Annotated in this window: 51 protein-coding genes and 1 tRNA gene (2 of these 52 running past the window's edge); 26 read left to right on the forward strand and 26 right to left on the reverse strand. The window is 71.2% G+C overall.

The annotated features are described in order from the left end of the window. The 3 genes from IF29_RS44350 to IF29_RS0106915 all read left to right on the forward strand — a co-directional run. Nucleotides 1–2,664, forward strand: partial view of a LamG-like jellyroll fold domain-containing protein gene (locus tag IF29_RS44350; protein WP_030251042.1) — the 3' portion only. Its footprint begins 546 nt before the window's first position; the window shows 2,664 of its 3,210 coding nt (coding positions 547–3,210); the start codon falls outside the window, past its left edge; the stop codon is at nucleotides 2,662–2,664. A gap of 376 nt (nucleotides 2,665–3,040) precedes the next feature. Next, entirely contained in the window at nucleotides 3,041–3,535 is a 495-nt protein-coding gene (locus IF29_RS0106910; protein ID WP_030251045.1) for a DUF3145 domain-containing protein, read from the forward strand. A 573-nt stretch (nucleotides 3,536–4,108) separates the two neighbouring features. Beyond that, a complete protein-coding gene (locus tag IF29_RS0106915) occupies nucleotides 4,109–6,082 on the forward strand; it encodes a S53 family peptidase (RefSeq protein WP_037594444.1) in 1,974 nt (657 codons plus the stop codon). 4 nt (nucleotides 6,083–6,086) lie between these two features. On the opposite strand, the gene IF29_RS0106920 is transcribed toward IF29_RS0106915, so the two are convergent. The 7 genes from IF29_RS0106920 to IF29_RS0106950 all read right to left on the reverse strand — a co-directional run bounded on the left by IF29_RS0106920 (nucleotide 6,087) and on the right by IF29_RS0106950 (nucleotide 12,556). Then, on the reverse strand, nucleotides 6,087–6,581 hold the full coding sequence (locus IF29_RS0106920) for a hypothetical protein (RefSeq protein ID WP_063757443.1): 495 nt from the start codon (nucleotides 6,579–6,581) through the stop codon (nucleotides 6,087–6,089). Continuing rightward, nucleotides 6,578–7,174, reverse strand: coding sequence for a TetR/AcrR family transcriptional regulator (locus IF29_RS0106925; protein WP_030251054.1), 597 nt, complete (start codon nucleotides 7,172–7,174; stop codon nucleotides 6,578–6,580). Before IF29_RS0106925 ends, IF29_RS0106920 begins: the two co-directional genes overlap by 4 nt. Nucleotides 7,175–7,480: 306 nt before the next feature. Continuing rightward, nucleotides 7,481–8,749: a beta-ketoacyl-[acyl-carrier-protein] synthase family protein gene (locus IF29_RS0106930; protein WP_030251057.1), complete on the reverse strand. Its 1,269-nt coding sequence runs from the start codon at nucleotides 8,747–8,749 to the stop codon at nucleotides 7,481–7,483. Nucleotides 8,750–8,868: 119 nt separating this feature from the next. Further along, nucleotides 8,869–9,111: an acyl carrier protein gene (locus IF29_RS0106935; RefSeq protein WP_030251060.1), complete on the reverse strand. Its 243-nt coding sequence runs from the start codon at nucleotides 9,109–9,111 to the stop codon at nucleotides 8,869–8,871. 76 nt (nucleotides 9,112–9,187) lie between these two features. Next, nucleotides 9,188–10,222: a beta-ketoacyl-ACP synthase III gene (locus tag IF29_RS0106940; RefSeq protein WP_030251063.1), complete on the reverse strand. Its 1,035-nt coding sequence runs from the start codon at nucleotides 10,220–10,222 to the stop codon at nucleotides 9,188–9,190. Further along, nucleotides 10,219–11,166: an ACP S-malonyltransferase gene (locus IF29_RS0106945; protein WP_030251067.1), complete on the reverse strand. Its 948-nt coding sequence runs from the start codon at nucleotides 11,164–11,166 to the stop codon at nucleotides 10,219–10,221. The genes IF29_RS0106940 and IF29_RS0106945 overlap by 4 nt, the downstream gene beginning before the upstream one ends. 193 nt (nucleotides 11,167–11,359) lie before the next feature. Next, on the reverse strand, nucleotides 11,360–12,556 hold the full coding sequence (locus tag IF29_RS0106950; protein ID WP_051725015.1) for a PucR family transcriptional regulator: 1,197 nt from the start codon (nucleotides 12,554–12,556) through the stop codon (nucleotides 11,360–11,362). 233 nt (nucleotides 12,557–12,789) lie between these two features. Here IF29_RS0106950 and IF29_RS0106955 point away from each other — a divergent pair, with 233 nt between their 5' ends. Then, nucleotides 12,790–13,539, forward strand: coding sequence for a pirin family protein (locus tag IF29_RS0106955; RefSeq protein ID WP_030251071.1), 750 nt, complete (start codon nucleotides 12,790–12,792; stop codon nucleotides 13,537–13,539). A gap of 132 nt (nucleotides 13,540–13,671) precedes the next feature. Here IF29_RS0106955 and IF29_RS0106960 read toward each other — a convergent pair whose 3' ends face one another. Together IF29_RS0106960 and IF29_RS0106965 are read right to left on the reverse strand one after the other, a co-directional pair. Next, complete coding sequence (locus IF29_RS0106960; protein WP_030251074.1) at nucleotides 13,672–14,499, reverse strand: serine hydrolase domain-containing protein; 828 nt, start codon at nucleotides 14,497–14,499, stop codon at nucleotides 13,672–13,674. 114 nt (nucleotides 14,500–14,613) lie between these two features. After that, the gene (locus IF29_RS0106965; protein WP_051724970.1) at nucleotides 14,614–17,088 is read right to left on the reverse strand and encodes an N-acetylmuramoyl-L-alanine amidase; all 2,475 of its coding nucleotides are present in this window, start codon (nucleotides 17,086–17,088) and stop codon (nucleotides 14,614–14,616) included. 199 nt (nucleotides 17,089–17,287) lie between these two features. Here IF29_RS0106965 and IF29_RS0106970 point away from each other — a divergent pair, with 199 nt between their 5' ends. Both IF29_RS0106970 and IF29_RS0106975 read left to right on the forward strand, forming a co-directional pair. After that, nucleotides 17,288–17,722, forward strand: a complete 435-nt coding sequence (locus IF29_RS0106970; RefSeq protein ID WP_030251079.1) for a MerR family transcriptional regulator — start codon at nucleotides 17,288–17,290, stop codon at nucleotides 17,720–17,722. Then, the gene (locus IF29_RS0106975; RefSeq protein WP_030251082.1) at nucleotides 17,719–18,735 is read left to right on the forward strand and encodes an aldo/keto reductase; all 1,017 of its coding nucleotides are present in this window, start codon (nucleotides 17,719–17,721) and stop codon (nucleotides 18,733–18,735) included. Before IF29_RS0106970 ends, IF29_RS0106975 begins: the two co-directional genes overlap by 4 nt. Before the next feature lie 117 nt (nucleotides 18,736–18,852). On the opposite strand, the gene IF29_RS0106980 is transcribed toward IF29_RS0106975, so the two are convergent. The 3 genes from IF29_RS0106980 to aceE form a co-directional block, all read right to left on the reverse strand. Continuing rightward, the gene (locus IF29_RS0106980) at nucleotides 18,853–20,055 is read right to left on the reverse strand and encodes an alpha/beta hydrolase (RefSeq protein ID WP_157623632.1); all 1,203 of its coding nucleotides are present in this window, start codon (nucleotides 20,053–20,055) and stop codon (nucleotides 18,853–18,855) included. A 414-nt stretch (nucleotides 20,056–20,469) separates the two neighbouring features. After that, nucleotides 20,470–21,240: a G1 family glutamic endopeptidase gene (locus tag IF29_RS0106985; RefSeq protein WP_030251087.1), complete on the reverse strand. Its 771-nt coding sequence runs from the start codon at nucleotides 21,238–21,240 to the stop codon at nucleotides 20,470–20,472. Between the two features lie 176 nt (nucleotides 21,241–21,416). Further along, nucleotides 21,417–24,167 carry a pyruvate dehydrogenase (acetyl-transferring), homodimeric type gene (gene aceE / locus IF29_RS0106990; RefSeq protein ID WP_030251090.1) on the reverse strand — a complete coding sequence of 917 codons (2,751 nt, stop codon included), beginning with the start codon at nucleotides 24,165–24,167 and terminating at the stop codon, nucleotides 21,417–21,419. A gap of 540 nt (nucleotides 24,168–24,707) precedes the next feature. Here aceE and IF29_RS0106995 point away from each other — a divergent pair. The 6 genes from IF29_RS0106995 to IF29_RS0107020 all read left to right on the forward strand — a co-directional run bounded on the left by IF29_RS0106995 (nucleotide 24,708) and on the right by IF29_RS0107020 (nucleotide 29,486). After that, entirely contained in the window at nucleotides 24,708–25,154 is a 447-nt protein-coding gene (locus tag IF29_RS0106995) for a DUF3052 domain-containing protein (RefSeq protein ID WP_030251092.1), read from the forward strand. A 127-nt stretch (nucleotides 25,155–25,281) separates the two neighbouring features. Next, the gene (locus tag IF29_RS0107000; protein ID WP_030251095.1) at nucleotides 25,282–26,211 is read left to right on the forward strand and encodes a hypothetical protein; all 930 of its coding nucleotides are present in this window, start codon (nucleotides 25,282–25,284) and stop codon (nucleotides 26,209–26,211) included. Between the two features lie 150 nt (nucleotides 26,212–26,361). Beyond that, nucleotides 26,362–26,820, forward strand: coding sequence for a peroxiredoxin (locus tag IF29_RS0107005; RefSeq protein WP_030251098.1), 459 nt, complete (start codon nucleotides 26,362–26,364; stop codon nucleotides 26,818–26,820). Between the two features lie 171 nt (nucleotides 26,821–26,991). After that, entirely contained in the window at nucleotides 26,992–27,567 is a 576-nt protein-coding gene (locus tag IF29_RS0107010) for a TerD family protein (RefSeq protein WP_030251101.1), read from the forward strand. Nucleotides 27,568–27,676: 109 nt separating this feature from the next. Then, a complete protein-coding gene (locus IF29_RS0107015; RefSeq protein WP_030251104.1) occupies nucleotides 27,677–28,255 on the forward strand; it encodes a TerD family protein in 579 nt (192 codons plus the stop codon). 121 nt (nucleotides 28,256–28,376) lie between these two features. After that, on the forward strand, nucleotides 28,377–29,486 hold the full coding sequence (locus IF29_RS0107020; RefSeq protein WP_030251106.1) for a DUF475 domain-containing protein: 1,110 nt from the start codon (nucleotides 28,377–28,379) through the stop codon (nucleotides 29,484–29,486). Nucleotides 29,487–29,546: 60 nt separating this feature from the next. On the opposite strand, the gene IF29_RS0107025 is transcribed toward IF29_RS0107020, so the two are convergent. After that, entirely contained in the window at nucleotides 29,547–30,722 is a 1,176-nt protein-coding gene (locus tag IF29_RS0107025; RefSeq protein WP_030251109.1) for an ROK family transcriptional regulator, read from the reverse strand. 46 nt (nucleotides 30,723–30,768) lie between these two features. Continuing rightward, entirely contained in the window at nucleotides 30,769–31,776 is a 1,008-nt protein-coding gene (locus IF29_RS0107030; RefSeq protein ID WP_030251112.1) for a DUF2637 domain-containing protein, read from the reverse strand. Between the two features lie 263 nt (nucleotides 31,777–32,039). On the opposite strand from IF29_RS0107030, the gene IF29_RS0107035 reads away from it, so the two are divergent. Continuing rightward, a complete protein-coding gene (locus IF29_RS0107035) occupies nucleotides 32,040–32,771 on the forward strand; it encodes a Tellurium resistance (protein ID WP_030251114.1) in 732 nt (243 codons plus the stop codon). 123 nt (nucleotides 32,772–32,894) lie between these two features. Here IF29_RS0107035 and IF29_RS0107040 read toward each other — a convergent pair whose 3' ends face one another. Continuing rightward, the gene (locus IF29_RS0107040) at nucleotides 32,895–33,719 is read right to left on the reverse strand and encodes a TerD family protein (RefSeq protein WP_030251116.1); all 825 of its coding nucleotides are present in this window, start codon (nucleotides 33,717–33,719) and stop codon (nucleotides 32,895–32,897) included. Between the two features lie 395 nt (nucleotides 33,720–34,114). Between IF29_RS0107040 and IF29_RS0107045 the strand changes: the two genes are divergently transcribed. The 3 genes from IF29_RS0107045 to IF29_RS0107055 all read left to right on the forward strand — a co-directional run bounded on the left by IF29_RS0107045 (nucleotide 34,115) and on the right by IF29_RS0107055 (nucleotide 38,769). Then, on the forward strand, nucleotides 34,115–35,293 hold the full coding sequence (locus IF29_RS0107045; RefSeq protein ID WP_030251119.1) for an HpcH/HpaI aldolase/citrate lyase family protein: 1,179 nt from the start codon (nucleotides 34,115–34,117) through the stop codon (nucleotides 35,291–35,293). 102 nt (nucleotides 35,294–35,395) lie between these two features. Next, a complete protein-coding gene (locus IF29_RS0107050) occupies nucleotides 35,396–37,915 on the forward strand; it encodes a phosphoribosyltransferase (RefSeq protein WP_051724971.1) in 2,520 nt (839 codons plus the stop codon). Further along, nucleotides 37,912–38,769, forward strand: a complete 858-nt coding sequence (locus tag IF29_RS0107055) for an HAD family hydrolase (RefSeq protein WP_030251124.1) — start codon at nucleotides 37,912–37,914, stop codon at nucleotides 38,767–38,769. The genes IF29_RS0107050 and IF29_RS0107055 overlap by 4 nt, the downstream gene beginning before the upstream one ends. A gap of 62 nt (nucleotides 38,770–38,831) precedes the next feature. Here the strand turns inward: IF29_RS0107055 and IF29_RS0107060 are convergent, their stop codons facing one another. Together IF29_RS0107060 and IF29_RS0107065 are read right to left on the reverse strand one after the other, a co-directional pair. Beyond that, the gene (locus tag IF29_RS0107060) at nucleotides 38,832–39,050 is read right to left on the reverse strand and encodes an FmdB family zinc ribbon protein (RefSeq protein ID WP_030251126.1); all 219 of its coding nucleotides are present in this window, start codon (nucleotides 39,048–39,050) and stop codon (nucleotides 38,832–38,834) included. 31 nt (nucleotides 39,051–39,081) lie between these two features. Further along, the gene (locus IF29_RS0107065; RefSeq protein ID WP_051724972.1) at nucleotides 39,082–40,326 is read right to left on the reverse strand and encodes a coiled-coil domain-containing protein; all 1,245 of its coding nucleotides are present in this window, start codon (nucleotides 40,324–40,326) and stop codon (nucleotides 39,082–39,084) included. 191 nt (nucleotides 40,327–40,517) lie between these two features. Here IF29_RS0107065 and IF29_RS0107070 point away from each other — a divergent pair. Further along, nucleotides 40,518–40,589: transfer RNA gene (locus IF29_RS0107070), tRNA-Val, on the forward strand. A gap of 92 nt (nucleotides 40,590–40,681) precedes the next feature. Here IF29_RS0107070 and IF29_RS0107075 read toward each other — a convergent pair. Together IF29_RS0107075 and IF29_RS0107080 are read right to left on the reverse strand one after the other, a co-directional pair. Further along, nucleotides 40,682–41,623, reverse strand: coding sequence for a hypothetical protein (locus tag IF29_RS0107075; RefSeq protein WP_030251130.1), 942 nt, complete (start codon nucleotides 41,621–41,623; stop codon nucleotides 40,682–40,684). 227 nt (nucleotides 41,624–41,850) lie between these two features. After that, nucleotides 41,851–42,330 (reverse strand): Lrp/AsnC family transcriptional regulator, encoded by a 480-nt coding sequence (locus IF29_RS0107080; protein ID WP_198037323.1) that lies wholly within the window; start codon nucleotides 42,328–42,330, stop codon nucleotides 41,851–41,853. A gap of 129 nt (nucleotides 42,331–42,459) precedes the next feature. Here IF29_RS0107080 and IF29_RS0107085 point away from each other — a divergent pair, with 129 nt between their 5' ends. From IF29_RS0107085 to IF29_RS0107105, 5 genes are all read left to right on the forward strand, one after another. Continuing rightward, nucleotides 42,460–43,659 (forward strand): MFS transporter, encoded by a 1,200-nt coding sequence (locus IF29_RS0107085; protein WP_030251135.1) that lies wholly within the window; start codon nucleotides 42,460–42,462, stop codon nucleotides 43,657–43,659. Between the two features lie 40 nt (nucleotides 43,660–43,699). After that, nucleotides 43,700–44,368, forward strand: a complete 669-nt coding sequence (locus IF29_RS0107090) for a winged helix-turn-helix transcriptional regulator (protein WP_037594447.1) — start codon at nucleotides 43,700–43,702, stop codon at nucleotides 44,366–44,368. Next, nucleotides 44,365–45,153, forward strand: coding sequence for an SAM-dependent methyltransferase (locus IF29_RS0107095; RefSeq protein WP_030251140.1), 789 nt, complete (start codon nucleotides 44,365–44,367; stop codon nucleotides 45,151–45,153). The genes IF29_RS0107090 and IF29_RS0107095 overlap by 4 nt, the downstream gene beginning before the upstream one ends. A gap of 106 nt (nucleotides 45,154–45,259) precedes the next feature. After that, entirely contained in the window at nucleotides 45,260–46,018 is a 759-nt protein-coding gene (locus IF29_RS0107100; protein WP_030251143.1) for an SDR family oxidoreductase, read from the forward strand. Between the two features lie 62 nt (nucleotides 46,019–46,080). After that, on the forward strand, nucleotides 46,081–46,626 hold the full coding sequence (locus IF29_RS0107105; RefSeq protein WP_030251146.1) for a YbaK/EbsC family protein: 546 nt from the start codon (nucleotides 46,081–46,083) through the stop codon (nucleotides 46,624–46,626). Between the two features lie 18 nt (nucleotides 46,627–46,644). On the opposite strand, the gene IF29_RS0107110 is transcribed toward IF29_RS0107105, so the two are convergent. The 5 genes from IF29_RS0107110 to IF29_RS0107130 form a co-directional block, all read right to left on the reverse strand. Then, nucleotides 46,645–47,301: an FMN reductase gene (locus IF29_RS0107110; RefSeq protein WP_030251149.1), complete on the reverse strand. Its 657-nt coding sequence runs from the start codon at nucleotides 47,299–47,301 to the stop codon at nucleotides 46,645–46,647. Between the two features lie 44 nt (nucleotides 47,302–47,345). Continuing rightward, on the reverse strand, nucleotides 47,346–48,464 hold the full coding sequence (locus tag IF29_RS0107115; RefSeq protein ID WP_030251151.1) for an LLM class flavin-dependent oxidoreductase: 1,119 nt from the start codon (nucleotides 48,462–48,464) through the stop codon (nucleotides 47,346–47,348). A gap of 127 nt (nucleotides 48,465–48,591) precedes the next feature. Next, nucleotides 48,592–49,785, reverse strand: coding sequence for an elongation factor Tu (gene tuf, locus IF29_RS0107120; RefSeq protein ID WP_030251154.1), 1,194 nt, complete (start codon nucleotides 49,783–49,785; stop codon nucleotides 48,592–48,594). A gap of 102 nt (nucleotides 49,786–49,887) precedes the next feature. Beyond that, the gene (locus IF29_RS45865; protein ID WP_157623633.1) at nucleotides 49,888–50,031 is read right to left on the reverse strand and encodes a hypothetical protein; all 144 of its coding nucleotides are present in this window, start codon (nucleotides 50,029–50,031) and stop codon (nucleotides 49,888–49,890) included. Nucleotides 50,032–50,091: 60 nt separating this feature from the next. Beyond that, complete coding sequence (locus IF29_RS0107130) at nucleotides 50,092–51,513, reverse strand: nucleobase:cation symporter-2 family protein (protein ID WP_084713668.1); 1,422 nt, start codon at nucleotides 51,511–51,513, stop codon at nucleotides 50,092–50,094. A 135-nt stretch (nucleotides 51,514–51,648) separates the two neighbouring features. Here IF29_RS0107130 and IF29_RS0107135 point away from each other — a divergent pair, with 135 nt between their 5' ends. The 3 genes from IF29_RS0107135 to IF29_RS0107145 are packed head-to-tail and all read left to right on the forward strand — an operon-like array spanning nucleotide 51,649 to nucleotide 53,745. Continuing rightward, on the forward strand, nucleotides 51,649–52,371 hold the full coding sequence (locus IF29_RS0107135; RefSeq protein WP_030251159.1) for an SDR family oxidoreductase: 723 nt from the start codon (nucleotides 51,649–51,651) through the stop codon (nucleotides 52,369–52,371). A 21-nt stretch (nucleotides 52,372–52,392) separates the two neighbouring features. After that, nucleotides 52,393–53,097, forward strand: coding sequence for a class I SAM-dependent methyltransferase (locus IF29_RS0107140; protein WP_030251160.1), 705 nt, complete (start codon nucleotides 52,393–52,395; stop codon nucleotides 53,095–53,097). 42 nt (nucleotides 53,098–53,139) lie between these two features. Then, nucleotides 53,140–53,745 carry a methylated-DNA--[protein]-cysteine S-methyltransferase gene (locus IF29_RS0107145; RefSeq protein ID WP_232242047.1) on the forward strand — a complete coding sequence of 202 codons (606 nt, stop codon included), beginning with the start codon at nucleotides 53,140–53,142 and terminating at the stop codon, nucleotides 53,743–53,745. 37 nt (nucleotides 53,746–53,782) lie between these two features. Here IF29_RS0107145 and IF29_RS0107150 read toward each other — a convergent pair whose 3' ends face one another. After that, a complete protein-coding gene (locus IF29_RS0107150; protein WP_030251167.1) occupies nucleotides 53,783–55,231 on the reverse strand; it encodes a DHA2 family efflux MFS transporter permease subunit in 1,449 nt (482 codons plus the stop codon). Between the two features lie 201 nt (nucleotides 55,232–55,432). Between IF29_RS0107150 and IF29_RS0107155 the strand changes: the two genes are divergently transcribed. Continuing rightward, nucleotides 55,433–55,867, forward strand: a complete 435-nt coding sequence (locus IF29_RS0107155) for a MarR family winged helix-turn-helix transcriptional regulator (protein ID WP_030251170.1) — start codon at nucleotides 55,433–55,435, stop codon at nucleotides 55,865–55,867. An 18-nt stretch (nucleotides 55,868–55,885) separates the two neighbouring features. Here IF29_RS0107155 and IF29_RS0107160 read toward each other — a convergent pair whose 3' ends face one another. Further along, on the reverse strand, nucleotides 55,886–56,277 hold the 3' portion of the coding sequence (locus tag IF29_RS0107160; RefSeq protein WP_030251173.1) for a DUF1697 domain-containing protein. 169 nt of this gene lie beyond the right edge of the window; the window shows 392 of its 561 coding nt (coding positions 170–561); the start codon falls outside the window, past its right edge; it ends in the stop codon at nucleotides 55,886–55,888.

Here is a 56,277-nt window from a genome sequence, read left to right on the forward strand (position 1 = left end):
AGCGCCGGCAAGCTGCACCTCTACGTCGACGGCGCGGCGCAGACCGACGCCGCCTACACCGGCGGCGGCTGGAAGGCCGCCGGGCACACCCTGATCGGGCGCGGCCTGTTCGGTGGCAGTCCGGTGGACTTCGTCAACGGCTCGGTCGACGACGTCCAGTTCTACCAGGGCGCACTGACGGCGGATCAGGTCGCCGCGATCAACACCTCGGCGCACTGGAACCTGGACGAGGGCAGCGGCAGCAGCGCCGCGGACTCCTCCGGCAACGGCCACACCGCCACCCTCGGCAGCGGCGCCGGCTGGGCCACCCCGGGCCGGGCCGGCGCGCACGCGCTGACCCTGGACGGCACCGCCAACGGCAACGCCACCGCGAGCGGCGCGGTGGTGGACACCCGGCAGTCCTTCTCGGTCTCCGCCTGGGTCAAGCCCACCGCCGTCAGCGGCTTCCAGACCGCGGTCAGCATCGACGGCGCCAACGTCAGCGGCTTCTATCTGCAACTGCGCGGGGACACCGGGAAGTTCGCCTTCACCAGGCTGGCCTCCGACGCGGACTCGGCAGCCGTCGCCACCGTCCCGGCCACCGCCGCGCCCACCGCGGGCCAGTGGTACCACCTGGTCGGGGTGGACGACGTGGCGGCGGGCAAGCTCTCGTTCTACGTCAACGGCGTGCTCCAGGGCAGCACCGCCTACACCGGGAACTGGCAGGCCACCGGTGACACCGTGATCGGCCGCGGCCGCTACAACGGTGCGCCGGCCGACTTCTTCGGCGGCGGCGTGGACGACGTCCAGGTCTTCGACCACGCGCTGACCGCCGACGAGGTGCAGACCGTGGTCGGCACCGCGGGCGGCACCCTCAGTGTGGACGCGGCCAACCCGGCCCACGCCCTGCCCTCCACCTTCTTCGGGGTGATGACCGAGGACATCAACCACTCCGGCGAGGGCGGCCTGTACGCCGAGCTGATCCAGAACCGCTCGATGATGGCCAGCAGCACCAGCCCGGTCGACTGGTCCGCGGTCGGCGACTCGACCATCGCGCTGGACACCGGCAACCCGCTCAACAGCGCGCTGACCCAGTCGCTCAAGGTCTCGCTGACCACCGCCACCAGGGACAGCCGGGCCGGGGTCGCCAACTCGGGCTTCTGGGGCATCCCGGTGGCTCCCGGCCGCAGCTACACGGTCTCCTTCTTCGCCAAGGCCAGCGCCGGCTTCAAGGGCCCGCTCACGGTCGACGTCGAGGGCGCCGACGGCACCGTGTACGCCAAGGGCAGGGTGAACGGGGTCGGCACCGGCTGGAAGCAGTTCACCACTACCATCAGGACCGGCGACGACGCACCGTCCACCGCGGCCGCCCGCTTCGTGCTCTCCGCGCAGACCGGCAGCGGTGCGACCCTGTGGCTGGACAACGTCTCGCTCTTCCCGCCGACCTACGGCAACGTCAAGAACGGGCTGCGCACCGATCTGATGACCAAGATCGCCGGGCTGGAGCCCTCGTTCATCCGCGAGCCGGGCGGCAACTACCTGGAGGGCAACACCCTCGCCACCCGCTTCGACTGGAAGAACACCATCGGCCCGGTCTGGACCCGGCCCGGGCACCAGGACGACGCCTGGGGCTACTGGTCCACCGACGGCATGGGCCTGCTGGAGTACCTGGAGTGGGCCGAGAGCCTCGGCGCCCAGCCGCTGCTCGCCGTCTACGCCGGCTACAACCTCAACGGCAGCCATGTGGACGTGAGCCAGCTCGGCCCGTACGTCCAGGACGCCCTGGACGAGATCCAGTACGCCACCGGCTCCACCAAGACGGTCTGGGGCGCCAAGCGCGCCGCCGACGGCCACCCCAAGCCCTTCGACATCGGCTACGTCGAGGTCGGCAACGAGGACTGGTTCGACGGCTCCGGCAGCTACGACGGCGACAACGGCCGCTTCGCGCAGTTCTACGACGCCATCAAGAAGGCCTACCCGTCCATCAAGATCATCGCCACCACCCCGGTCAAGTCCCGCACCCCGGACGTGGTGGACGAGCACTACTACGAGACCCCGGCCTGGATGAACAGCCACGCCAACCTGTACGACTCCACCTCCCGCAGCGGCCCGAAGATCATGGTGGGGGAGTGGGCCTCGCAGGAGGGCAAGCCGACCCCGGACCTCAACGCCGCGCTCGGCGACGCCTCCTGGCTCACCGGCCTGGAGCGCAACTCCGACATCGTCACCCAGGAGGCCTACGCGCCGCTGCTCGCCAATGTCAACAGCGTGCAGTGGAACACCAACCTGATCGGCTTCGACGCGCTGACCAGCTACGGCTCGCCCAGCTACTACGCGCAGTCGATGCTGGCCCAGCACCACGGCGACCAGGTGCTCAGCGCAACCTACGCCGGGATCGGCGGCCTGAACACCGTGGTCACCAAGGACTCCAGAACCGGCCGGATCTACATCGCGGTGGTCAACCCGGGCGGGACCGCCCAGCCGGTCACCGTCGACCTGGCCGGCGCCGGTACGGTCGCGGAGACCGGCAGCCAGACGGTGCTCAGCTCGGCCCACCCGACGGACACCAACACCATCAGCGACCCGGCCCACGTCGTCCCGGTCACCAGCCCGGTCCACGGGCTCGGGGCGACCTTCACCAAGACCTTCGCCGCCTACTCGCTGACCATTCTGACGGTGAATTAGGTCAATCATCCAAGACGATGAATGCGATCGTCTGACAAGCACGCGCATTCCACCCTTCCGGGGGTGGGATGCGCGTGCTTTCGGGTGGTTCCGAGGGACCGTCACCCATGGCGGGCCGTGGCGCGGTACCGTTTCCTCAGCATTCCGATGAGCGCTCAACTTCTCGATGGAACGACCGAATCGGGCCGATTCTGGCCACGACGAGTGAGCCCCTGTCCGATTTGTTGAGATAATTGACTGAGTAGTGTTTACGGAACGTCACTTCGGGTAGCCATCTCCAACGTGACGTGTTGACATCGTGTCGACATCTGGAGTTCTCGGACGTGGCAACGAGGCCGCTGGGGAAGGCGCCCCTCGCACCACACTGGAGGTCCCGGTGACGACTCGTGGAGTTCTCTATCTGCACTCCGCGCCGCGTGCGCTCTGCCCGCATGTCGAGTGGGCCGCAGCCGGCGTGCTCGGCGTGCGCGTCAGTCTCGACTGGATCCGCCAGCCGGTCGCTCCCGGTACCTGGCGTGCCGAGTTCTCCTGGCAGGGCGAGCCCGACACCGCCTCCCGGCTTGCCTCCGCGCTGCGCGGCTGGCAGCTGCTGCGGTTCGAGGTGACCGCGGAGCCCTCGGCCGGTCTGGAGGGCGAACGCTACTGCAGCACGCCCGATCTGGGCATCTTCCACGCGGTCACCGGCGTGCACGGGGACATCCTGATCCCCGAGGACCGGCTGCGCTCCGCCCTGCTGCGGGCCAGGATGGGCGAGGGGGACCTGGAGTCCGAGATCTCCCGGCTGCTCGGCAAGCCCTGGGACGACGAGTTGGAGCCGTTCCGGCACGCCGGCGAGGGCGCTCCGGTGCGCTGGCTGCACCAGGTGGTCTGAACCCCTTCCCGCTGCCGCCGAAGGGCTCTTGCGGGCTACGCGAGACGCCCTTCCGGAGCCCCTCCTGGACCCCCTTCCGGAGTGCCCCCGCCAGCGCGTTCGGTGGTGCCGGGAAATTTTGCGGAGGGGGCGCATCCGTATTCTTCTGCGCCGGGCGCTGACACCGTGATCCAACTCATGGTCGCGGACCGGTCGGATGGGCGTCATGTCCGGGTATATCCCTGTCACGGAACCTCGAAGCGACCCCCTCGGGAGTCAGGCGCACCGCCCCTGACCCGCAGTTGTCCGATTATAGACGTGCTCCGTACTCATGGCGGACCGTCAGATGTCACCTGCGTAAATCCCTTGTTGCATCCACTCGGCGTGGTGGCAGGTCTGGAATCTGTTCCCGCTAACCCCTTGCGCCGCAATTCTTGACCCGTGTACACATCACAGGGGCATTCCGAACGGGCGTTCACGCGGGTCGCTCGGTACCCCCAGTCCTGACGGACCCTCACTCCTGGAGTCGTCATTACCGATAACCAGTCCTCACGCGGACGGCGTACTCGCATAGCCACCGCAGCGTTCGCCTCCATGGCTCTGGCCGGAGGCACGCTCGCGCTCGCCGCGCCCTCCCAGGCAGCATCGGTCACCCCCTCTGCCAAGGTCCTCACCGGCAGCCACCCCTCCTGGGCCACGGCCAAGGCGGACCAGGGAGCCGTGTCCGCGGAAACCGTCACCGCCGCGACCGTGTACCTCGCCGGGCAGGACCCGGCCGGGCTCGCCGCTTACGCGAAGGCGGTCTCGACGCCCGGCAACGCCGCCTATGGGAAGTTCCTGACCGCGGCCCAGGCCAAGGCCAAGTACCTGGCCACCCCGGCCCAGATCCAGGCCGTCAAGAGCTGGCTGACCAGCGCGGGCCTCACGGTCACCAGCGCCACCGACCACGCGGTCAGCGTGAGCGGCAAGACCTCGGCGATCCAGAAGGCCTTCGGCACCCAGCTGCACCAGTACAAGGTGGACGGCAAGAAGGTCAACGCGCCGACCAAGGACGCGGTCGTGCCGGCCTCGGTCTCCGCCCTGATCAGCGGGGTCGTCGGGCTCTCCGGCAGCACGCCCACGGTCCAGCCGCAGTCGGTCTCGGTGAAGAACACCATCGCGTCCGGCGCCAAGTCGAGCGACGGCCTGGCGACGACGGCGACCTGCTCCGACTACTGGGGCCAGAAGGCCGCCACCGGCGGACCGCTCGGCTACACCAAGAAGACCACCTACGACGAGTGCTCCTTCCAGCCCTCGCAGCTGCGCCAGGCCTACGGCATCACCGCCTCCGGCCTGACCGGCAAGGGTGCCACCGTGGCCATCGTGGACGCCTACGGCTCCTCCACCATGCTGGCGGACGCCAACCAGTTCTCCACCAACCACGGTGACAAGGCCTTCAAGTCCGGCCAGTACTCCGAGGTGGTCACCCCCGACCAGTGGAACAGCGAGGACCTCTGCGGCGGTCCCGACGGCTGGGCGGGCGAGGAGGCCCTGGACGTCGAGATGGTGCACGGGCTCGCGCCCGACGCCAACGTCGTCTACGTGGGTGCCAACTCCTGCCAGGACAGCGACCTGTCGGCCGCACTGGCCAACATCGTCGACAACCGTCTGGCGGACGTCGTCTCCAACTCCTGGGACGGCCTGATGCACAGCACGTCGGGCGACGAGTCCGCCGCGCAGATCGCCGCCTACGAGCAGATCTTCGAGCAGGGCGCGACCGAGGGCATGGGCTTCGACTTCAGCTCGGGTGACTGCGGCGACAACTCGCCCGCCGCGGCGGCGACCGGTGTCAACTGCGACTCGACCACCACCCGCGCCCAGGCCGCCTACCCCGCCTCGGACCCGTGGGCCACCGACGTCGGCGGCACGGCGCTGGCGGTGTCCAGCAAGAAGGGCACCTACGGCTTCGAGACCGACATGGGCACCCTGCGCTCGGTGCTCTCGACGGACGGCACGGCCTGGTCGCCGCTGCCCGGCGCCTTCTACTTCGGCGGCGGTGGCGGCACCAGCGAGGACTTCGCCCAGCCGTGGTACCAGAGCTGGACCGTCCCGAACTCGCTGTCGCACACCCTGATGACGGGTGCCAAGAGCAAGACCGCGCAGCGGGTCACCCCGGACGTCGCCATGAACGGTGACCTGTACACCTCGGTGCTGGTCGGCATGTCCGACGGCGCCCCGTACAGCGAGGGCGGCTACGGCGGCACCAGCGTCTCGGCGCCGGAGTTCTCCGCGGTCCAGGCCGACGCCATCCAGGCCCAGCACGGCCGTCCGATCGGCTTCGCCAACCCGGAGATCTACCTGAAGGCCGGCAGCAGGGCCTTCACCGACGTCATCAACAAGACGACGAAGCCGGGCCAGGAGCCGCTGAACGCGATCTACGACGCCGGCATCATCAGCGGATCGCTGCGGGTCCGTCTGGTCGCCTTCGGCCGTGACTACGGTCTGGCCGCCACCAAGGGCTACGACGACGCCACCGGCGTCGGCTCGCCCACCGAGGCCTACCTGAACTCGTTCCGCTACGGCTGGTAGAACCTCACATCTCAGCGGTACCCCAGGAACCGGGGCCGGGCGGAACGTTTCGCCCGGCCCCGGTTCCGCCGTTCGCGCCGACGCCGGCCTGGAGCCTGCGACGGGCGAGCCTGCGGCGGACCACCAGGAACAGCACCAGGCCGGCGGCCAGCAGCAGCACTCCCGCGCCCAGGAACGGCCAGGGGCTCCACTCGTCGGTGCAGCTGCTGCCCTCCGGAGTGCCGGTGCACACCGTGCCGGGGCCGCCCCGGTTGAGGTAGGCGATCCACAGCAGCGGCAGCGCCGGCCCGGAGAGCGCCCCGGGCAGTCCCACCGGCGAGCCCCGGCGGGACGCCAGCCATGCGGTCGCCCCTGCGGTCAGCGCCAGGACGAACACCCCGATGCTCAGCAGCGTCGCCAGCGCCAGCGCGTAGCCGCCGCCGATCAGCGCCCAGGCGCCGAACCAGAGCCAGGAACGGTCGGGCATCACCCTGCTCAGCTGCGCTCCCACCCTGCTCACCTGCGCTTCCGCTTGAAGATGTCCAGCAGGGAAGCGATCTTCCCGGCTCGGTCGAACAGGGCCAGCGCGGGCTCGCGTTCGCCCTCCAGGTTGGCCAGCAGCTCCAGCCCCAGGTACATCGCCACGATGCCGTGGGCCAGTTCGTCGGGCGGCAGCAGCCGCGCGGCGGGGGAGCCGGCCAGGGCGTCCCGCACCGTGGTGGCCGCGAACTCGCGCCAGGGCCGGATCCGGGCGGCGACCTCGGGTCGCAGCTCGGGGTTGAACTGCGCCGCGGCGATCATCTCCACCAGGACGGTGACGTGCCCCTGGTCCAGGTCCTCGTCGAAGACCGACCTGGCCGCCCGCACCAGCCCGGACAGGCCCTCGGCCTGCGTCACCATGGCCCGGTAGCGGGCGTCCCGCGCCTCGCTGACGGCGTCCAGGGCGGCCAGCTGCAGCCTGGCCACGGAGCCGAAGTGATAGAAGATCAGCGCCTGGTTGCAGCCCGCCCGTTGGGCGATCTCGCGGGCACTGGCCCCGGCGAAGCCGTTCTCGCGCAGGGCCGCCGTGGCGGCTGCCACCAGCGCCGCCCTGGTCTCCTCGGACTTCCCCAACTCCGGCCTCCGGCGGCGCTGTTCTTTTGAGCAGTCGCTCAAATTGAGCGACTGCTCAAAGAGTAGGGACCGGTGCGGCGGGGTGACAAGATGTCAGTTCGATCGGCACCGCTGTGATCCGTATCACTGGAACCCGGGGTCAAGCCCGACACCGTGCTCGGCATCTCCGCCGTGCTCTCACGCTCCGTGGTGGACCAGGTAGGCCAGACCGGCTGATCGGACGTCAGAACCGGGCAGCGCCCGGCACAGCCGCCCACGTGGGGGCGTTGTGCCGGGCGCTGCCCGGTTCCGGTTGCTGCCGACGGGTCAGTCGGTGGTGCGGAAGGCCAGGACCACGTTGTGGCCGCCGAAGCCGAAGGAGTTGTTGAGGGCGGCGATCCGGCCCTCAGGGAGCTTGCGGGCCTCGCCGGTGACGATGTCGGCGTCGACCTCCGGGTCCAGGTCGTCCACGTTGAGGGTGGGCGGGGCCTGGCGGTGGTGCAGGGCCAGCACGGTGGCGACGGTCTCGATGCCGCCGGCGCCGCCGAGCAGGTGGCCGGTCATCGACTTGGTCGCGGAGATGGCGATGTGGTCGACGTGGTCGCCGAGCTCCTTGCGCAGCGCCTTGATCTCGGCGACGTCGCCCTGCGGGGTCGAGGTGGCGTGCGCGTTGAGGTGCACCACCTCGGCCTTGTCCAGGTCGGTCGACTCGAACAGGTGGGTCAGCGCGCGGGCGATGCCGGCGCCGGTGGGCTCGGGCTGCGCGATGTGATGGGCGTCCGAGGACAGGCCCTGGCCCACGGCCTCGCAGTACACCTTGGCGCCGCGCGCGGCGGCGTGCGCGGCGGACTCCAGCACGATCACGCCGGCGCCCTCGCCCAGGACGAAGCCGTCACGGGCCTTGTCGTAGGGGCGCGAGGCGGCCTGCGGGTGCTCGTTGTTCTTGGACATCGCCATCATGTTGGAGAAGGCGACGATGGGCAGCGGGTGGATGGCCGCCTCGGTGCCGCCGGCGACCACCACGTCGGCGCGGCCGGTGCGGATCATCTCGATGGCGTAGCCGATGGCCTCGGCGCCGGAGGCGCAGGCGCTGACCGGGGTGTGCACGCCGGCCCGCGCGCCGATCTCCAGACCGACGTTGGCCGCCGGGCTGTTGGGCATCAGCATCGGCACGGTGTGCGGGGAGACGCTGCGGACGCCCTTCTCCTTCAGCACGTCGTACTGGTCGAGCAGGGTGGTCACGCCGCCGATGCCGGAGGCGACGACCGCGCCGAGGCGGTCCGGGTCCACGGTGGAGCCGGGGGCGGTGGCCGCGGTCTCGAAGCCGGCGTCGGCCCAGGCCTCGCGGGCCGCGATCAGCGCGAACTGCGCCGAGCGGTCCAGCCGGCGGGTCTGGTGCTTGGGGATGACGTCACCGGGCTCCACCGCCGTGCGGGCGGCGATGCGCACCGGGATGTCGGTGGCCCATTCCTCTTCCAGGAGCCGTACCCCGGAACGCCCGTTGACCAGGCCCTCCCAGGTGGAGGCGGCGTCGCCGCCGAGCGGCGTGAAAGCGCCGATCCCTGTGACGACCACGGTGCGGCTGTCGTTGGTCACTGCAAATCTCCCACGTGTACGTCTGCTGGATTGGGCTGAGGAGGGGGCGGGGCGCCCCCGGCCCGGTAGCGGGCCGGGGGACGACCCGGGTCGAGCCGCTGAGGCTCAGCTGCTGCGAGTCAGCTGTTGGCGAGGATGAAGTCCACGGCGTCGCCGACGGTCTTCAGGTTCTTGACCTCGTCGTCCGGGATCTTCACGCCGAAGCGCTCCTCGGCGGCGACGACGACCTCGACCATGGACAGCGAGTCGACGTCCAGGTCGTCGGTGAACGACTTGTCCAGCTCGACGTCCTCGGCCGGGATCCCGGCGATCTCGTTGACGATCTCCGCGAGACCGGAAAGGACCTCGTCCTTGGTGGCCATGTCGGCACTCCTTCGTGTTGTGCACTGTCCGTGCCCGCCGGAATGCGGAGCACGGTCGTCATTGTGGATTCGTGACTTACGGCAGGGTAACCACAGCGGCCGCGTAGACCAGACCCGCCCCGAACCCGATGATCAGGGCGAGGTCGCCGCTCTTGGCCTCGCCGCTCTGCAGCATGCGCTCCATCGCCAGCGGGATGGAGGCGGCCGAGGTGTTGCCGGTCTCCGCGATGTCGCGGGCGACCGGAACGCTCTCGGGCAGCTTCAGCGTCTTGATCATGGCATCGATGATGCGCATGTTGGCCTGGTGCGGGATGAACGCGCCGAGCTGGTCGGCGGTGATCCCGGCGGCGTCCAGGGCGCGCTGGGCGGCCTTGGCCATCTCGTAGACGGCCCAGCGGAAGACCGCCTGGCCCTCCATGCGCAGGGCCGGCCACTTCACCTCGTCGCCGGTGCCGTTGACGGCGTCCGGCTTGGCGAAGGCGGTGTCCCAGGCCTGCGTCTGGCTGATGACCTCCTTCTGCGCCCCGTCGGAGCCCCAGATCACCTTGCCGATGCCGGGGGTCTCGGACGGGCCGACCACGACCGCGCCGGCGCCGTCGCCGAAGATGAAAGCCGTCGAACGGTCCGTCACATCGGTGAGGTCGGACAGCCGCTCCACGCCGATGACCACGACGTACTCGGCGCTGCCGCTGCGGACCATGCCGTCGGCCAGGCTCAGGCCGTAGCCGAAGCCGGCGCAGGCGGCGGAGATGTCGAAGGCCGGGGCGGTGCCGCAGCCGAGCCGCTGGGCGATCTCGGTGGCGATGGCGGGGGTCTGCTTGAGGTGCGAGACGGTGGCGACGATCACGCCGCCGATCTGCTCGGGGGCGATCCCGGACTGGGCGATGGCCTTGGCCGCGGCCTGCACCGACATCTCGGCGACGGTCTCGTCCGGGCCGGCCCAGCGGCGCTCGGTGATCCCGCTGCGGGTGCGGATCCACTCGTCCGAGGAGTCGATCCAGTTCAGCACCTCGGAGTTGGGGATCACCCGGACCGGGCGGTAGCCGCCGACGCCCAGGATGCGTGCGAACGCGGCCCCGGTGCTGGGGGTGATGGCAGGAGTGGCAGTCATGAAGCGGTCCCCTCGGGTGCGGCGTGCTCAGCGATCAACTCGCGGGCCTTGTCGAGGTCGTCCGGAGTCTTCAGAGCGAGGGTAGCCACCCCCTTCAGGTTGCGCTTAACCAGGTTGGTCAGCGTCCCAGCAGGTGGGACCTCGATCACACAGGTCGCGCCCAACCGCTCCAGCGCCTCCATGCACAGGTCCCAGCGGACCGGGTTGGCGACCTGCGAGACCAGCCTGCTCAGCACCTCGGCGCCGCCGTCCACGGTCTTGCCGTCGGCGTTGGAGACATAGGCGGTCTGCGGGTCCTGCACGGTCAGGCCCGGTGCGAGCCGCGCCAGCCGCTCCACCCCGGCGGCCATGTGCTCGGTGTGGAAGGCGCCGGCGACCGAGAGGGCGATGATCCGGGCCTTGGCCGGCGGGTCGGCCTTGAAGGCCTCCAACTGCTCGACCGTGCCGGCGGCGACGATCTGGCCGCCGCCGTTGTTGTTCGCGGCGGTCAGGCCGTGCTCGGCGATCTTGGCGGCCACCTCGTCGGGCTCCCCGCCCAGCACCGCGCACATCCCGGTCGCGGTCTGCGCGGCGGCCCCGGCCATGGCCAGTCCGCGCTGCCGGACGAAGGCGACGGCCTGCTCGGGCGACAGCACCCCGGCGAACGCGGCGGCGGTGATCTCACCGACGCTGTGCCCGGCGACCGCGCCCAGCCGGGCCGACGGCGTCTCGGAGCCGGGGAACAGCACGGAACCCGCGGCCATCCCGGCGGCGACCAGCAGCGGCTGGGCGACGGCGGTGTCCTTGATCGTCTCCGCGTCGGCCTCGGTGCCGTACTGCACCAGGTCGAGCCCGGCCACGGCGGACCACCAGTGCAGCCTGTCGGCCACACCGTCGACCTCGAGCCAAGGGGCGAGGAATCCTGGCGTCTGGGCGCCCTGTCCGGGAGAAACGATTACGAGCACAGAACCAACCTTCTCTCGCCGGACGTACCGGACGCGGGTGGGGACGGCGACCAATAACCGCAGCCACCGTTGTGGATTCTCTACAGTTCGCTACTTCAGCAGGTCACTCGGGGTGTCCCTGCCCCCATGCCGGTCGGCCGGGGGTGTGCCCGGGGGCGTGGTCGACGGCCCCCCGGGAGGTCGCAGCCGCAGGTCATGACGGTTGCAGCCGCCCCAGCGCCAGGGCGATGCGCAGGGTGAAGGCGGAGCGGACGTCGCTGGGCGCATACCCGGTGACATCGGTCACACGCCGCAGTCGGTAGCGAACGGTGTTGGGGTGAACGAACAGCATCCGCGCCGCACCCTCCAACGAGGACGCCTGCTCCAGGTAGACCGACAGGGTGTCCAGCAGCGCGGACCCGGCCTCGTCCAGCGGGGTGTAGATCTCCTCGACCAGCTGGGTGCGGGCCGCCTGGTCCCCGGCCAGCGCCCGTTCCGGCAGCAGGTCGTCGGCCAGCACCGGCCGCGGCGCGTCCGGCCAGGCGGCGCAGGCCCGCAGTCCGGCCGCGGCGGCCTGGGCCGAGCGGGTCGCCGACAGCAGGTCGCCGACGGTCGGGCCGATCACCACCGGACCCGCCGCGAACTGCCCGATCAGCGCCCGGGCGGCCGGGACCGGGTCCCAGACCCGGTCCGGGTTCCGGCCGCCGTCACCGACCACGACCACCAGCCGGGCGCCCAGCACCCCGGTCAGCACATGCAGCTTGGCGTGCCGGGCGGCCCGGCGGATGGCCTCGACCACCAGCTCGCTGTCCCCGGCGGGCGCGCTGCCCATCACCACCATCACCCGGTCGGGCGATCCCCAGCCCAGCGCCGCAGCTCGGGACAGCACGCCCTCGTCGGCGTCGCCGGACAGCAGCGAGTTGACCACCAGCGCCTCCAGCCGGGCGTCCCAGGCCCCGCGCGCCTCGGCGGCCTGCGCGTACACCTGGGCCGTCGCGAAGGCGATCTCCCGGGCGTAGACCAGCACCGCCTCGCGCAGCCCGTCCTCGCCGCCCGGTGCCGCGACCTCGTCGATGGCCTCCTCGACCACCTCGATGGTGGTGCGGATCATCTCCACGGTCTGGCGCAGCGTCACCGCCCGCGTCAGCTCGCGCGGGGCGGTGCCGAACACGTCGGTGCTGATCGCCTGGGGCGCCTCCGGGTGGCGGAACCACTCGGTGAAGGCGGCGATACCGGCCTGGGCGACCAGACCGATCCAGGAGCGGTGCTCCGGCGGCATGTTGCGGTACCAGGACAGCTGCTCGTCCATCCGGGCGATGGCCGCGGTGGACAGCTTCCCGGCCGCCTTCTCCAGCCGTTTGAGCGTGGCGGCATGCCGCTCGGCCCGCTCGGCGGCGGTCCGGCGCTCTATCGCCGTCCCCCGGGGCGATCCCCGGCGCTCGGGCTCCGGCCCGGGCCCGTCCGGCGGCGCGGCGGGCGGCGTCGCCCTGGCTGCGGCCTTCTTGGCGGTCTTCTTCGCTGGCTTATCGACTGGGACGGCTGGCACAGGCACAAGACTGCCCTACGTACGGAGGGATGCGCGCCGAGCAGGAGCTTCCCGATGCGTGGCAACGGTCACAACCCGGGCACGGTAGCGTCGGGCGCGTGTCCGAACAGCCCGCCCCCGCCCTCACGGTCCACCTCGCGTTCGAGCGCTACGCCTCAGCGCCCGAGCCGGGGGTGCTGACCCGGCACGCCTTCTCCTTCGCGGGCCACTACGACCCGGCGAACACGCATTTCGGGGCGCTGCTGGCCTGCAACGAGGAGACCCTGGCGGCCGGTGCGGGCTTCGCCCCGCACAAGCACCGCGACACCGAGATCCTGACCTGGGTGCTGGACGGCGCGCTGGCGCACCGGGACGACCACGGCCACGCGGCGGTGGTCCGGCCCGGACAGGTGCAGTACCTGGGCGCGGGCAGCGGGGCCGTGCACAGCGAGGGCAACGTCGGCGCCGCGACGGGTCCGGTGCGCTTCGTGCAGTTCTGGCTGCAGCCGGACGAGTTCGGGGCGGAGCCCCGCTATGCGCTGCGGCCCGCGCCGACCGGTTCCGGGCTGCTCACCCTGGCCGGCCTGGGCGAGCTGCGGCGCGCCGACGCGGCCCTGCACCTGCTGCGGGTCGGCCCCGGCGCGGCGCTGCCCGCGCTGCCGGCGGCCGACTACCGCTACCTGCATGTGGTCCGCGGCGGCCTGGGCTTCCGCACCGCGGGCGGCCCGCGCGGGGTGGGCCGGGAGCTGGGCCCCGGTGACAGCCTGAGGATGAGCGGGGCAGCAGCCGTGCCGGTCGACCCGGTGGCGGGGCCGGAGGGTGTGGAGGCGCTGCTGTGGGAGATGCACTCAGCGGTGCGCTACGGCTGAGCCGGGGGATTTCTGGTGCGGACCGTAGGGGGTTGGTCGCGCAGTTCCCCGCGCCCCTAGGGGGCTGCCCATAGGGGCGCGGGGAACTGCGCGACCAGCCATGCACAAGCCGCACCCAGGATCCAGCCCCGTTCAGCCGGCCAGTTCCCGCAGCACCGCGTCGGTGAACGGGGGCCACAGCTCCGCGGCCCAGGTGCCGAAGTCACGGTCGGTCAGGGCCACGCAGGCAGCCCCGGCGACCGGGTCCACCCACAGGAAGGTCCCGGCCTGGCCGAAGTGGCCGAAGGCGGTGGGGGCGCTGTTCCGGCCCATCCAGTGCGGCGTCTTGTGGTCGCGCAGGTCGAAGCCGAGCCCCCAGTCGTTGGGCCGCTGGTGCCCGAAGCCCGGCAGTACGCCGTCCAGGCCGGGGAAAGCCACGGTGGTGGCCTCGGCCAGGGTGGAGGCGTGCAGCACCCGGGGGGCCTGCAGTTCGGCGGCGAAGCGGGCCAGGTCGGCGGCGGTGGACACACCGCCCGCACCGGCCGGGCTCTTGGACGCCGGGTCGATCCGGGTGTCGGCCATGCCCAGCGGCTGGAACACGGCCTCGGCGGCGTACTGCGGGAAGGGGATGCCGGTGGCCTTCTCCACGGTGTCGGCCAGCACGTCGAAGCCGGCGTTGGAGTAGAGCCTGCGGGTGCCGGGGGCGGCCATCTGCCGGTGCTCGTCGAAGGCCAGCCCCGAGGTGTGGGCCAGCAGGTGACGGACCGTCGAGCCCTCGGGGCCGGCCGGCTGGTCCAGCTCGACCGCCCCCTCCTCCACCGCGACCAGTACCGCGAACGCGCTCAGCGGCTTGGTGACGGAGGCCAGCGGGAAGGCGTGCTGCTGCGGTCCGCGCGCCCCGGCCAGGGTGCCGTCCCGGAGCACCACGGCGGCGGCCGCCGTCGGTACCGGCCACTTGTCGATCATCAGCAGGCTGTCCATGACGGACAGACTATCGATGCCGAGTGACCGGACCGGGGCGGCCGTGCCGCAGCTGACCGATGACGGCTGACAGATGACGACAGCTGTCAGCCGCCGACCGTCACCTGCCGGGCGTCAGCCGATGACCGCGATGCCGTCCGTGGTGACCGTGGGCCGGCCCGAGGTGCCGACGACCACGATCTTCACGGTGTGCTTGCCGCTACCGGACCAAGTTTTCGTCCACACCGCCTGGTGGTAGGCGGTGCTGGTGGCCTTGAGGTCCACCGTGCCGACCTTGACGCCGTCGACGTAGACGTATGCCTGCCCCGAGGTGGTGGAGCGGTTGGCGACCCAGGCGACCGAGCGGCCGCTGAAGGTCCAGCTGATGGTCGCGTTCTTCGCCTTGGAGGTGTAGGCGCGTCCGCCGAGGAAGTTGCTGCTGGAGCTGGTGGTCCAGCTGCCGGTCCGGCTGGACGAGGTCTCCGGCACCAGCTTCGGGGTGGCGCTGACCGAGGCGGTGGCGGTGTTGCCGGCGGCGTCGGCCGCCCGCAGCGTGAACAGGCTGCTCTTGCCCACGGCCTGCCAGGTCCACCAGCCGGTGGCCGAGGCACCCAGCGTCGCGGAACTGGGCGAGGTGGCGTTGACCGAGGCCAGCGCCAGGTTGTCCGCGGCCCGCCAGCTCAGCAGCACCGGGACGCTGCTCGCGTAGACGGTGCCGGTGCGCAGCCCCACCGAGGGGGCGGTGCTGAAGGTCGGTGCGGTGTTGTCACGGACCAGGGTGAACGCGGCCGACGTGGTGGCGGCGCCGCTGACGTGGGTGGCCACCACCTTGACGCTGTGGCTGCCGGCGCCCACGGTGACCGCGGCCGAGGTGGCGCTGCCACCGGTACGGGCGACCACATTGCCGTCCACCAGGACGGCGAAGCCCGAGATCACCGCGCCGGGGGTGGCGGTGGACCAGCTGACCGTGACACTGCCCTTGGTGTACCAGCTGCTCCCGGACTTGGCGGCGCCGGCGACCCCGGTCACCGACAGGCCGGTCACCGGCCCGGCCGCGTAGGAGCGGATCAGGCCGAGGTCGTTGTAGAGCTGGTTGCCGGGGCAGTCGGTGGCGAAGCCGTCCCGGTGCCCGGACACCGCGTTCAGGGTGACCTGCTGGTTGGTCTTGAACTTGTTGCCGCTGCCGGCGTAGGTGCCGGCCTCGACCAGGGTGCCCTTGCCGGTCAGCGGGCTGGTCTTCGACATCCCCAGCTTCCAGGCGGTGATCCGGGCGATCGAGCCCAGCATGGCCTTGGTGGGCGTCGCGCCCTTGCCGTCGGCCGAGTCGCCGCCCGTGAGGTCGGTGTAGGTGCCGATCGCGGCGATGCCCATGCTGTTGGTGTTCAGACCGTAGGTCTGCGCGCCCACCACCGGCAGCGCCTGGCCGCCGAAGCGGCCCTCGAAGATGGTGCCGCACTTGTCGACCAGGTAGTTGTAGCCGATGTCGCGCCAGCCCTGGACCTTGACGTGGTAGGCGTAGATGCTGCGGACCATCGCCGCCGAGCTGGAGCAGCTGTAGCTGTTGCTGTCGTCGGTGTGGTGCACGAACACCACCTTCACCGCGGTGCCGTAGGCCGGGTAGCCGGTCTCGCGCAGGCACTCGTCGGCGCCCCAGGAGGCCCGACTGACGACGGTCGGGGCGGCGATGCTGCTGCTGGTCACGGCCGGCAGCGGGGAGGGCGAGGTCTTGGTGGTGGTCGCGGCGCCGGTGCAGCTGGGGTAGGCCTGGGCCAGGGTCGGCAGCTGGGAGGCGACCGGCGTGGCACTGGCGCTCGCGGACGCCGAGGCGCTCGCCGAGGCCGACGTGCCGGCGGAGCCGGACGCGCTCGCGGACGCCGAGGCGGAGGCTGACGCAGTGGCGGTGGTGGTGTCCTCGGCGCTCGCCGAGGCGGAGGCGCTGTCCGTGGCGGCCGCACTGCCGGTGTCGGTCGCCGTGTCGGTGGCGGAGTCCGTCGCGGTCGCGCTGGCGCTGTCGGTCGCGCCGATGCTGTCCGTGGCCGCGGGGGAGTCGCTCGCGCTGTCGCTCGGCGAGGCGGAGGTGTCGTCCATCGCGTAGCCCGCTGCGGCCATGTCCGTCGTGGATCCGCCGGTGCCGCTCGCGACGCCGGGGTCGACCAGGTCGACGGTGAGCCCGGCCGGGAGGGCGGTCACGCCCTTGGCGGCGGCGACCCGGACCTGCACCCCGTCGGAGGGGCCGACCCAGTGCGGCTCGGTGCCGCCGCGGACCCCGCTGCGGCCCAGCTCGTCCGGGTCCGGGAGGGAGTCCTCAGCGCCCAGTGCGGTCCACCCGCTCCAGCGGCCGTCGGCGCTGGACCGGGTCCGCACCTCGACCGTGCCGGAGAGCTTGGCGGCGGCGCCGGTCCAGGTGACGCCGACGGAGCTGAACGCCTTGGTGGAGCGAGCCGCCAGGGTGGCGCTCCGGTCCGAGTCCGCGGTCAGGGCGAGCGCGCTCACCGAGGGGACGATGGGCTGGGCGGTTGCGCCGGCCGAGGTACCCGAGGCGCTGCCCGATCCGGAGTCCAGGACCGCGACCACACCGGCACTGCCGACCAGCAGGACACCGGCGGTCACCAGCGCCCGCGTCCTGAGTCGCTTCCGACTGCGATCGACGCCGCGTGCTCGTCTGCCCATGTCCCGCCCCTTGTGTTCCGGTCGACTGTAAATCGGCTGATCCTATTGGGGGCGGGCCACCGGGTCGCGGACCGGGGCGTCGGTTGTGACCGCCCGGTGCGCTTGCTTAGAGCGCACTCATAGTCGGTAGGTTCGAAACATGGCACCGGCGATCGCGGCACTGCAGACATCGGACTCGGCGGCAGCACCGGCGGAGGCCGACGACACGCCGCGCCACACCATCGGCGAGGTGGTCGCCAGGATCGGACTCACCGCGCACACTCTGCGCTGGTACGAGCGGATCGGCCTGCTGGAGCCCCCGGCCCGCTCGCACTCGGGCCAGCGGCGGTTCAGCGACCGCGACCTGGTCTGGCTGGAGTTCCTCAACAAGCTCCGGCTGACCCAGATGTCGGTGGCGGACATGGTCCGCTACGCCGAACTGCGGCGCGAGGGCGAGCACACCGCCGCCGCCCGCCAGGAACTGCTGATCCAGCACCGCGACGAGGTGCGCCGGCGGATCGCGGACCTCCAGGCCACGCTGATGATCATCGACCACAAGATCGACTTGTACGCGGAGAGGCAGACGCAGACATGAGCAGCAACAACGCCATCGCGACCACCACGCTCGGCACCGGCGGCCCGGTGGTCGGCGTCCAGGGCCTCGGCTGCATGGGCATGAGCGACTTCTACGGGGAGACCGACACCGCCGAGGCCCTGGCCACCCTGGACCGGGCCCTGGAGCTCGGGGTCACCTTCTTCGACACCGCCGACATGTACGGCTTCGGCGAGAACGAGAAGCTCATCGGCCCGTTCGTGCGGGCCAACCGGGACCGGGTGGTGGTCGCCACCAAGTACTCCATCGAACGCCGGATCGACGACCCCACCTACCGGGCCGTGCGCAACGACCCGGCGTACATCCGGCAGGCCGTCGACGCCAGCCTGAGCCGCCTCGGCGTGGACGTCATCGACCTGTACTACATGCACCGCCGCAACCCCGAGGTGCCGCTGGCCGAGTCGGTCGGCGCGATGGGGGAGCTGGTGACGGCGGGGAAGGTCAAGTACCTGGGCCTGTCCGAGGTCACCGGCGCCGAACTGCGGGAGGCGCACGCGGTGCACCCGATCACGGCGCTGCAGTCGGAGTGGTCGCTGTTCTCCCGGGACGTGGAGCGGACCGCGGTGCCGACGGCGGCCGAGCTGGGGGTGGCCTTCGTGCCCTACTCGCCGCTCGGCCGGGGCTTCCTGACCGGTGCCTTCGCCCATGCGGGCGAGCTGGGGGCGGCCGACTTCCGCAACCACCAGCCCCGCTTCACCGGCGACAACGCCGCGCACAACGCTGCGCTGCTCGCCCCGGTGCACAAGATCGCGGCAGCGCACGGGGCCACGGCCGGGCAGGTCGCCCTGGCCTGGGTCCAGCAGCAGGCCGAGGTGCACGGGCTCGCGGTGGTGCCGATCCCCGGGACGCGTCGGCGCAGCCGCCTGGAGGAGAACGCCGGGGCGACGGCGCTGCACCTGAGCTCCGAGGAGTTGGCGGCACTGGAGCCGATCGCCGCCGCGGTGGTGGGCGACCGGTACGCGGACATGACCGGGACGTCGGCCGCGCGCGAGTAGGCCTGTGGCTTGTCGCGCAGTTCCCCGCGCCCCTATGGGTCTGCAACTGGCTCAGTTGCAACACGTCAGGGGCGCGGGGAACTGCGCGACAAGCCGACCACTCAGCCGCACCCGGGCTCAGAGCCCCGAGATGCACCCGCCGTTGTTGTTGCTGCACACCACGTCCTGGTACCGGTCCAGCGCGATGTCCGCGAAGTTCCGCAGGCTCGCGGTTCCGGGTGACAGGTACCCGTTGTGCCCGTTGGCCCCGGTGGAAGCGATCACGCGGGAGCCGAAGTCGGTGCTGGTCGGGTCGGCCCCGTGGCCGAGCCCGGCGACCTCCAGGTAGGGCACGTTGCCGATCCAGTCGCCGGGGTTGCGCGCGGTGGCCCACAGCCGCACCCCGGTGCCGAGGTCCGCGGCGTCGGAGACGTCCATCCCGGGGCTGCCGAAGACCACCATGTCGGTGACGCCCTGCGGGGCGTCGATCTTCGGGGCGGCGATCCCGCACACCACCGAGCCGTAGGAGTGGCAGTACAGCGACGGCGCCGTCTCCGGGTGCGAGGTGATCTTGAGCCCGTCGAGCAGGCTCTCCAGCCGCGGCGCGGCGGCCTCGGCGAGGCGGGCCGTGGCCGCGTCCGCGCCCAGTCCGACCGGGGTGACGTAGCCGGACCAGGCTATGACCGCGGTGCTGGTGCCCGGTGAGACCGCCTCCTCCTCGGCGCGCAGCGCCTGCGCCATCCCGGCGGCGCCCTTGAGCGGCTGGTCGGTGCGCTCGAAGTGGGCCAGGTCCATGTCGGAGCCGGGGACCAGCACCGACACCCGCTGGGCGGTGGACAGGTTGCCGTACACCTCGGCCACCAGGCCGCGTCCGCGCGGGTCGAAGGCCAGGATCTGGCGGCCGGGGGTGAGCAGGGTGTTCAGCATCCCGACCCGTCCGGCGGCGGAGGCACGGTCGGAGGCGGTCAGCGAGGTGTCGGCGGCGCGGGCCTTCTGGGTGGCGAGCTCCTGCTCCATGGCGATCGCGTTGGCCTGGTAGCGCAGGGCCAGCGGGGCACCGTCGAAGTTCCCGACCACCAGCGGGTAGGCGTGTACCAACCGCTGCTGCTGGGCAGTGGTGAGGGAGGCGAAGAACGCGGCGACCTCGGCCGCGGTGGCCTTGGCCGGGTTCGGGAGGTCGCGGCCCAGCGAGTGGTCCTGGGTCCAGGCCTTGCTGCCGGCCGGCGGAGTGGTGATCGCGATCTGCTCGTCGGAGACCGCGGCGCCCGCGGCCGCGGCACCGGTGCCGGCGAGAACAGTGAAGGACACCATCGCAGCTATCAGCGTGCGCCTGAACCGCATACGCGTGACTCTCCTTGGGCGTGGGGCGACCGTCATACGGGCCGTGCCCGGAGGTCTTGCTGAGATGCTCTGCGTCAGCGTAAGCGCAATACCGGTCTGCGTACGCTGTACCCGGTACAACCAAACTGCGACAACCGTCACAAGGAGCGCCAATCGGCCCACAGATTCACGGCTGCTTCACACACGGAAAGCCCTCGCGAAGCCTGCGGGGACCCAGGTGGACCCGGGCCGGCGGCCACGCGGACCGTCCCCGGAACGAGGGAACCGGTGTGATGAACGGCTTCGCTCGTGTCGGCGGCCTCAAGGCTTTTCTTACCAGCGACCTATCTCACCCGCCGCACCCCTGGCGCGGAGCGCACCTCGGGCCCGCACCCCGGTAGCAGGGGTGTGGGCCCGAGGACTGCGGGGCTGGGGTCAGCTGTGCTTCCAGGTCACCGTGAAGGCGTTGCCGCCGGAGAGGGCGGAGGTGGTGGCCTTGGTGGTGGAGCCGGAGGCCATGTTGATCTGGTCGGGGGAGAAGTTCCCGATCGGCTGGCCGTTGGCGGTGGCGCTGGTGAAGGACGCGGTGCCGAAGTTGGTCAGCGGCAGCACACCGGAGCTGCTGGACGGGGCCTCGGCGATGACCTCGGCGGACGCCAGCGCGGCGCTGGCCAGGGTCTTGGTGACGGTCCTGCTCCAGCCCTGGGTGGTGTCCGAGAGCACCAGCTTGAAGGAGCCGCTGCCGCTCTCGGTGACCGAGGAGGTGAAGTGGTCGCCGGGCCGGACCGTGTTGGAGAAGTTCACCGGGTAGGCCGGGTACATCTCGTACCACGCGTAGTACTGCGGGGAGCCGCCGGAGCAGTCCACCTCGCTGCCGGTCTGCTCGACCGAGTTGCTGCCGTCGCCGTCCAGTCCGATCCAGAAGCTGGAGTAGGTGGTGGCGCTGGTGCACTTGCCGGTGGGCTGGACCCAGCTGGCGCTGACGCTGGTGAACTTGGCGCCGGTCGCGGCGTAGCCGGACCAGTTCGAGGACGTGCTGTTCCGTATTCCGCCTACCTGCGCGACCATGTGGTGGCCGGCCGGGGAGGACAGCTGCAGCGGCGCGTTGCTGAACGCGGGGGCCGCCACGGCCAGCCCGGGGGCGGCGGAGCCGAGGACGGCCAGCAGGCCGGCGGACAGGGCAGTGATGCGACGGGTCGTCGACATGGTGCTCCTTCTCGCGGTGGGGATCCCGATGTTGTCGGAGTACCGTCAAGGTAGCGGCTGCTGCCACCCCGCACAGTGGTTTAACAGAAATCCACACTGAAAAACCTCGGCCCGGCGACGGTGACGTCGCCGGGCCGAGGCCGGATACCGCGGGTGCTGAGGGAACTGACTGCAGGTCAGGCGTCTCCGCCGGCCGCGCCCGGGTGGGCCGCCGCCACGTCCAGCAGCTGGTAGCGGTCGATGGCCACCTTCAGCGCCGAGCGGTCGACCTTGCCCTGCTTGGCGAGCTCGGTGAGCACCGCCAGGACCACCGACTGGGCGTCGATGTGGAAGAAGCGACGGGCCGCGCCACGGGTGTCGGCGAAGCCGAAGCCGTCCGCGCCCAGCGACTGCCACTGGCCCGGGACCCAGCGCGCGATCTGGTCCGGCACCGCGCGCATCCAGTCCGAGACGGCCACGAAGGGACCCTCGGAGCCGCTCAGCTTCTTGGTGACGTACGGGACGCGCTGCTCCTCCTCCGGGTGGAGCAGGTTGAACTCCTCCACCGCGACGGCGTCACGGCGCAGCTCGTTCCAGGAGGTCGCGGACCAGACGTCGGCCTTGACGTTCCACTCCTCGGCGAGGATCCGCTGGGCCTCCAGGGCCCACGGCACGCCCACGCCGGAGGCGAGGATCTGCGCCGGGATCTGGCCGCCGGTCGCCGGGGCGTACCGGTGCAGGCCCTTGAGGATGCCGTCCACGTCGACGTTCTCGGGCTCCGCGGGCATCCGCATCGGCTCGTTGTAGACCGTCATGTAGTAGAAGACGTCCTCGCCGTGCGGGAACTCGGCGCTGCTGCCGTACATCCGGCGCAGGCCGTCCTGGACGATGTGGGCGATCTCGAACCCGAAGGCCGGGTCGTAGGCGACCACGGCCGGATTGGTCGAGGCCAGCAGCTGGCTGTGGCCGTCGGCGTGCTGCAGGCCCTCGCCGGTCAGGGTGGTGCGGCCGGCGGTGGCGCCCAGCACGAAGCCGCGGGCCAGCTGGTCGGCCATCTGCCAGAACTGGTCGCCGGTGCGCTGGAACCCGAACATCGAGTAGAAGACGTAGACCGGGATCAGCGGCTCGCCGTGGGTCGCGTAGGAGGAACCGGCGGCGATCAGCGAGGCGGTGCAGCCGGCCTCGGAGATGCCGTCGTGCAGCATCTGCCCGTTCGGCGACTCCTTGTAGGCGAGCAGCAGTTCGCGGTCCACCGACTCGTACAGCTGGCCCTGCGGGTTGTAGATCTTCGCCGAGGGGAACAGCGAGTCCATGCCGAAGGTGCGGTACTCGTCCGGGGCGATCGGCACGAAGCGCTTGCCGATCTCCTTGTCCCGCATCAGGTCCTTGAGCAGCCGGACGAAGGCCATGGTGCTGGCCATCTCCTGCTTGCCCGAGCCCTTCTTGAGCAGCTTGTAGGTGTCGTCGCCGGGGAGCTCCAGCTTGACCGGGCGCACCTTGCGGGTCGGCATGTAGCCGCCCAGCTCGCTGCGCCGGTCGTGCATGTACTGGATCTCCTCCGAGTCGCGGCCCGGGTGGTAGTAGGGCGGGTAGCCCTCGTCCAGCTGCTTGTCGGTGATCGGCAGGTGCAGCCGGTCGCGGAAGCGCTTGAGGTCCTCGGTGGTCAGCTTCTTCATCTGGTGGGTCGCGTTGCGGCCCTCGAAGTTGGGACCGAGGGTCCAGCCCTTGACGGTCTGCGCCAGGATCACGGTCGGCTGGCCGACGTGCTCGCGGGCGGCCTTGAACGCGGCGTAGACCTTGGCGTGGTCGTGGCCGCCGCGGCCCAGGTGCTGGATCTGCTGGTCGGTCAGGTCCTCGACCATCTTCCGCAGCCGCAGGTCGCCGCCGAAGAAGTTCTCCCGGATGTACGCGCCGGACTCGGTGGCGTAGGTCTGGAACTGGCCGTCCGGGGTGGTGTTCAGCTTGTTGACCAGGACGCCGTCGCGGTCCTGCGCCAGCAGCGGGTCCCAGCTGCGGTCCCAGATGAGCTTGATGACGTTCCAGCCGGCCCCGCGGAACTGCGACTCCAGCTCCTGGATGATCTTGCCGTTGCCGCGGACCGGGCCGTCCAGGCGCTGCAGGTTGCAGTTGACCACGAAGGTCAGGTTGTCCAGGTTCTCGCGGGCCGCGAGCGACAGCTGGCCCAGCGACTCCGGCTCGTCCATCTCGCCGTCGCCGAGGAAGGCGTAGACGTGCGAGTTGGAGGTGTCCTTGATGCCGCGGTCGCTGAGGTAGCGGTTCATCCGGGCCTGGTAGATCGCGCCCAGCGGGCCGAGGCCCATGGAGACGGTGGGGAACTCCCAGAAGTCCGGCATCAGCCGCGGGTGCGGGTAGCTCGACAGGCCGTAGGGGGCCTTCGACTTCTCCTGGCGGAAGGCGTCGAGCTGCTGCTCGCTCAGTCGGTCCAGCAGGAAGGCGCGGGCGTAGATGCCGGGGGAGGCGTGGCCCTGGAAGAAGATCTGGTCGCCGGACTCGCCGTCGGCGTCCTTGCCCCGGAAGAAGTAGTTGAAGCCCACGTCGTACAGCGACGCGGAGGAGGCGAAGGTGGCGATGTGGCCGCCCACGCCGATACCGGGGCGCTGCGCGCGGGAGACCATCACGGCCGCGTTCCAGCGGGTCGCGTTGAGGACCTTGCGCTCGATCTCCTCGTTGCCGGGGAAGAACGGCTCGTTCTTGGTCGCGATGGTGTTGATGTAGTCCGTGCTGCGCATCTCGGGCACGGCGACACGCTTCTCGCGGGCGCGCTCGATGAGCCGCAGCATCAGGTAGCGGGCGCGTTCACGGCCCCGCTCGTCGATGGCGGCATCGAGCGATTCCAGCCACTCGCTGGTCTCCTCGGGATCGAAGTCCGGGACCTGGCTGGGCAGGCCGCCAATGATGATCGGGTTGCGATCGGATCCGGAAGCCACGCTGTTCCTTCACTGTCGGTCGAACTGAGGTGGTGTCGCGCCGCCTCCATCGTGGACCGCAGGTCGAGAAACGTCATCTCTACCAGTGGGTAACCGGTTCGTGCCCTGGGATGTCTCCATCCAAAAGCTCCCCATTAGGGTGAAACCGGCCCAGCTGTGCAGACGGAACCCTGGGTGGGGGTCCTGGCTGCGACGTAGCGGCCCGACCGAAACCACGACGTTGTGGTGGTGGGAGGCTGGGGAGGGCCAATCAGGAACTCTACGCCCGGCTGAGCAGTGCTCCGGAACTGCTGTACGGGGAGTGAGGGGGCGGCGCGAGGGGTAAGTGAGTCGGCAATCCGCTGCGCGGATCCGCCGCACCGCTTGATACTGGGGCAAATGGGCGTGATGTGTGTCACGCTCGGCGGCGTGTCGCGTTGCGGCGCATCGTCGTCGGTACGGGATCGGGGAGCGGGTACTTGCGCTGAACGCCCCGCCCGTGTGGACTACGGCCACAGCCCTGCCTTCAGGAGGCAGGGTCGGATATAGGAGGCAATTCCCGTGAGCGCGACCGCGGACCCCGCGGAGGACAGGACCAACCCGGCAAACCGGTTGGGATTCCAGCCCGGACAGGTGGTCCAGGAGCTCGGCTACGACGACGACGTCGACCAGGATCTGCGTGAGGCCGTCGAGGACCTCACCGGCAGCGAACTCGTCGACGAGGACTACGACGACGTCGCGGACGCCGTGCTGATGTGGTTCCGCGAGGACAGCGAGGACGGCGATCTCACCGACGCCCTCGTCGACGCCCAGGAGTACCTGGTGGAGGGCGGCCTGGTCTGGCTGCTCACCCCCAAGACCGGGCGTACCGGGCACGTCGAGGCCAGCGACATCGCCGAAGCGGCGCAGACCGCCGGCCTCTCCCAGACCAGCACCGTCGCCGTCAGCAAGGACTGGCAGGCGGTTCGGCTGGCCACCCCCAAGGCCGCCAAGGCAGGCCAGCGCTGATCGGCTGACGGCGTAACAGAGGGACCGACAGCTCAACACTGCGACGGCTCGCCGTACCGGCCGCCCGGCACCACGGGTTCGGCCGATACGGCGGGCCGTTGCGTTCTGCAACAGGCAGAATGCTGGGATGGACCATCATCGCGGCGTCGCCACCGGGCCGCCCGGAGAACTCGCCGAGCGGACCCTGGGGGCCTGGGACGGGCTGCTGGAGCTGGCCCGGACGCTGCCGTCCGAGGGCCTGGGCCGGCTGGCGGAACTGGGTTCCTGGCCCGAGCGCCCGGTGCTGGCCCGGCTGATGGCCCAGGCCCGCGACTCCGCCGGCGGTCCCGCCCCGACGCCGCCGCAGGCACCGCCGTCCCAGGCGCCGCTGTCCGAGACGCCGCTGTCCGAGACGCCGCTGTCCGAGGCACCGCGGCAGGACCACTCCGACGAGCCCCCGGCCCGGGTCCTGGCAGCCTTGGACGAGGCGCGGCGCAGGATCGCCGAGGCGCTGGCCGAGGTCGAGCGGGAGCCCGGGCTGGCCCTGGTGGAGCTGGACTCGGCGCTGGGCCCGCTGCCGCTGCTCACCCAGATCCACGCCTCCGCCCACGAGGTCGCCCTGGCGGCCCTGGACTGTTTCCCGGACCGCGCCGCCGCGCGCGCCGGACTCTCCCCGGCGGTCACCGACGCCGCCGTCGCCGCGATGGTGGACGTGGTCGGGGCACTGGCCCACCGGCAGGGGCTGCGCGCCGAGGCCGGGGTGTGGGGCGAGGGGACCAGCGGTTGGGTGTTCCGTGCCGACGCGCAGGGATGGCGGACCGAGTCCGGCACCGGTGGCGGTCCCGGAGCCGACACCCCGGGGATCGAAGGGGCCGCGGCGACCGTGCTCGGCGTCCCGATCGGGCGGGCTGCGCTGCCCTCGCTGCTGGCCAAGGGGGAGATCCGGCTGCACCGGATCGGCGGGCTGATGGCGCTGGCCCCGCTGGTGGAGCAGGTGCCCGGGCTGCCCGGTGGCGCGCTGCTGCGGCGCGCGGTGGGTGTGGTGGGACTGCTCGGGCGGCTGCCCGGTCTGCGCTGACCCGGACCGCCGCGCCGGCGCCGCACCGCAGCGGGTGACCTGGATGCGGGAGGGGCCGGACCCGGGTGGCAGGATGAGCGCGGGCACGACGTCCGCAAGGGTTCCGTCGGCGCTGAGCCGAGGGCCCGCAAGCATCCCTGAGAGGTAAGCATGGCTATCGAGGTCGGCACCGAGGCTCCGGACTTCGAGCTCAAGAACCAGCACGGTGAGCTGGTCAAGCTCTCCGACTTCCGCGGTGAGAAGAACGTCGTTCTGGTCTTCTACCCCTTCGCGTTCACCGGCGTCTGCACCGGCGAGCTCTGCAGCCTGGAGAAGGAGCTGCCGCAGTTCCAGAACGACGACGTGCAGATCCTGGCCGTCTCCAACGACTCGCCGTTCACGCTCCGCGTGTTCGCCGAGAAGGAGGGCCTGGAGTACCCGCTGCTGTCGGACTTCTGGCCGCACGGCGCAGCTTCCCGCGCCTACGGCGTGTTCGACGAGGAGAAGGGCTGCGCGGTGCGCGGCACCTTCGTCATCGACAAGGCCGGCGTGGTCCGCTGGACCGTCGTCAACGGCCTGCCGGACGCGCGCGACCAGCAGGAGTACCTGAAGGCGCTCGCCGCGATCTGAGCGGCGTCGCCCGGAAATCTCCGGTAAGACCCCTCGGTGGTGCGGCTTGCGGTATGCGTGATCCCGACATTTTAGGGAACTGGCCACTACGATCGATCCGTTGGCTGGACAGAAACCGCAACCGCACCAACGGGGGCACGGCGAAGTGCTCCCCCTGCATCTGGAGGACTCGTGGGTGTCAGCCTCAGCAAGGGTGGCAACGTCTCGCTCAGCAAGGAGGCGCCCGGCCTGACCGCGGTCCTCGTCGGCCTGGGCTGGGACGCTCGTACCACCACCGGCGCAGACTTCGACCTGGACGCCAGCGCCATCCTCACGTCCGAAACCGGCAAGGTCGTCTCGGACAAGGACTTCGTCTTCTACAACAACCTCAAGTCCTCGGACGGCTCGGTCGAGCACACCGGTGACAACACCACCGGTGAGGGCGAGGGCGACGACGAGGTCATCAAGGTGAACCTGGCGGCCGTCCCCGCCAATGTCGCCAAGATCGTCTTCCCGGTCTCCATCTACGACGCCGAGAACCGGCAGCAGAGCTTCGGCCAGGTCCGCAGCGCCTACATCCGGGTCGTCAACCAGGCCGGCGGCCAGGAGATCGCGCGCTACGACCTCACCGAGGACGCGTCCACCGAGACCGCCATGGTCTTCGGCGAGCTGTACCGCAACGGCACCGAGTGGAAGTTCCGGGCCATCGGCCAGGGCTACGCCTCCGGCCTGCGCGGCATCGCCCAGGACTTCGGCGTCAACGTCTGACGTCCAGGACGCCTTTCTCGTAGGCTGCCCGCGGCCGTCGTGCACGGCCGCGGGCAGCCGCGGGGCAAGCAGTACCGCAGCAGCAGGATTCCCAGGGAGGGAAGAACAGATGGGTGTCACGCTCGCCAAGGGCGGCAACGTCTCGTTGTCCAAGGCCGCCCCCAACCTCACCGCCGTGCAGATCGGGTTGGGCTGGGAGGCGAGGGCGACCACCGGTGCCGACTTCGACCTGGACGCCAGCGCTCTGCTCTGCTCCAACGGCCGGGTGCTGGGGGATGAGTACTTCATCTTCTACAACAACCTCAAGAGCCCCGAGGGCTCGGTCGAGCACATGGGCGACGAGCTCGTCGGCGGCACCGGCGCGGAGGACGACGAGGTCGTCAAGGTCAATCTGACCCAGGTCCCGCCGCAGGTCGACAAGATCGTCTTCCCGGTCTCCATCTACGACGCCGAGGCCCGGCTGCAGAACTTCGGCCAGGTCCGCAACGCCTACATCCGGGTACTGAACCAGGCCGACGGCGCCGAGTTGGCCCGTTACGACCTCTCCGAGGACGCCTCCAACGAGACCGCCATGATCTTCGGTGAGCTGTACCGCTACAACAACGAGTGGAAGTTCCGCGCGGTGGGGCAGGGGTACGCGTCCGGGCTCAGGGGGATCGCCCTAGACTTCGGAGTTAACGTTCAGTAAGAGAATCTTGCGGGCAGGGCGGGGATTGTCGGGGATCGCTCCCACGGCGTGACGGACACGGCGTGATGGGCGGTCCCCGCGACTGTGGCTGCGCGCGCTACAGAAAGGTTCAGGCCCCTCCGTGCTCCTCCGTACCTTCGGGTGGTCCTTCGGGATCACCCTGATCGGCCTCGCGGCTGCCGCGTATTTCTGGGGGGCGGACGGCTTCGGCGTCGTCCTGATCCTCTCTGTACTCGAGATCTCACTGTCCTTCGACAATGCCGTCATCAACGCCACCATCCTGAAGCGGATGACGCCGTTCTGGCAGAAGATCTTCCTCACCGTCGGCGTGCTGATCGCCGTGTTCGGCATGCGCCTGGTCTTCCCGCTGCTGGTGGTGGCGCTCACCGCGCACATCAGCCCGGTCACCGTGGTGCAGCTGGCGCTGGACTCCACCAAGACCGAGGCCGGGCTGACCTACGCCCAGCACCTGGACGCCGCCCACCCCGCCATCGCCGCGTTCGGCGGGATGTTCCTGCTGATGATCTTCCTGGACTTCATCCTCGGTGAGAAGGAGATCCAGTGGCTCGAGTGGCTGGAGAAGCCGCTGGAGAAGATCGGCAAGTTGGACCAGCTGTCGGTGGTCGTCTCGCTGATCGTGCTGATGCTCTCGGCCCGCTTCTTCGCCGAAGGCGGCGCAGAGACGGTTCTGCTGGCCGGCGTCGCCGGGCTCACCACCTACCTGGCCGTGGGCGGTCTGTCCAACCTGTTCGAGGAGGCCGGCGAGGAGGACGAGGACGAGGACGAGGAGGGCGCCGAGGAGGCCGCGGCCGCCCCGGCCGCGAAGAACGGCAAGCCCGCCATCCTGGTCGCCGGCAAGGCCGCGTTCTTCCTCTTCCTCTACCTGGAGGTGCTGGACGCCTCGTTCTCCTTCGACGGCGTCGTCGGCGCGTTCGCCATCAGCCAGGACATCTTCCAGATCACCCTGGGCCTGGGCATCGGGGCCATGTACATCCGCTCGCTGACGGTCTATCTGGTCCGCCAGGGCACCCTGGACGACTACGTCTACCTGGAGCACGGCGCGCACTACGCCATCGGCGCGCTGGCCATCATCCTGATGGTCTCCATCAAGTACACGATCCCGGAGATCGTCACCGGCCTGATCGGCGTGGCCTTCATCGGCCTCGCCCTGCTCTCCTCGGTGCTGCGCAACAAGCGACTGGCAGCTGCAGGGGACGTCCCGGAGCTGTAGCGACCGCAGTACCAGCAGGACACCGATACCGATACCGCAGACCGTGGGGCCGTTCGAGCCCTACGGTCTGCGGTGTCCCGGGGCGGCGAAGCGGAGGGTGAGGATCTGTTCCAGGGCGGCGCGGGTGGCTACCGAGACGGCGCCGGTCAGCACGGCGGCGTCGCCCAGGGCGGAGACCTCGATCCGGGGCGGGTAGGGGACCCGGGCGGCCAGCCGCTCCCGGATCCGGTCCAGCAGCAGGTCGCCGTTGAGTCCGATGCCGCCGCCCAGGACCACCAGCTCCACGTCCACGACGGCCGCGACCGGGGCCAGGTAGCCGGTGATCCGCCTGGCCTCCTCGTCCACCACCGAGCAGGCGCCCGGGTGGCCCTCGCGGGCCAGTGCGAAGACCCGCTCGGTGGTCAGCGCGCCCAGGGCGGCCTCCTCCGGGAGCCGGGTCACGGCGTAGCGCAACAGCGAGGCGGCGCAGGGGTCCTGGGCGTCGAACTCGGCGGGCTCGACCGCGCAGTCCAGTTCGCCGGCCGCGCCGGCGAAGCCGCGGTGCAGCTCTCCGTGCAGGACCAGGCCGGCGCCGACACCGGTGCCGACCGAGAGGAAGGTGAAGCTCTCGGCGGCGGTGCCGTTGCCGCGGCGCTGCTCGCCCAGGGCGGCCAGGTGGATGTCGTTCTCCACGGTGGCCGGCATGCCCAGCGCCTGCTCGAACGCCTCCTGCACCGCGAACCCGTCCAGGGAGGGGATGTTGGCGCCCTGCCAGATCCGCCCGTCCCTGCGGTCGACCACGCCGGGCACGCCCACGGCCGCGTGCTGCAGCGCGCCGCGGTGGATGCTGGCCTCGGCGCAGAGCTCCTCGGCGAGCTCGGCGCCGGTCTGCACGATCCGGGGCGCGTCCAGGCCCTCGACCAGGACGTCGCGGCGGATCCTGATGGTGCCGTCCAGGTCCGCGACCGCGCCGCGGAGCCGCCGGGCGCCGACGTCCAGCGCCAGCACGTAGGCGGCCTCCGGGCGCGGGGCGAAGAACAGCGCGCCGTAGGTGGGCCCGAGTTCGGCCCTGACCGTCTCCGACACCAGGCCCATCTCCAGGAGGTCCTGGAGCAGTGCGGAGACGGTCGGCTTGGAGATGCCGGTCCGCCTGGCGATCTCCGCGCGGGAGACCGGGGCCTCGGCGCGGATCACGTCCAGGACGGTCCGGAGGTTGATCTCCTTGAGCGTGGAGGAGGTCGCGGGCCTGGCAATCATGCCCACACTTTAGTGCCCTGGACCCGCGTCCCTCCCGGTCGGCGGCTCAGCCGAACTGCTGCTCCAGGTCCTTGAGCTTCTTCTCCAGCGAGTCCAGCCGCGGCAGCGGGGAGTCACCGTCGTCGGAGCCGGTCGTGGACGCTGCCGGGGCGGTGCTCTCCAGCGCGTCGTGGCGACGGCGCCGCGGCAGCACGCCGCGGGGCGAGGCGGGCTCCAGCGCGGCGGCGGTCTCGGCACTGCCGGACGCCTCCAGCGTGGTCAGCTCGCGCAGCGGTGCGGAACGCGAGATGGCCTTCAACTCGGCGCGCTCACGCCGGTTCTCGCTGCGCTGCCGGGCGGCGGCGGCCTCGCGCTCGCGCTTGTCCTCGCGGACCTCCTCGACCGCGTCGTCCAGCGTGCGGACGTTCTCCAGCAGCATCAACGACCAGGCCTGGTAGGTCTCGACGGGCGCACGCAGCCAGCGGACCATCCGGATCTGCGGCAGCGGGCGGGGCACCAGGCCCTGCTCGCGCAGCGCGGCACGGCGGGTCTGCTTCAGCGCCCGGTCGAACAGCACCGCGGCCGACAGCGACATGCCGGCGAAGAACTGCGGGGCGCCGTTGTGGTCGCCGCCACGCGGGGCGTGCACCCAGTTGAACCAGGCGGAGGCGCCGGCGAAGAGCCAGACCAGCATGCGGGAGCCGAGGGCGGCGTCGCCGTGGCTGGCCTCGCGGACCGCGAGCACCGAGCAGAACATCGCGGCGCCGTCGAGGCCGAAGGGGACCAGGTACTCCCAGCCGCCGGAGAGGTTCAGGTTCTGCTGGCCGAAGCCGACCAGTCCGTGGAAGGAGAGCGCCGCGGCGACCGAGGCACAGGCGAACAGCAGGACGTAGGACGCGCTGCCGTAGATGGTCTCCTTGCGGCGGCGGCGTGCTTCGCTGCGTTCCCAGGAGTCGCTGGGTTCGGCGGCGTGCTTGGGCTTCTTGGTGCGCAGCAGGCCCATGACGACCGCGATGACCAGGGCGATCGCACATCCAACGGCCAGCCACACCAGCTGTATGGAGGAAAGGTTCATAAAGCGGATAGCCTCGGCTTCGGGTCGGTCGGCACGGGGGGCCATGGACTGGGGGGACAGGGTCGGGCGATGGTGCGGCGACGGTGTCCCCCGGAGGCGGCGGAGTTGACGCCTCGACACGCGTGCGTGCATGACGATATCGCGTCAGCAGAGAACGCATCGTACGCCTGAGCCAGTTGTGACCTCCAGTCAGGGGTGCGGGAAGCCCAGCGAATGGGTACTCCGCTGGTGGGTGCCAGGGAGAAGTACGGAGGGGTGGGGACATGGCGGGTATTCGGGACTTCATGCGCAGGACGGACCAGACCTTCGGTCCAGGGGTGGACCGGCTGACACTGACCAAGGGCTCGCCCTTGGTGTCACTGAGCGATCTGGGCACGGTGCACGGGACCATGCAGGTCAACCTGCACTGGACCGCGCGGGAGGCGGAGCCGGCCGCGCGGCCCGCGGGGGAGCGGCTGCGGGGGCTGCTGCACCCGACCCTGTTCCGGCCGATGACGATGCCGCAGTCGGTCAACCAGATCCTGGCGGTGGACCTCGACCTCGGCGCGCTGTACGAACTGGCCGACGGCACCAAGGGGGTGGTGCAGCCACTGGGCAACTTCTACGGCGACCTGCAGCACTCGCCGTTCATCCGGCTCAGCCGGGACGACCGGTCCGGGGCGCCGTCCGGGGAGATGCTCTACATCGACCTGGAGAAGAAGGACAACTTCAAGCGCATCCTGATCTTCGTCTACATCTACGACGAGACCCCGGCCTTCGACCGCACCCACGCGGTGGTCACGTTGGCCCCGCCCGGCGGCAGGCCGATCGAGGTCCGGCTGGAACAGCGGGCGACGCAGGCCAGGTCGTGTGCGGTGGCCCTGATCGAGAACAAGGGCGGGAACCTGACGGTCCGACGGGAGGCCAAGTACGTCTACGGCTTCCAGGCGGAGCTCGACCGGCTGTACGGGTGGGGGCTGCAGTGGCAGCGGGGGGTCAAGTCGCCCAGCGCATAGCGCCTACGGCGGGTCGGTTCGTTTTTCGGGTGCGGCGTGTGCCTGGTTTGTCGCGCAGTTCCCCGCGCCCCTGATGGTGCAACTTGCCCACGGTGGGTCAGTTGCAGCACCCCGAAAACCGACCTACCGCTGGCCGCCCTGGAACTGCGGCCCCTGGAGCGGCAGTACGAAGCCCTCGGGTTCGGGCAGCAGGACCGGCTGCTGGTACGGCGGCGGGTACCCGTAGCCGTGCGAGGCCGCCGGCTGGGCCGCTGCCGCCGCTGCGGGTTCGACGGCCGGCTGGGGGGCCGGGGGCGTCGGTGGGTGGCTCGGCGGCGGGGGGATGACCAGCTCCGGCTCGGGCGCGGACGCGGGCTCCGTGACCGGTGCCGCTTCTGCGACAGCCGCGGTCGCGGCCGGCTCCTCCTCGTCGATGGTGATGCCGAAGTCGGTGGCCAGACCCACCAGCCCGGAGGAGTACCCCTGGCCGATGGCCCGGAACTTCCAACCCCCGCCGCGCCGGTACAGCTCGCCGCAGAGCAGCGCGGTGACCCCAGTGGTGTCGGCGATGTCGAAGCGGGCGATGGCCTCCGCGCCGGGACCTCCGGCGATGTCGAACAGCAGGATCCGCAGCTCGGGGATCTCGTCGAAGTCGCCGTGCTCGACCGAGCCGCCCACCACCACCCGGTCGATCTCGGTGGGCAGCAGCGCCAGGTCGATGTCGATGGTCTCGGTGACGTCGTCGCCGATCCTGGCCTTGGACCGGTGCCGGACCAGCCCGGACGGGTGCCGCGGCTGGTTGTAGAAGACGAAGTCGTCGTCCGAGCCGACCCTGCCGTCCAGGCCGAGCAGCAGGGCTGACACGTCCACGTCGGGAGCACCGGGGACGACACGCCAGCGCAGCACCGCGCGCACCGCGTCCACCTTGGTGAGCGGTGTGTTGGAGCCCTTGGGCATGACCTTGGTCATAACGGGTTGACGCTCTCCCTCTGTTTCAGCGCTGCTGCGGACGCCACCGGCGGGAAACATGTGCCGGGCACCAGGGTAGGCGGCGGGGCGGCGCCGGTGGAACCGGGCCGGGCGCGTCGCACGCCGACGCGTCGCGGTCGGGTTGCCGCTCACCTGGACAGCGAGCAGCATGGCTGAGAACCGACGTGTACCACCGGTGCCGGAGTCGATCAGTGGATGAGCCCAGTGGGCATGTTAAGCGGATGCCACTGTTCCGAGAACAGCAGGTTTCTTGACTGGATTCTTACCGCTGGATCCGTACGATTATCGTTAACGGCCCCCGTGGTCCCGGACGTCCCACTCTCCGCAGCAGAGAACAACCATGCTGTCACGCCCAGGAATCCCGAGGAGGGGCCATGCGCCATTTCAGTCAGCTCGACGCCGAGACCCGTGAGCGCCTCTTCCTCCGTGAACCGGCTGAATTTGATCGGTCCAGCGATCCCGCGGTGCTGTCCACCGCGCTGGGCGCCACCCTGTACTCGCCGGCCACCCGGCCCCGGCTGTACGACGACATCCGCAAGCAGGCCGCCCACGGCGTGGTGTCGATGGTGCTCTGCCTGGAGGACGCGATAGACGACAGCGAGGTGGACGCCGCCGAGGCCAACCTGGTCCGGCAGCTGCCGCCGCTGCTGGAGCGTGTCGAGGCCGGTGAGCAGCTGCCGCTGCTGTTCGTCCGGGTGCGCCGGCCCGAGCAGATCGTGGACCTCGCGGCCCGGCTCGGCCCCGCGCTGGCGGTGCTGTCGGGCTTCGTGATGCCCAAGTTCACCGAGGAGAGCGGGCTGCCGTTCCTGGAGGCGCTGGACCAGGTGCGCGGCAGCACCGGTCAGCGGCTCTTCGCGATGCCGGTGCTGGAGTCCCCGGAGCTCGCCCATCTGGAGACCCGCAGGGAGACCCTGGCCGGGATCGCGCTGGTGCTGGAGAAGCACCGCGAGCAGGTGCTCGCGGTCCGGCTCGGCGTCACCGACCTCAGCTCCGCGTACGGGCTGCGCCGGCCCCCGGACCTCACCGCCTACGACGTCCAGCTGGTCGCCTCGGTCATCGGCGACGTGGTCAATGTGCTGGGCCGGGCCGACGGCACCGGATACACCGTCACCGGCCCGGTGTGGGAGTACTTCCCGGTCCAGGAGCGGAAGTTCAAGCCGCAGCTGCGCAGCACCCCGTTCGCCGGGACGGAGCCGCCGACCGAGGAGGTGCGCCGCAAGCTGATCGCGCACGACCTGGACGGGCTGATCCGGGAGATCGAACTGGACCGGGCCAACGGCCTGCTCGGCAAGACCTGCATCCACCCCAGCCACGTCCCCGCGGTGCACGCGCTGTCCGTCGCCAGCCACGAGGAGTGGTCGGACGCGATGGACATCCTGCACGAGGACCGCTCCGGCGGCGGGGTGATGCGGTCGGCCTACACCAACAAGATGAACGAGGTGAAGCCGCACCGCGCCTGGGCGCAGCGGGTGATGCTGCGGGCCTCGGTCTTCGGTGTGGCGCGCGAGGGCGTCACCTTCGCCGAACTCCTGGCTGCCTGCCTGTGCCCCTGACGAGGGCTGCGGGACATCTGACGGTCACTCCCCTGTGATGGACTGAGGGGAGTGGACGGACATGCGCATGTACACGCACGAACGAACGACGAAAGCAGGACGATGACGGCTGAGCAGCAGATCCAGGGGCGGGACAGCGGGACCGTGTGGCCGGGGGAGTGGGTCGAGCAGCGGCTCGACGTCCGGTTGCCGGAGCCGTCCGTGCGGGAGCTGCTGGGCCTGGCGCTGCGGCAGAATCCGCGCCGGGCGCATCTGCTGGTGTCGCAGGTGCTGGGCAAGCACGTGCCGCAGCTGCCCGAGGTGGTCTACGGGGCCGGCCACCGGCTAGGCGAGGCGGTGCGGGAACTGCTCGGCCCGCAGGCCGCTCCGGTGGTGCTCGGCTACGCGGAGACGGCGACCGGCCTGGGCCACTGCGTGGCGGACGGCCTCGGCGGCGGCCCCGGAACGGCCGCCCGCTATCTGCACTCGACCCGTCGCCCGGTCGCCGGCATCGAGGCGGTGGAGTTCGAGGAGGAGCACTCGCACGCCACCTCCCACCTGCTGCTCCCGGCCGACCCGGACTTCCTCGGCGGCGACGGACCGATGGTCCTGGTCGACGACGAGCTGTCCACCGGCCGTACCGTGCTGAACACCGTGGCCGCCCTGCACGGGCGGTACCCGCGCGGGCACTACGTGGTCGCCGCGCTGGTCGACACCCGCAGCCCCGAGGACCGCGAGGTCTTCGCCAAGACCGCCGCCGAGCTGGGCGTCCGCATCGACGTGGTGGCCACCGCCACCGGCGCGGTGCGGCTGCCGGAGGGCGTGCTGGAGCGCGGTGCCGCACTGGTGGCCGCCGAGGAGACCCGGCAGGGCTGCAAGGTGCCCTCGGCCGGGCCGCTCGCCCCGCTGACCCGGGTGGAGCTCGGCTGGCCGGCCGGGCTGCCGGACGGCGGCCGGCACGGTTTCAGCGCCGCCGACCGGGCCCGGCTGGAGCAGGCGCTGCCGGCGATGGCGGAGCGGCTCGCGGAACAGCTGCCCGGCGGCCAGCCGGACGGCGTGCAGTCGCAGGGCGGGACCGCGCCGCGCCGGGTCCTGGTGCTGGGCCACGAGGAGCTGATGTACGCGCCGCTGCGGCTCGCGGGCGCGCTCGCCGAGCGCCTGGGCGACGGCAGCGAGGTGCGCTTCTCCACCACCACCCGCTCCCCGGCGCTGACCGTCGACCACCCCGGCTACGCCCTGCGGACCCGCCTCGCCTTCCCCTCGCACGACGCCCCCGCCGACGGCGAGGGGCGCCGCTACGCCTACAACGTCGCCCCCGGCAGCGACCCCTCCCGCCGCTTCGACGCCATCGTGCTGGTCGTCGACGACCACGGCGACCGGGCGCCGCTGCACACCCCGGGCCGCGGGCTGCTGGACCGGCTGCGCGGCGTCACCGACCGGGTGCTGCTGGCCGTGGTGCCCGCGCACCGTCCGGGCCGGGAGCGGCCGGCGGCCGGCGCGCCCGCCGCCTCCGGCACGCTCCCCGAGCCGCTGTACGGCCCCGCCTTCTCCTCCTACCGCGCCGAGGAGGTCTCCTGGCTGCTCAAGGACCTCTCCGAGGTCACCCTGGAGGCACCGACCGAGGAGCGTGAGGAGGCGATCCAGCAGGGCGGCGCCCACTACGCCGAGTCGCTGCCGGTGGAGTACCAGCCCACCGCCGCCTACCAGGAGCTGTTCCAGCAGGCCCTGCGGGAGTCGGCGGGACGGATGGCCGAGGCCGTGGCCGTGGTCACCGAGACCGTACTGGCCGAGCGCGGCCGCGGCGTGGTGCTGGCCTCGCTGGCCCGCGCCGGGACCCCGGTCGGCGTGCTGATGCGCCGCTGGGCGCAGTACGCGCACGGGATCGACCTGCCGCACTACGCGGTGTCCATCGTCCGCGGCCGGGGCATCGACACCGTCGCCCTGCGCTATCTGGCGGACCGTCACAACGCCGCCGACGTGGTGTTCGTCGACGGCTGGACCGGCAAGGGCGCGATCACCCGCGAGCTGGCCGAGGCGCTGGCGGGCACCGGCTTCAACCCGGAGATGGCCGTGCTGGCCGACCCGGGCCACTGCGTGCGGACCTTCGGGACCAGGGAGGACTTCCTGATCCCCTCGGCCTGCCTCAACTCCACCGTGTCCGGGCTGGTCTCCCGCACCGTGCTGCGCTCGGACCTGATCGGGCCGGACGACTTCCACGGCGCCAAGTTCTACCGCGAGCTCGCCGACGGCGACGTCTCCGAGCAGTTCCTGGACGCGATCACCGCGCACTTCCCACGCGTCAGCCCCGATGTCAGCGCCAGTGCCGCCGCCGACAGCCCCGAACGCGAACCCGACTGGTCCGGCTGGGCCGCCGTGGAGCGCATCAGCGAGGAGTACGGCATCAACAGCGTGAATCTGGTCAAGCCGGGAGTGGGCGAGACCACCCGGGTCCTGCTGCGGCGCGTCCCCTGGAAGGTGCTGGTACGGCGCGGCGCGGAGGCCGAGCTGCGCCACGTCCGGCTGCTGGCCGAGCAGCGCGGCGTACCGGTGGAGGTGGTCGACGACCTGCCCTACAGCTGCGTCGGACTGATCCACCCGCAGTACACCCGCGGTGCGACCGGGGACGGGGGCACCGCGGTATGAGCGACTCCGAGCACACCGAGCGGCGCTTCCTGGTCGGCAGCGACCTGGACCGCACCCTGATCTACTCGCCGCGGGCGCTGGCCCTGGACATGTCCGACGAGACCGCGCCCCGGCTGCTGGCGGTCGAGGTGCACAACGGCAAGCCGCTGTCCTTCATGACCGAGCACTGCGCCGAACTGCTGGTCGAGCTGATCACGGCGGCCGAGTTCGTCCCGGTGACCACCCGCACCCGGGCCCAGTACCAGCGGGTGCACCTGCCGGGACCCGTCCCGGGCTGGGCCCCCCGCTACGCGATCTGCGCCAACGGCGGACGGCTGCTGGTGGACGGGGTCACCGACGAGGACTGGACCGCGCACATCTCGTCCACCCTGGCGACGAGCTGCGCGCCGCTGGACGAGATCGTGCGCCACCTGGCGCTGGAGGCCGACCCGGAGTGGACCCTGAAGCGGCGGGTCGCCGAGGAGCTCTTCGCCTACCTGGTGGTCGAGCGGGAGCTGCTGCCCGAGGGCTGGGTGGCCGAGCTGACCGGCTGGGCCGACGAGCGCGGCTACACCGTCTCGCTGCAGGGCCGGAAGATCTACCTGGTGCCGCAGCCGCTGACCAAGTCGGCGGCGCTGGCCGAGGTGGAGCGGCGCACCGGGGCCTCCACGGTGCTCACCGCCGGGGACTCGCTGCTGGACGCCGAGCTGCTGCTGGCCGCGGACGCCGGCTACCGGCCCGGGCACGGCGAGCTGGCCGACACCGGCTGGACCGCGCCGGGCGTGACCGCGCTGGAGCAGGTGGGCGTGGCGGCGGGCGAGGAGATCGTCCGGCGACTCCTCGCCCGGGTCCGGGTGCGCACAACCGTGCGCTGACGGGACTGCGCCGGCGGGACTGCGATGACGGGGCCGCGCCGACGGCGCCGCGTGCGCGGTGGTCAGCCGCAGCACCCGCCGCCGCAGCAACCGCCTCCGCCGCCCTCGGCGGGGGCGGCAGCGCCGCCGGAGGCGGTACCGGTCACGGCGACCATCGACATCAGCTTGACGGCGTCGCCGTGGCCGGCCGGGCACATCGCCGGGGCGTCCGACTGGGACATCGGGCGGCGGAGTTCGAACGTGGCACCGCAGGTGCGGCAGCGGTAGTCATAGCGAGGCATGCCGCCAACTCTACGGCCTCACCGCCGCCCGTTACCGGTGTCCCGCGCCCCGCTCCTCGCGGATCGCCTGGACCACCTGCGCCGCGGTCTCCCGGACCGCCGCCAGCTCGGTCAGGAAGTGCCAGTAGTCGGGGTGACGCCCCGTCAACCCCTGTTCGGCCCGGTCCAGACGCTCCACCGCGGCATCCAGCGGGCCGGCGTGCCGCGGGTCGGGCGAGCTGCGCCCGGCCATCGCCAGCCGCTGCGCGTCGCGCAGCGCGAAGCGGGTGCGCTCGATCTCGGCCTGCGGCGCGCGCTGGGCCTCGTTCAGCGAGTGCAGCCGCTCGTTGACGGTGGCGACGGCCCCGTCCGCGGTGTTGAGCAGGGTGCGGGTGGTCGCCAGGATGCTGATCGCGTCCGGCCAGTGCTGCTCGTCCCTGGCCTTGGCCGCCTCGGCCAGCCGCTGCTGCGCGTTGCGGACCGCGGCCTCGGTCTGCTCGGGGACGTTCTGCAGGTCCACCCAGCAGGCCGAGCTGAACCGGCGGCGCAGCTCGCTCAGGGTGGGGCCGATGTTGCCGGCCCTGGTCTCCAGCGCCTGGGTGCGGGTCCGCAGCGACGCCAGCCGCTGGTCGATCTCGCGGGCCTGCTCCGGCAGCCGATCGGCCTCGGCGCGGATCTTCTCGGCGCTGCGCTGCACGTCCGCCGCGGTGCGCAGCACGGTCTGCACGCCGTGCTTGCCCGCCCCCTCGCCGATCAGCTGCAGCTGCGGACCGAGCGCGGCCAGCTGCCGGGACAGGTCCTCGGAGCCGATCCTGGCCGCCTTGACCGCGTCCAGCGCGTTGCTGGCCGCCAGCCAGGCCCGCTTGGCCCGCTCCACCGCCGGGCCGACCTGTGCCAGCTGGGTCTCGGCCGCGGCGACCAGCGGCTGCAGGAAGCCGGCGAAGCGCTCCAGCTCCGTCTTCACCGCGACCAGCTGCTGCTTGGCCCGTTCCAGCTGCTGCCGGGCCTGGTTGGCCGAGCCGTGGTCGAGGTCCTCGGCGTCCAGGTCATGGGCGTCGAGGGCGGTGATGTACTCCTGGCTGGCCTGGTCGATCCTGGTGCCGAGTGCGGCGAAGTCCGCGATCGCGCGGCGGGCGTTGGGGGAGTTGTCGGAGGCGGCCACCGCCTCCACCGAGATCCGCACGTCCCGCTGCACCGTGTCCAGGTCCAGGAACGCCTGTGCGGCCGCATCCTTGGCGGCCTGCGCGGCCGCGCGCCCAGCATCGCCACGCCCCCATCGCGCTGATCCCGACGCCACGTCTTCTCCCGCTCCACATGCCCTGCCACCAGGCCGCGTCGGCCCGCCGCCCCCATCCTCGCACCCCCGCCCGCGCCGCCGCACTCAACCTGACATGCAGCGGACACCGGTTCCGATCACCGGCCCGGCCGCAGCCCGCCCCCGGCCCGACAACAGGCACCCTCCGGAGCAGGTATCCTTACCTCGCGCACGGGCGCATAGCTCAGCGGTAGAGCGCCGCCCTTACAAGGCGGATGTCGGCGGTTCGAAACCGTCTGCGCCCACAATTGATTGAAAACCTGCAGGTCAGAGGTCTGGCCGAGTCGCAGGGCGAGAGTCGGCCATCGCCCCGAGTCGGATCGCCGTCCCGTGCTCGTCAGGCGAATCGGGAGGCCAGCACGATGGCGTCGATCGAACGCCCAAGCTCGTTCGCCACATCATTGGCCTTGGTCAGTTGGTCGGCCAGGTCCAGCAGTTCATCGACGTCATCCCTCCGGTACTTACGCTTCTCGTGCTCACGTTCTTTTCTGATCGTGAGGACGGTGCGTGTTACCGCCACCGGTATTGAGCTGAAGGGGCCGAGTGCGCCGCCGAGACCGTGCTCGGCAGCGATCCGCAGGGATTCGTCGATGATTACCCAGGTTCCCTCGTCGAAAACACTCCGCAGGGGCGCAGGAAGCTTGTCCCACCATCCCTGCGGTGCCCTCCCTTCGGCGTAGAACTCGAGAGCCACGCGCAGTTGGGCGTCGAGGTTCAGGAATGCGTTTCCTGCATCGATCATCCTGCCGGCGAGACCGCAGACGAGCGCATACTGCTCGACGAGCACTCGCGTCGTCGAGTCGATCGGCTGGGACTGCACAAGGTCCTGCAGTTGCTTGCGGGTCTCACCGCCGGTCATATCGGCAAACCTGTTCGCGGTGGCCCGCAGGTAGTTGCGGAAATCGCCCATGGCTTCCAGGGTCCCGGTCAGCAAGACGCCGTCCAGCTTCATGGTGATCGCGGGGGCCGACCATATGTACTTGTGGCCCATGTCGTTTCGCGAGGCTGCGAAGTTCTGGATCTGCTCGCCCACGGTCGCAACGGCGTCCGTGATTGTCCTGTGCCGTTCGTTCTCTTTCAGCCTGTAGGGAGCTACCAGGGCGGTTACCTTGCCCTCCAGTGCGACATCGTCGGGGTCGGGCGGAGCCATGTAGAACGGGCTGATCTTATGGAGAACGGCGACCACTTCGTCCCGCAGTCGTTTGATCTCGTCGGGCCAGTCCTCGGAGAACGGGCGGATTTCGTATCCTCCCTTGCCGAGGTCAGTCTGATCACTCATGCATTCCCCCTGACGTGCAGCCGGCCGCAGAGTCGTCCGGCCGGACGATCCGGCCGACGACCGACGTCGCCCAGCATCCTGCCCGGTGCCGCACGACACAAGGCATGGTTCATCTGGATCACGACGGAGATCCCCACCGGCTTCCTACGTGGGGCTTGTTCATGTCACCGGAATTGATGGAACACATGACGGGCGAACGTCTCGGCGGCGATCGGGGCGGCCGCGGGTCAGCTGTTGGCCAGGCGGTGCAGCAGGGAGCGGGGTCGGTAGGGGACGACCTCGGCCAGGGAGACGGCGGTGCTGGTCCGGTCGACGCCGTCGATGGCGAGGATCGCCTTGGTGATCCGGTGCAGGTCGGCGGTGTCCTTGGCCACGACGTGGGCGAGGAGGTCCGCGTCCCCGGTGGTGTAGTGGACCTCGATGACCTCGGGGACGGCGAGGAGCCCCTGGTGGACGCCCTCGGGCTCGGCCTGGCTCACCGCCAGGGACATGAACGCCACCAGGCCGTAGCCGAGGGCGGCGGGATCGACCCGCCGGCTGAAGGGCTTGAGCATGTCGTCGGCGGCCATCCGGCGCAGTCGGGCATGGACGGTGTTCCGGGCCACGCCGAGGGTCTGCGCCAGGGCAAGGATCGTGGCGTCGGGGTCGTCGTCCAGGGCCAGGACGATGCGGGCGTCCAAGGGGTCCATCAGAGTCATGTTGGGCATTCTGGCATCCGAGGCATGATTTGTTGAGCATCTGTCGTAGTGGTGATGGACTGTGTTGCGCTGATGCACCGGCGTGTGTCCAAGGTGGTGGGACCTGTCGCCCTCCTGCCCCGAAGAAGGACCGCCGCCATGGCCTTGAAGACGCAGCCCGCCGGGAGCGGCAACGCCTGGATCGTCGTCGTTGCCGCAGGGGTGGTCGCCGGGCTGCAGGTGTGGAAGCTGCCGCCTGCCCTCCCGGCCCTGCGGCACGATCTGTCGCTGTCGCTGGTTCAGGCCGGGACGCTGCTGGGGGTGGTGCAGTTGGCCGGGATGCTCGGTGGACTCGCCGTGTCGCTGTTGGCCGAACTGATCGGCGAGCGGCGCTGCTTGAGCGGGGGGCTGGTGCTGCTGTGCCTGGGGTCGGTGGCCGGTGGCTTCGCCTGGTCGGCGGCGCCGCTGCTGGTCTCCCGGGCGGTCGAGGGGGCCGGCTTCATCCTGGTGGCGGTGACCGGTCCGGGGCTGGTCCGTCGTAGCGCGCCGCCGGGGCGACTGGCCACGGCCATCGGCTTCTGGGGCGCCTACCAGGGCATCTCCACCTTCGTCGGGCTGATCGCCGGTGCGCTGGTGCTGCAGGTGGTGTCGTGGCGGGTGTGGTGGTGGGCCATGGCCGTACTCGCACCGGCGCCGCTGCCCTGGGTGCTGGCCCGGGTTCCCCGGGACCGGGCCGCGGGCGTACGCGGCGCGGTGGCGGCGGTCGCCCGGATCGGACGCACCGTCCGTTCCCCCGGCCCCTGGACGGCCGGTCTGGTCTTCGCCTGCTACACGCTCCAGTGGATGGCCGTGGTCGGGTTCCTGCCCACCATCTACCGGGACGGTGGCATGACGGGTGTCTGGCCGGGTGTGCTCACCGCCGTGGTCGGAGCGGCGAACGCCGTCGGTTCGATCGCGACCGCGGCGCTCCTGAAACGCGGCCTGCCGGTCCGGGCCGTGCTCATCCCCGCCTTCGCGCTGATGGCCGCCACCTCCGTGCTGGCCTTCGCCCCGGACTGGCGCACGCTGCCCACCGGAACTACCGGGCAGTTCCTGTGCATCGCGGCCTTCTCGCTGATCGGCGGCGCGATACCGGCCACCCTGCTGCGCATGGTCGCGGAGCTGACCCCGAAGGGCGGCTCGGCGCCCGCCGCCATGGGTCTGATCCAGCAACTCTTCAATGCCGGCAGCTTCATCGGCCCCACCCTCGCCGCGGCCCTGGCCAGCCGCACCGGTGGCTGGCATTCGACCTGGTGGATGACGTGTGGGTGTGCTGCCCTGGGCATCGTCCTCAGTCCTGCACTTGATAGATTCAAGTAGAAGCTTGAAAAAATAAACCACATCGTTCTAGAGTGGGCGTATGAAGAGCTATCAGCAGTACTGCTCCGTGGCCCGCGCGCTGGACGTGGTCGGGGACCGGTGGGTGCTGCTCATCGCTCGGGAGCTGCTGGCGCTGGGGCCCAGCCGGTACAGCGACCTGAAGCGGGGGCTGCCGGGCATCGCCACCAACCTGCTGGCCGAGCGGCTGAGGACGATGGAGGCCGAGGGGCTGCTGGAGCGCTACGAGGCACCCGCGCCGGTGGGCGCCACCCTCTACCAACTCACTGAGCGCGGTGCCGAGTTGCAGGACGTCGTGCATGCGCTGGCGCGCTGGGGGCTGGGCCGGATGCTGGACGGCCCGGAGGTCGGGGACGCGGTGCAGCCGCAGTGGACCGCACTGTTCGCCGGACTGGAGCTCGCGCCGCAGGTCGCCCCGGGGGCCGAGGTGGTGGTGGGGGTCGAGGCCGGGGACGAAGCGGTCCACGCGGTGCTGCGGCACGGCGCGTTCGAGATCCGGCGCGGTGCGGCCCGGTGCGCCGACGTGACGCTGTCGGGGGAGCCCCAGCTCGTCGGCGCCGTCCTCTCCGGTCTGCTGAGTCCCGATCAGGCGACGGCGTTCGGCCTGACGGTCACCGGCACGCCGTCCGTGCTCACCGAACTTCTGCACGTCACCGCAGGTCCACCCGCCCGGTCAGGAGACACGTCATGACCTACACCGAAACAGACCTCGTCGCCACGATGGAACGCCTCGCCGGAGCGGATCTGGCCGCGCTGACGCAGCAGCAGCGGGACTGGCTCGACCAGTTCCACGCGGGCGGCCCGGAGGCCGTCGACCGGCTGCTGCCCGGCCTGCGCCTGGCGGCCGGGTCGACCGTGCTCGACATCGGCTCCGGGCTGGGCGGTCCGGCGCGCCAGATCGCCCGCTCCACCGGGGCGACGGTCGTCGGCGTCGACATCACGCCCGCCTACGTCGAGGCGGCGCAGGAGCTGACCGACGCGGCGGGGCTGGCCGAACGGGTCAGGTTCTTCTGCAGTGACATCGCTGGCTACGACCAGGACGGCTTCGACGCCGGCTACACCATGCACGTCCAGATGAACGTCGAGGACAAGAAGGCCTTCTTCGCCGGGATCGCACACCGGCTCCGGCCGGGAGCGCCGTTCGCGACCTTCGAGGTCTGCCTCGGCGCCGGGGGCCGGCCGGCCCCGCCGCTGCCCTGGTCGCTCGACGGCAGCGACAGCTTCCTGATCGCGGCGGACGAGTTGCGTGACACGATCCGCGCCGCCGGCTTCGAACCGGTGGAGTGGGTCGACGAGACCGAGTGGGTCCGGCAGTGGTTCGAGGACCTCGGTAAACGCCTCGCGAGCGGCGAGGCACGGGCCACGCTCCCGGCGTTGCTGGCGGACGGTCCGATGCGGATGCTCAACTACGCGGTCGCCGTCAGCGAGGGCACGGTGACCGTCCACCGCGGCCTCTTCCTCCGAACCGCAGCCTGATTGCTCTGCAGTGAATATCGCGCTCTCCAAATGAGAGAGGTATCCTCTCATCGACTTGCCGGTCCAGCCCTCGGCTGGGCCGGAACTTCTCGATGGGGAGGCCTCCTTGGCCGGCACTGTGCAGGGGAAGGTCGCTGTCGTCAGCGGCGGCTCGACGGGCGTCGGCAGGGCCGCGGCGGAGCTGCTGGCGCAGAACGGGGCCCAGGTGGTGCTGCTGGCCCGGCGCGCGGACCGGCTGGAGGCGGCCGCGCTCGGGATGGCCGGGACGGTGCTGACCATCCCGACGGACGTGAGTAGCGGCGACAGTGTCCGGGCGGCCTTCGCCGAGGTCGAGAAGCGGTTCGGGCGGGTGGACATCCTGCTCAACTGCGCCGGCGTCGCACGCATCCGCGCCATCGAGGAGACCCGGGACGAGGACATCCACGCCTGCGTCGGCACCAATCTACTGGGCCCGATCCACACCGTCCGCTCCGCGGTGCCGCTGCTCCGCGCGGCGGGCGGCGGCGACATCCTCAACATCTCGTCCGAGATCACCCTGGACCACATGCCGCTGATGTCGATGTACGCGGCGAGCAAGCACGGCCTCAACGGCTTCACCGCCGCGATGCGGAGGGAACTGCGCGCGGACGGGATCAGGGTCGGTCTGGTGATCCTGGGGTCGATCGCCGACAGCGCCTTCGTCGAGAACTTCAGCGACGAGGACCGTCGCCGTGCGCACCCGGTCTGGGAGGCCGACGGCTACCTGACCAGGGTCGGCGCGGCCAAGCCGCTCAGCTCGGCCACGGTGGCGGGCCTGCTGTACGGACTGCTGACCAACCCGCCGGAGGTGGGGCAGGACGTGGTCCACATCCGTCCGGCCGGTTGACGCAGCGTCCGGCCCGCCGCCCGCAGTTGGCTTCCGGGCGGCGGAGCTGGTGGTATGGGGCGATGGACACCGCACTCGCCCTGACCCCGGCGCTGGACCGGACCGATCTGCTGGCCCCGCCGGTGGCGGCCGCACTGCGCGGCTGGCCGGCTGAGCTCGCCGCCCGGGTGGAGGTCGCCGGGATCGATCCCGAACTGGCCGACACCGCCGCCTTCTGCGAGCGCTACGGCGTGACCCTCGCCGACTCAGCCAACTGCGTCGTGGTGGCCGCCAAGCGGGGCGGGGTGACCACCTATGCGGCCTGCATGGTGACCGCCACCAGCAGGGCGGACGTCAACGGCCTGGTGCGGCAGCTGCTGGAGGCCCGCAAGGCCTCCTTCGCGCCGCTGGACGCCGTGCTGGCGGCGACCGGGATGGAGTACGGCGGCATCACCCCGGTCGGGCTCCCGGCCGACTGGCCGATCCTGGTGGACGCCGTGGTCGCGGCGCATCCGCGGGTGGTGGTCGGGTCCGGGATCCGGGGCTCCAAGCTGTGGCTCCCGGGGGCGCTGCTGGCAGGGCTTCCGGGAGCCCGGGTGGTCGACGGACTCGGACTCCCGATCAGCTGAGGGGAAAGTGACGAGGGCTCAGCCCTGCGGGCGCAGGGCAGCGAGCTGCTGGTCGAAGGGGAGGAAGTCGAGCTCCTCCTCCTCGTCGGCCCGGTCGAGCGGGGCGGCGGCCTCCGGCCGGGCGTGGTCCAGCAGCGCGGTGAGTTCGCCCGCGGCGCGGGTGATCCGTCCGGGCAGGCTGTCGGTGAGCGCGGAGTCGCCGGAGCCCCAGTCCTCCGACGCCGCGTAGACACCGGTGGGCAGCACCACGGCGCGCAGGTAGGAGAACAGCGGGCGCAGCGCGTGGTCCAGCACCAGCGAGTGCCGGGCGCTGCCGCCGGTGGCGGCGATCAGCACCGGCTTCCCGGTCAGCGCGGTGTTGTCGATCACGTCGAAGAAGGACTTGAACAGGCCGCTGTAGGAGGCGCTGAACACCGGTGTGACCGCGATGACCGCGTCCGCGCCGGTCACCGCGTCCACGGCCTCGCGCAGGGCGCCGCCCGGGAAGCCGGTGACCAGGTTGTCGGCGATCGCATGTGCCAGCTCCCGCAACTCCACCACCCGGATCTCCACCTCGCGTCCCCGCCCGTCCAGGCCCACCCGGACCGCCTCGGCCAGGCGGTCGGCGAGCAGTCGGGTGGACGAGGGCTGGCTGAGGCCGGCCGAGACGACGGCTATCCGGACGGGGGCGGTCACGGTGTCCTCCAACGGTGTTGACTGGTACGGCTGGTGAATTGGTGTCAGAACGTGGTGGCGGCGGCGGTGTCGGGCTTGGCGTCCGCCTCGGCGGCCTTCGCCGCGACCCGGGCGGCGTGCGTGGGCGCGTCCGGGACCCCGGCCGGGCGGCCGATCGCGAACTCCTTGCGGAGCACCGGGACGACCTCCTCGCCGAGCAGGTCCAGCTGCTCCAGCACGGTCTTCAGTGGCAGTCCGGCGTGGTCCATCAGGAACAGCTGGCGCTGGTAGTCGCCGAAGTGCTCGCGGAACGCCAGGGTGCGCTCGATGACCTGCTGCGGGCTGCCGACGACCAGCGGGGTCTCCGCCATGAACTCCTCCATCGAGGGGCCGTGGCCGTAGACCGGGGCGTTGTCGAAGTACGGGCGGAACTCCCGGATCGCGTCCTGCGAGTTCTTGGCCATGAACGCCTGGCCGCCGAGCCCCACGATGGCCTGCTCGGGCGTGCCGTGGCCGTAGTGGGCGAAGCGCTTGCGGTAGAAGGCGATCAGCTTCTGGTAGTGCTCCTTGGGCCAGAAGATGTTGTTGGCGAAGAAACCGTCGCCGTAGTAGGCGGCCTGCTCGGCGATCTCGGGGCTGCGGATGGAGCCGTGCCAGACGAACGGCGCCACGTCGTCCAGCGGGCGCGGGGTGGCGGTGAAGCCCTGCAGCGGGGTGCGGAACTTGCCCTGCCAGTCGACCACGTCGTTGTCCCACAGCTGCCGCAGCAGCGCGTAGTTCTCGACGGCCAGGTTGATGCCCTCGCGGATGTCCTTGCCGAACCACGGGTAGACCGGGCCGGTGTTGCCGCGGCCCATCACCAGGTCGACCCGGCCGTCGGCGAGGTGCTGCAGCATCGCGTAGTCCTCGGCGATCTTCACCGGGTCGTTGGTGGTGATCAGCGTGGTCGCGGTGGAGAGGATCAGGTTCTCGGTGCGGCCGGCGATGTGGCCGAGCATGGTGGTGGGGGAGGAGGGCACGAAGGGCGGGTTGTGGTGCTCGCCGGTGGCGAAGACGTCCAGGCCAACCTCCTCGGCCTTGAGCGCGATGGCCACCATGGCCTTGATCCGCTCGTGCTCGGTCGGCTTCACCCCGTTGGTGGGGTCGACGGTCACGTCCCCGACCGAGAAGATCCCGAACTGCATGGCGGTCATGGCTGGCTCCTCCAGTAGTTGATGGTTCAACTATACAGGCCGAATAACGGGCGGTACAGGTGATCTATTCCTGTACCGCCCGTTGTCTCTCTTGTCCTGCTCTGTTCTGGTTCGGCGCTCAGTCCAGCAGCGCGGTCACGTTCCCCGCGCCGACGGTGCGGCCGCCCTCGCGGACCGCGAAGCCCAGGCCGGGCTCCAGCGGGACCGGCCGCCCCAGCTCGACGGTCAGCTCGACCGTCTCCCCGGGCCGGGCCACGCCCGACTCCTGGTGCACGCCGCCCAGGGTGACGTCGCCGACCACGTCCCCGGTCCGCAGGTAGAACTGCGGACGGTAGCCGTTGGCCACCGGGGTGCGACGGCCGCCCTCGGCGGTGCCGAGCAGGTACACCCGCGCGGTGAAGCGGGTGTGGGTGCTGATGCTGCCCGGCGCGGCGACCACCTGCCCGCGCCGGACCTGCCCGCGCTGCACCCCGCGCAGCAGCAGCGCGACGTTGTCGCCGGCCTCGGCCGACTCCATGGTCCGGCCGAACGTCTCCACGCCGGTGACCACCGAGGTCAGCGGCTCGCCGCCGAGGCCGAGCAGCTCCACCCGGTCGCCCATCCGCACCCGGCCGCGCTCGACCGCCCCGGTGACGACCGTGCCCCGACCGGTGATGGTCAGCACGTTCTCCACCGGCAGCAGGAAGGGCGCCTCGGTGTAGCGGACCGGCGTGGGCACGGCGGTGTCCACCGCGTCCAGCAGCTCGCCGATCGCGGCCGTCCACTGCGGGTCCCCGTCCAGGGCCCGCAGCCCGGACACCCGGACCACCGGCAGCCCGGCGCCGTCGTAGCCCTGGGCGGTGAGCAACTCGCGCACCTCCAGCTCGACCAGGTCCAGCAGCTCCGGGTCGCCGGCGTCGGCCTTGTTCAGCGCGACGACGATGTGCTCGACCCCGACCTGCCGGGCCAGCAGCACGTGCTCGGCCGTCTGCGGCATCACCCCGTCCTGCGCGGAGACCACCAGGATCGCCCCGTCCAGCTGGGAGGCGCCGGTGATCATGTTCTTCACGAAGTCGGCGTGCCCCGGCATGTCGATGTGGGCGTAGTGCCTGGTGGCGGTCTCGTACTCGACGTGGGAGATGTTGATGGTGATCCCCCGGGCGGCCTCCTCCGGGGCCCGGTCGATCCGGTCGAACGGCACGTAGCTGCCGCTGCCGCGGTCGGCGAGGACCTTGGTGATGGCGGCGGTGAGGGTGGTCTTGCCGTGGTCGACGTGACCCATGGTGCCGATGTTGAGGTGCGGCTTGGTGCGCAGGTAGGCCTGCTTGGACATGATGCTTCCTGGTGGTGACCGGCCCGAAGGGCCTGGCGGGGTGGGGACCTCAAGGACGGGCCGACCTTCCCCGTCCGAGGTCCCGGGACATCCCGGGGAAGGTCAGCGTCGCGCGCCGTCGAAGGCTGCTGCGGCGGCGGTTGCCGGCGCGAGTGCCAGTGCCAGTGCCAGTGCCAGGTCCAGTTCCAGGGCAGCGGTCATCGCGCCCGCGACTGCGGGCTTGAGGGCGATGACGAAGCTGGACATGTCGAGCATCATGCAGGGTCGGGCAGTCGGAAGCGAATGGTTTTCCGGGGCGTCGCCGGGTCAGGGCGCCGCGGCCGGTGCCGGCTCAGCGCTTTCCGCTGACGGGGCGTCACCAGGCCGGCCCAGCCTCAGGTGGTTGAAGAAGAGGTTGAGGGCGAAGGCGGTGAGGGTGGCACTGGTGATGGCGCTGCCGGCGATGGTCTGGAACCACTGCGGCAGGCCGTGGTAGATGGACGGGGCGACCACCGGGAGCATGCCGACGCCCAGCGAGACGGCGACGATCAGCAGGTTGTCGGTGCCCTCGAAGCGGACCGTGCGCAGGGTGTTGATGCCGACGGCGGTGACGGTCGCGAACATCACCAGGCCGGCGGCGCCGATGACCGGTCCGGGGAGCGAGGCGACGACGGCGCCGAGCTTGGGGATCGCGCCGAGCAGCACCAGGATCGCCCCGGCGACGGCCGCGACGTAGCGGCTGCGCACCCGGGTCATCCCGACCAGGCCGACGTTCTGGGCGAACGCCGTGTCCATGAAGGCGTTCATGGCGCCGCCGAGGATGCCGGACAGGCCGTCGGCGGCCAGGCCGCGGGCCAGGTCGCCGGTGCTGAGCGGGCGGCCGGTCATCTCGCCGACGGCGAGCATGTCGGCGGTGGACTCGGTGAAGATGACCAGCATCACCACGCACATCGAGATGACCGCAGCGGCGGGGAACTGCGGTGCGCCGAAGTGGAACAGGCCGGGCAGCCCGAACCAGCCGGCGTGGCCGACCGAGGAGAAGTCGGTCAGGCCCATCGGGATGGCCACCAGGGTGCCGAGGACCAGGCCCAGCAGTACGGCGAGCTGGGTGAGGATGCCCCGGCCGAAGCGGTTGACGCCGATGATGAAGACGATGATCCCGGCCGCCAGCGCCAGATGGGAGGGTGCGGCGTAGTCCTTGGCGGTGCTGTCGTTGCCGGCGATCAGTCCGACGGCCACGCCGATCAGCGACAGTCCGATCACGGTGATCACGCTGCCGCTGACCAGCGGCGGGAAGAAGCGCACCGCGCGGGCGAAGGGCAGCGCCACCAGCAGGCCGAAGACCCCGGCCAGCATCATCGACCCGTACACCGCCGGCATCCCGTACTGGCCGGCGATCAGGATCATCGGGGTGACGGCGGTGAAGGTGGCGCCGGCCACGATCGGCAGCCGTACCCCGAGCAACTTGCCGACGCCCAGCGCCTGGATCAGCGTGATGACTCCGGCGACCACCAGGTCGGCGTTGATCAGCAGGCCGATGGTGGAGACGCCGAGCTTGGCCGCGGCGCCGAAGACCAGCGGCACGGTGACGCATCCGGTGTACATCACCAGGACGTGCTGCAGGCCCAGCAGGCCGAGGCGGGCCGGGGGCAGCAGTCGGTCGACGGGGTGCGGCTCGGCCGCTTCGGCCGGTGGGGCTTCGGCGGTGGTCGTGGGGGCGAGGTCTGCTGTTGGCGGTGCGTCGGCCATGGGAGCTCCGTAAGGTGTTGATCAGCCCACCAGGGGCGTGTGGTGCGTCAACTTTCTGTTGAAACTGTTACCTCGTCATTTCCGATGCACTGCGCATTGATTGCTTCAAAGATCAGTACCAGGGGGAGTCGCAGCATGAGCCAGGACGCCAGCACCGCACCCGTCACGCTGATCACCGGCGGTGCCACCGGCATCGGCGCCGCCACCGTCGGGCGGCTGCTCGCCGCCGGGCACCGGGTCGGGGTCACCGGACGCGACCAGGAGCGGCTGGAGCGCTTCGCCGCCGGGATCGGGGCCGGTCGGGACGTGCTGCTGCCGGTCGCCGCCGACACCACCGACTACGCCTCGATGAGCGCTGCGGTGGACGCCGTCGTCAAGGAGTTCGGCCGGCTCGACGCGGTGATCGCCAACGCGGGCTTCTCGACCCATGACAACCTGGCGGACGGCGACCCGGAGCAGTGGCGGGAGATGCTGCTGGTCAACGTCCTCGGCCCGGCGGTGCTGATCAAGGCGGCGCTTCCGGAGCTCACCCGCAGCGGCGGACGGGTGGTCCTGATCGGCAGCACCGCCGGGATCAAGAACACCCCGGGCAACATGTACTCGGTCTCCAAGTCCGCGCTGACCTCGCTGGCCGAGAACGCGCGGGTGCTGGTGACCGGCGCCGGCGTGGCGGTCACCCTGGTCGCGCCGGGGCGGGTGGACACCCCGTTCTGGAGCAGCCACCCGAGCCATGAGGTCCCCGACGGGCCGGTGCTGACGCCGGATCAGATCGCCGGCACGGTGCTCTGGGTGCTGGGGCAGCCGGCCGGGGTCGAGCTGAACACCGTCGTGGTCCGGCCCACTGGCCAGACCCACTGACACCGTGTTGGGATGGCCGGTATGACGACTCAGCGGATACGGACGGGCTATGCGGGAACCGGGCCGGGGCCGATCACCCCGGACGGCTGCGCGGTGGAGCTCTACGAGCGGCTGCAGGTCGGCGACGAGCCGGAGGTGATCGAGCGGGCGGTTCCGGCCGGCGCCCGGATCCTGGAGCTGGGCTGCGGCGTCGGCAGGGTGACGCACCCGCTGCTGGAGCGAGGCTTCACCGTCACGGCGGTGGACGAGTCGCCGGAGATGCTGGCCAGGGTGCACGGTGCGCGGACCGTGTGCAGCCCAATCGAGGAACTGGACCTGGGCGAGCGGTTCGACGTGGTGCTGCTGGGTTCGTTCCTGGTGCACGCCGGGGATCTGGCGGTGCGCGACGGACTGCTGCGGGCCTGCCGGCGGCATGTCGCGGACGACGGGTGCGTGCTGGTCCAGCGGGAGGGTGAGGGCTGGCACGACCGGGTCCCCTGGGAGCGCGAGGCCCAGGGCGGCATCTTCCGGCTGGCCTCCTCGGAGCCGGTGGGGGACGGGGTGAACTCGGTCCGGTTCGACTACGTCTTCCCGGACGCGGCCTGGAGTCAGGTGTTCCTGTCCCGCCCGCTGACGGACGAGACCTTCGCCGCGGCGCTGGCCGGGGCCGGGCTGTCGGTGGACGCCTACCTGACCGAGGACCGGACCTGGGTGCGGGCGCGGCCGGTTGTCAGTGGCGGCAGATAGCGTGGCGGGCAGCGGCTTGAGAGCTTGAAGGGGGTCGCGCCCGTGTCCGTTCCCACTCCGTCCGTCCCCACCCCGTCGGTACCTTTCGGCTCCGTCGCGGCGGTGTCCGTCCCGACGTCCTGGTTCGCTGTGCCCACGCCCTTGCCCAGCGGTCCGGTCCGGGTCGGGATAACCGACGCCGGTGTGGTCGCGACCAGTTTCGGCGAGCGCGGGCCGGACGCGGTACGGCCCGGCGACGAGGAGAAGGCCGCGCTGGTCACCGCGCGCTTCGGGGAGTACTTCGCGGGGCGGCGCCGGGCCTTCGACCTGCCGATCGACTGGCGCGCGACGGCCGCCGGACCGCAGCGCGCCGTGCTCCAGAAGCTCCAGCGGACGGTGGTCTACGGGCAGACCATCGCCTACGGCCAACTGGCCGCCCGCAGCGGCGTCTTCGACGACGTGCTGGACCAGGGCGGGCTGGCCGCGCGGGCGGTGGGCCAGATCATGGGCTCCAACCCGCTGTTCCTGCTGGTGCCCTGCCACCGGGTGGTCGCGGCGGACGGCATCGGCGGGTTCGGCGGGGGAGCGGTCGGGATGGAGGTGAAGCGCTGGCTGCTGACCCTGGAGGGGGTGCTCGCGCCGACGCTGGACTGGGGCGGTCCGGGCTGAGGGCGCTCACGCCGCGGAGCGCCCTCAGTCACCATGGTCAGCCCACCGGCGCGGGTTCGGCCGGCTCGGGGATTCCGCTGGTCGCGGCCTGCCGGGCGGCACCGTCGCGCAGGGTGAACGCATAGAGCGCCGACACCACGGCGATGGCGGCCAGTACCAGGTAGGCGTCCTGGTAGGTGGCGACCGAGGGCCCCGCGCCGCCGGAGCCGACCGTACCGGTGCCGCCCATCACCAGCAGGGTGGTGACCACGGCGGGTGCCAGCGCGCCCGCGGTCTGCCGGACCACCGTGTTCAGCGTGGAGGCCTGTGCCATGTCGGCCTTGGAGATGGTGCTCATCGAGGCCACCGTGGTCGGCATGAACACCGCGCCCATGGCGACGCCCAGCAGGAACATGTAGAGCCGGAAGGTCCACAGGCTGGTCTGCAGGTCGCAGGTGGACAGCAGCACCAGGACGGCGGCCACGCCGAGCAGTCCGCCGCCGATGATCGCGCGCGGTCCGATCCTGGCGTAGAGGGCACCGGCGACCTGAACGGTGAGCAGCACCCCGAAGGCCTCGGTGAAGGTGCTGGTGCCCGAGTCCATGGCGCTGCCGCCCAGCGCGTCCTGGATGAACAGCGGGCCGAGGAACATCGCGCCCAGGATCGGGACCAGCCCGACCAGGGAGATCAGGCTGCAGTCCCGGAACAGCCGGTCGTGGAACAGTCGCAGCCGCAGGATCGGATCGGCCGTGCGGAGTTCGACCAGGACGGTGGCGGTGAGCAGGACGGCCCCGGCGGCGAGGGTGAGCACGATGCCGGGCGAGGTCCAGCCGTGGTCGGAGCCCGCGCAGATGCCGTAGGTCATCGCGGCCAGACCGCCGGCCGAGAGCAGCAGCCCGGGCAGGTCGAAGCGCCGGCCGCGGCCGTGCTGCTCGGGGCGGTGCGGATCGAGGAAGAACAGGCCGAAGAGGACCGCGGCCAGCCCGAGCGGCAGGTTGACGTAGAACACCCAGCGCCAGGAGAGGCCGTCGACCAGTACCCCGCCCAGGATGGGGGCCACGGCCGGGGCGATCTGCTGAGGGAAGATCAGCACGCGGGAGGCACGGACCCGTTCCCGGGCCGAGAAGGTGCGGTACAGCAGCGCGCCGGCCACCGGCATGAGCAGCCCGCCGGCCAGGCCCTGCAGGGCGCGGAAGGCGACCAGGGTGCCGAGATTGCCCGCGGCCCCGCACAGGGCCGACGATGCCGAGAACAGGGCCATGGACACCAGCATCAGGCGCTTGCCGCCGAAGCGGTCGCCGAGCCAGGCGGAGGCGGGGACGGCCACTCCCACGCAGACCGGGTAGACGACGACCACGGCGTCCAGCCGGGCGGGCGCCAGCTGGAACTGCCGGGCGATGGCAGGGAGAGCGACGGTGGTGATGGCACCGTCGACGATGACCATGAAGACGGTGGCGACGAACATGACGGGGACGACGACGCGTTGGCTGAAGTGGCGGTGAGCCATGGGAAAGGGTCCTGTGGGCGCATGGTGGATGATCGTGACGGCAGTGTCAGCGCAGGAACTCGGCGGAACTGGACCCCCGGTCCTCCACGGAACGGCGGTCGGGGCGGACCGGTCCCGACCGCTCGGGCCCTCCGCACATACTGAGCATACTCACTATGTGCGTGCTCACAAGAATTGCGGACGAAGAAGAAGGGCGTGCGGATGAAGGCACCCGGCAGCAGCGACATCCTGGTGGACGAACTCTTCGCCACCACCATGCGGCTGCGCGCCTTCACGGATGCGCGGCTGCGGGAGTGCGGTGCCTCGGTGGCCCGGGTACGGGCCATGCGCATGCTGGCCGCCTCCCCGGAGCCGCTGCGGATGCGGGACCTCAGCGAGATGCTCGGCGTGGCGGCGCGGACCACCACCACCATCGTGGACAGCCTGGAGCGGGAGGGGCTGGTGGAGCGGGTGCGTCACCCGGTCGACCGCAGGGCCTTCCTGCTGACCCTGACCGAGCTGGGACGGGTGCGGCACCGGGAGGCCGAAGCGGTGGACCGGGACGCCCTCGCCCACGCCACCCGGGGCCTGGACGAGGCCGACCGGACCCGGCTGCGGGAACTGCTCGCGGTGATCCGACAGGCCGTCAGCGAGTAGGCGGCGCGGCAGGTCGGGTCAGGAGGCCCGGGCCGCCGTCAGGATCTTCGCCGAGGTGTGGAAGAACCGGGCCGTGAGCTTCACGCCCAGGGTCTTCTCGATCGCCGCCATCGGATTGCCGTTCATCCGCCCGTCCGGCAGGTGCAGCACCACGAACAGTTCGCCCCGGGTCGCCCCGAGCACCTCCCAGTCGCCCTTCGGGGAGCGCAGTGGGAGCTGGAGGCCGGTCAGCGGCTCGGAGCTGAAGGCCACGCTCAGCCGGATCTCCGGGGTGACCTCCACGTCGTCGAACGGGGCGGCCGCGAGGGCCGCCTCCAGCTCGCCGGCCGTCCTGACCATCACCGGTACCTCGAACCCGAGCCCCTCGGCCAGCGCGGCCTCGATGGAGGAGGTCAGCGCGGGGCGGTCGA

The organism is Streptacidiphilus jeojiense (assembly GCF_000719095.1).
GTDB classification, from domain to species: Bacteria; Actinomycetota; Actinomycetes; order Streptomycetales; family Streptomycetaceae; genus Streptacidiphilus; species Streptacidiphilus jeojiensis.

Bases quoted from the DNA above. Each gene is read 5' to 3' on its own strand.
- IF29_RS0106915 (WP_037594444.1), top strand. From the start codon at position 4,109: ATGGCTCTGGCCGGAGGCACGCTCGCGCTCGCCGCGCCCTCCCAGGCA.
- IF29_RS0106935 (WP_030251060.1), bottom strand. From the start codon at position 9,111: ATGGCCACCAAGGACGAGGTCCTTTCCGGTCTCGCGGAGATCGTCAAC.
- IF29_RS0106940 (WP_030251063.1), bottom strand. From the start codon at position 10,222: ATGACTGCCACTCCTGCCATCACCCCCAGCACCGGGGCCGCGTTCGCA.
- IF29_RS0106960 (WP_030251074.1), bottom strand. From the start codon at position 14,499: ATGGACAGCCTGCTGATGATCGACAAGTGGCCGGTACCGACGGCGGCC.
- IF29_RS0106970 (WP_030251079.1), top strand. From the start codon at position 17,288: ATGGCACCGGCGATCGCGGCACTGCAGACATCGGACTCGGCGGCAGCA.
- IF29_RS0106975 (WP_030251082.1), top strand. From the start codon at position 17,719: ATGAGCAGCAACAACGCCATCGCGACCACCACGCTCGGCACCGGCGGC.
- IF29_RS0106980 (WP_157623632.1), bottom strand. From the start codon at position 20,055: ATGCGGTTCAGGCGCACGCTGATAGCTGCGATGGTGTCCTTCACTGTT.
- IF29_RS0106985 (WP_030251087.1), bottom strand. From the start codon at position 21,240: ATGTCGACGACCCGTCGCATCACTGCCCTGTCCGCCGGCCTGCTGGCC.
- IF29_RS0107000 (WP_030251095.1), top strand. From the start codon at position 25,282: ATGGACCATCATCGCGGCGTCGCCACCGGGCCGCCCGGAGAACTCGCC.
- IF29_RS0107005 (WP_030251098.1), top strand. From the start codon at position 26,362: ATGGCTATCGAGGTCGGCACCGAGGCTCCGGACTTCGAGCTCAAGAAC.
- IF29_RS0107015 (WP_030251104.1), top strand. From the start codon at position 27,677: ATGGGTGTCACGCTCGCCAAGGGCGGCAACGTCTCGTTGTCCAAGGCC.
- IF29_RS0107025 (WP_030251109.1), bottom strand. From the start codon at position 30,722: ATGATTGCCAGGCCCGCGACCTCCTCCACGCTCAAGGAGATCAACCTC.
- IF29_RS0107030 (WP_030251112.1), bottom strand. From the start codon at position 31,776: ATGAACCTTTCCTCCATACAGCTGGTGTGGCTGGCCGTTGGATGTGCG.
- IF29_RS0107035 (WP_030251114.1), top strand. From the start codon at position 32,040: ATGGCGGGTATTCGGGACTTCATGCGCAGGACGGACCAGACCTTCGGT.
- IF29_RS0107040 (WP_030251116.1), bottom strand. From the start codon at position 33,719: ATGACCAAGGTCATGCCCAAGGGCTCCAACACACCGCTCACCAAGGTG.
- IF29_RS0107045 (WP_030251119.1), top strand. From the start codon at position 34,115: ATGCGCCATTTCAGTCAGCTCGACGCCGAGACCCGTGAGCGCCTCTTC.
- IF29_RS0107050 (WP_051724971.1), top strand. From the start codon at position 35,396: ATGACGGCTGAGCAGCAGATCCAGGGGCGGGACAGCGGGACCGTGTGG.
- IF29_RS0107055 (WP_030251124.1), top strand. From the start codon at position 37,912: ATGAGCGACTCCGAGCACACCGAGCGGCGCTTCCTGGTCGGCAGCGAC.
- IF29_RS0107060 (WP_030251126.1), bottom strand. From the start codon at position 39,050: ATGCCTCGCTATGACTACCGCTGCCGCACCTGCGGTGCCACGTTCGAA.
- IF29_RS0107075 (WP_030251130.1), bottom strand. From the start codon at position 41,623: ATGAGTGATCAGACTGACCTCGGCAAGGGAGGATACGAAATCCGCCCG.
- IF29_RS0107080 (WP_198037323.1), bottom strand. From the start codon at position 42,330: ATGCCCAACATGACTCTGATGGACCCCTTGGACGCCCGCATCGTCCTG.
- IF29_RS0107085 (WP_030251135.1), top strand. From the start codon at position 42,460: ATGGCCTTGAAGACGCAGCCCGCCGGGAGCGGCAACGCCTGGATCGTC.
- IF29_RS0107090 (WP_037594447.1), top strand. From the start codon at position 43,700: ATGAAGAGCTATCAGCAGTACTGCTCCGTGGCCCGCGCGCTGGACGTG.
- IF29_RS0107095 (WP_030251140.1), top strand. From the start codon at position 44,365: ATGACCTACACCGAAACAGACCTCGTCGCCACGATGGAACGCCTCGCC.
- IF29_RS0107105 (WP_030251146.1), top strand. From the start codon at position 46,081: ATGGACACCGCACTCGCCCTGACCCCGGCGCTGGACCGGACCGATCTG.
- IF29_RS0107115 (WP_030251151.1), bottom strand. From the start codon at position 48,464: ATGCAGTTCGGGATCTTCTCGGTCGGGGACGTGACCGTCGACCCCACC.
- tuf (WP_030251154.1), bottom strand. From the start codon at position 49,785: ATGTCCAAGCAGGCCTACCTGCGCACCAAGCCGCACCTCAACATCGGC.
- IF29_RS45865 (WP_157623633.1), bottom strand. From the start codon at position 50,031: ATGTCCAGCTTCGTCATCGCCCTCAAGCCCGCAGTCGCGGGCGCGATG.
- IF29_RS0107130 (WP_084713668.1), bottom strand. From the start codon at position 51,513: ATGGCCGACGCACCGCCAACAGCAGACCTCGCCCCCACGACCACCGCC.
- IF29_RS0107135 (WP_030251159.1), top strand. From the start codon at position 51,649: ATGAGCCAGGACGCCAGCACCGCACCCGTCACGCTGATCACCGGCGGT.
- IF29_RS0107140 (WP_030251160.1), top strand. From the start codon at position 52,393: ATGACGACTCAGCGGATACGGACGGGCTATGCGGGAACCGGGCCGGGG.
- IF29_RS0107150 (WP_030251167.1), bottom strand. From the start codon at position 55,231: ATGGCTCACCGCCACTTCAGCCAACGCGTCGTCGTCCCCGTCATGTTC.
- IF29_RS0107155 (WP_030251170.1), top strand. From the start codon at position 55,433: ATGAAGGCACCCGGCAGCAGCGACATCCTGGTGGACGAACTCTTCGCC.